Consider the following 49299-nt stretch of genomic DNA (forward strand, 5'->3'; position numbering starts at 1 on the left):
CTTCTTAACCACCGCACAGGTGGCTTAGAAAGATATCATCATGCCGTCATCACTTCAAAATGTCTTAACCACCGCACAGGTGGCTTAGAAAAGTAGTCGCCTCTTTCATCGTCTCATTAAGACCTTAACCACCGCACAGGTGGCTTAGAAATTGTGGGTAAACCGCCTCGATGTTTGCATATACTTAACCACCGCACAGGTGGCTTAGAAGAGTCATAGCTTTCATATAAATTCACATACATTGCTGCAAAGTATTTAGCGACCTCTTCACCATAGTCAGATTGAGCATTTTCTAGCATTGTTACAATATCTGTTTGACCAGTATTATTATCTACACGTATCACGTATGGGCGCACTTCTTTAAACGGAGTTAAAAGTATCAGCGCTACAGCACATACTATCGCTAAAGCACACGCACCAAACGCTACTTTCCAAGCAAGATTTTTGCTTTTTTCTAGTTCATCAACTCTACTTTCCTCAAACTCCTTTGCGGCTTTTACAAAATCATTAGATGCTTGACGAGCTGTTACTTTTTTTGGTTTTTTAGGTTTTTCAATTTCTGTATTTTTTTTCTTTGTCTTAAACAACATCACTAGACTCCTGTTTTTCTTGATCTACTTCTGCTTCTGCTTCTGCTTCAGGAATAAAAACATCAACTCCATCTGTAAAACGCTCAACATTCGCTGGTACAAATCCTTTTTGGTTAATCAAATGCCACTTGCCTTTAGGCATCGTAGGTTGATTCGATGCTGCACAACCAGACAAGCTTATTAAGATGATTGCTGATACTAATAATGATTTCATGTTTACCGCATCACTCTCACTTATTGTTATTATTTAGTGATTGAAATAAATATCTGTATAATGCAAAATTGGATATATATAAAATAATATTCCTGGAGTTAAAATAATGGCTAAGGAAGATAAAGTTATAAAAGTTAAGGTTACAAACATTGATCCTATAGCAGATGGTTTCGCTAGTTATATTAAGTTCGGAATTTATTTCTGTATCTTTATGACCGTTATACCTGCTTTTTTTTACTATCTTCCAAAGATCCTTACTTGGCTTATAGTCGCTTTGATCTTTTTATCACCATTCATTTTGTTATATCTGATTTATAAGGCATTTAAAAAGTTCAACTCTTAATTACCGTCTTTTTCTGGCTTTATCTCGCCGCCTTAACCACCGCACAGGTAGCTTAGAAAAACGAGCGAATCAATTAGTTTTGCTTGCGTTTCTTAACCACCGCACAGGTGGCTTAGAAATTTATCTGCTCTTGGGTCTTGGGTAGGTTCAGCTTAACCACCGCACAGGTGGCTTAGAAATATGCCACCTGATGATATGCCAATGTTTAAAGCTTAACCACCGCACAGGTGGCTTATGAGAGCCGTTAAAAAATTGCACTGCAATTTTAGGCTCGCAAGGGAAATCCTTTAAATAGGATTTCCAAAAGGTCTAACCCCTAGCTAAATTTGATAAAATGAAACCACCGCACAGGTGGCTTAGAAATGCTTTAGCGTGCGTAGGGTGGGTTAGTTTTATAAGCTCTCGTAGAGAGCGCAATGAAAACGTAACCCACCAATTGATTTAAATTGATTTGATTTGCCGTAAAGATTAGATCTGGTGGGTTACGCTACCGCTAACCCACCCTACACAGACCCAACTTTTAACTCTAAGCATTTTGGACGCTGAAAAAAGCAGGTTGGGTTAGTTTTATAAGCTCTCGTAGAGAGTGCAATGAAAACGTAACCCACCGATTGATTTAAATTGTTTAGATTTGTCGTAAAGATTGGGTTTGGTGTTTCGCTGTCGCTAACCGACCTTACTGCTATTCTAAATTTTGGGCGGATGTTATTTCGAAGGTGCGGTTTAGCCCCGACAGTAGCGGTATCCTGCTGATGTCAATGGCGATGCGGACTGTGGCTGGAGGGGGTGTCGAGGTAACAGTAACGCCTCTGGCCACGATAGTCCGCACGCCATTGACGAGGCAGATACAAGCGGATGGCGGGATTGGCTTCATAACTAGCGGTTACAGATAATGCGCAACTTGAAGCAATTTCATGTTAAAATGAGCAATATTTTGTTTTATCCATCCTCTGCATCATCTCTATTACGTTTCTATTACGTTCTCGTGTTTGTTTAATTTATTATCTAGGTTATCCCCATGTCTGCTGAAACCATCGCCCGCACTGCCTTTAAACAAGGCGTGACCCCTTTATACGACTACGATAAGCACTGGGCATCTTGCTACGAGCCTGCGCCTTTTTTGCCGATGAGCCGTGCCGAGATGGACGATCTGGGCTGGGATGCTTGTGATGTGATTATTGTCTCAGGCGATGCTTATGTCGACCATCCAAGCTTTGGGATGGCGATTATTGGTCGTTTGCTTGAGGCGCAGGGCTTTCGTGTGGGTATCATTGCTCAGCCTGATTGGACCAGTAAAGATGCGTTTATGCAACTTGGCAAGCCGGTGTATGCTTATGGGGTGACCGCTGGTAATATGGACAGCATGATTAACCGCTATACCGCAGATCGCCGTATCCGCAGTGATGATGCCTATTCACCAAATAATGTGCCTGATAAACGCCCTGACCGAGCGGCAATTGTGTACAGTCAGCGTTGCCGTGAGGCGTATCCTGATGTGCCTATTATTCTGGGTGGTATTGAGGGCAGTTTGCGCCGTATTGCGCATTATGATTATTGGTCGGATAAGGTGCGCCGTAGTATTTTGCTCGACAGTCGTGCGGATGTGTTGCTGTATGGCAATGCCGAACGGGCGATTGTGGATGTGGTGCATGGGTTGTCAAAGGGCTACACCTTTGAGCAGATGAGTGGCTTGCGTGGGACGGCTTATCTATTGACACCGTCTCGCCGTCACTGGAAGGCGGATATGATTGAGGTGGCCAGTAATGATGTCGATACGGTCGGGCGTGTTGATCCGATTATCAACCCATATGTAATGACCGAAGACTTAGACAGTTGCTCGATTGAACAAGAAAAAGGCAATTCTGAGTCGGCATATAACCAAAGTCAGTCTGCGATGGAAAAGCAGTATAAAGGCTTTGTTGCTGAAAAAGTGGACAATAAAGTGTTAAACGCTGACCAAGTGAATGATGATGTGCAACTGGTCAAAATGGTCGGTCTGGCACCCTCTAACAAAGATCAAACCACCAAACCAAAAACTGCACGTAAGCATAAATTAAAGCTTCCACCACGTGATAAAGCGGTGATTCGTTTGCCTGATTATGAGCAAGTGAAATCTGACCCTGTGCTGTATGCCCATGCCAACCGTATATTACACTTGGAAACCAATCCGGGTAATGCCCGTGCGCTGGTTCAGCGTCATGGCACCGGTGGCGGTAATTCACGCACCGATATTGATGTGTGGCTAAACCCACCACCGATTCCCCTCTCTACCGAAGAGATGGATTATGTGTTTGATTTGCCCTATCAGCGTGTGCCCCATCCAAGCTATGGTGATGCACGTATTCCAGCGTTTGATATGATTAAGTTTTCGGTCAATATCATGCGGGGCTGTTTTGGCGGCTGTACCTTTTGCTCTATCACGGAGCATGAAGGGCGTATTATCCAAAACCGCTCGGAGGAGTCTATCTTACGTGAAGTGGAAGCCATTCGTGATACCGCGCCAAACTTTACGGGGGTTATCTCAGACTTAGGTGGTCCGACAGCCAATATGTACCGCCTAAATTGTAAGGATGAGACCATTGAGAAGCATTGTCGTAAGCCCTCTTGTGTCTATCCAGACATCTGTGAAAACTTACTTACCGACCACAGCAACTTGACCAAGCTATACCGTAAAGCCCGTGATATTAAAGGTATCAAGAAGATCTTAATTGCCTCAGGTCTACGTTATGACTTAGCGGTGAAAGATCCAGAATACGTCAAAGAGTTGGTAACCCATCACGTTGGTGGCTATCTGAAAATTGCACCTGAACATTCTGAAGAAGGCGTATTGTCAAAAATGATGAAGCCGGGCATGGGCTCGTATGATAAGTTTAAACAAATGTTTGAGCAATACAGTCAAGAAGCGGGTAAAGAGCAGTACCTTATTCCGTACTTTATCGCTGCCCATCCGGGTACGACCGATGAAGATATGATGAATCTGGCACTGTGGCTCAAGCGTAATGACTTTAGAACTGACCAAGTTCAGGCCTTCTACCCTAGTCCAATGGCGACAGCAACCACCATGTATCACACCCACAAAGACCCACTGCATAAGGTGACTCGTGAAGGCGGTGATGTCGATATCGTCAAATCAGGCAAGCAGCGTAAATTGCACAAAGCCTTTTTGCGCTATCATGACCCCAAAAACTGGGGCATGCTACGTGCTGCGCTTAAACGCTTGGGCCGTGAAGACTTGATTGGTACCGCACGTCACTGTTTGATTCCACCATTTAACTCACGTCTAGAAGGCGGCGATGCCAAAAACAGCTATCAATCGGCACGCAAGAAAAACAGCCGTGTTGGCTCTGATTCTGCCAAACGTAGAAACAATACGGCCTCGGCTGGCAAGTCAGCGGCCAACAAGCGTTCACACGGTAAACAAGTGAAAAAAGGCAACTTTCAAACTCAGCATACGGGACTACCGCCACGCACGACCAAATAGCGCACCTCGTATGGGCAACAAACGACCAAACGCTTAAAAAATAATACCTTTGCAAAAGGCGTGTTCTTTATTTGATACTATTTTTTATCAGATTAAGAGCACGCCTTTATTATTCTCATCCGCGCTTTGTGTTATATTTAGACGTTTACTAAAAAGATATACTTTAATAAGAGCTTAATTTTATGAATCATTTTTTTCGCAATCGTATTGCCGCCCAGTCCAAGTCATTGTTTGCCCAGTTCTTGTTTGCTCAGCCCAAACAGCTGTCTAAAACTGGCTTATTGGCATTAACCATTGCCATCGCTGGCTGCAACAGCCATAGCACAGAAGCCAACACTCAAGCGAATACAACCCCTGCTGCCAACAAGGCATCCAGCACTATCACAGATGCACAATCTGACCCAGCCGTTGTGGCCGCTTTAGAAGCCAACTTTAAAACCTCAGGCTATGAGCAAAAAATACTCTCGGCCATTCCGACTCAAATGGACGGTATCTACTGGGTAACTGCCGATGGCATGCCTGACTTTTTTAGTGACAAACAAGGCCGTTACGTGATTCAAGGGCATATCGTTGAGATTGGTCAAGCACATCCAGTCGATATCCGCGAAGACTTGGTGGCTGGTATCGCCAAAGAGGCGCTGGCCGCTGTTGATAAAGAGGAGCTGATTATCTACCCTGCCAAAGGTGACACCAAAGCAGTAGTCTACGCCTTTACTGATGCTGACTGCCCTTATTGCACCAAGTTACATTCAGAAATGGCCGATATCAACGCTCAAGGCATTGAGGTGCGCTATTTAGCTTGGCCACGCAACGACGCCAGTGTTCCTAAAATGACTGCCATCTGGTGTAGCGAAGATCGTATCGCTGCAATGGATAAAGCCAAGTCTGATCAACCCGTCTCTGCCCCTGCCTGTGACAGCCCTGTCTTAGCGCATATTGAGCTGGGTAGACGCTTAGGCGTGTCTGGCACACCAGCTATCTTTACGGAGTCTGGTTATCAAATCGGTGGCTACCTACCAGCCAAAGAATTGGCACAAGCAGCGATTGCAAACTAAACTGATATCACAGCCGCAGACCAACATCTGTCAAGGCAGGCTTAACCTGCCACTTACTTTATTCGCCTTGTATTGACTATTCACATCAATACATTGTAAATTAACTTTCTACACCTATATTACATAACGCTTAATAACATAACTGAGGATACCGTGAGTAAATCAATTAAACTGGCTATATTAGGACTGGGCACTGTTGGAACAGGTGTCTTAGACCTACTCAACGATAATCTGGCAGAACTAAAAAGGCGTAGTGGCCACAATATTGTTATCACTCAAGTCGGCACTCGCCGTCAGCGTGATGACATAGACTCTGCTATCGTTCAAAGTAGTGACCTAATGGCCATTGCTGAAAGCGACGATGTGGATATCGTGATTGAAGTCATTGGTGGTATGACGGTTGCCAAAGACGTTATTATCCACGCCATCAAACATGGCAAGCACGTGGTCACCGCTAACAAAGCCTTACTCGCTGAGCATGGTAATGAAATCTTCGCCCTAGCGGATGAGCACAAAGTCCATGTGGCATACGAAGCGGCTGTTGCCGGTGGTATTCCTATCATTAAAGTGATGCGTGAAGCGCTAGCCGCTAACAAAATAGATTGGTTAACCGGCATCATTAACGGCACAGGCAACTTTATTATGTCTGAGATGCGTGACAAAGGTCGTACTTTTGATGATGTCCTAGCCGAAGCACAAGCCCTTGGGTATGCTGAGGCTGATCCTACCTTCGATGTCGAGGGCATTGACGCTGCCCATAAGCTGGCGTTACTGGCGTCTATTGCCTTTGGTATTCCCTTACAGTTTGATAAAGTTTACTGCGAAGGTATTACCAAAATTACCTTACAAGATGTGACTTATGCTGAGGAGTTAGGCTACCGTATTAAGCACTTAGGCTTTGCAGTGCGCCGCTATGAGGATAATACAAGTGATGCGATACAAAAAGCTGTCAGTGGTATTGAGCTGCGTGTACACCCAACCTTAATTCCAGAAAATAAACTACTGGCGAATGTAAATGGCGTTAAAAATGCGGTATTAATTAACTCTCATCCACTAGGTCAAACCCTCTATTATGGCGATGGTGCTGGTGCTGGTGCAACAGCCTCTGCAGTTATGGCAGATGTGATGGATCTTATTCGGGTATTGACGGTCAAAGATGGACACCATGTACCTCACTTAGGATTTATACCAGATCAACTGTCTAACACTCCTATTTTACCCGCAGAAGAAATGGTCACTGGCTACTATTTGCGCCTACAAGCGACAGATACCCTAGGCGTGCTGGCCGATGTGACACGTATCCTAAGTGATGCTGGTATTAATATTGATGCGATATTGCAGAAGCCAGCACATCAAAAAGGTCAAGTACCTATTATCATTTTAACCTTACCCGTTATTGAAAGTCAGATGAATGTCGCCATTAATAAAATAGAAGCATTACAGGCAATCACTGCCGATGTGGTACGCATTCGACTTCATGAACTAGATTAAAAGCATAAGCTAGATTAAAAGAGTGATATCCAATTCTAGCTCTAGGATCTATCATAAAATTAAAAGCAATACGATAAATAAAGTAAGAAATAAGAAACTAAGTAAGAAATAAAGCCAAATAACTTGGGGCTGTATAGCCTCAACCAACAATTACCCAATCAACGTTAAAGGATAATATTATGTCTTCAGATTCAATTGTTATTGTCAGTGGTGCTCGTACGCCTATGGGTGGCTTTCAAGGCGACCTAACTGGAATTAGCGCCCCCAATCTTGGTGCAACTGCCATTAAAGCAGCCGTAGAACGTGCTGGTGTCAAGCCAGAAGAAATTGATGAAGTCATCATGGGTTGTATCTTAACGGCTGGCGTCAAGCAAGGTCCTGCTCGTCAAGCCATGCGCAATGCAGGCATTCCAGACAGTACAGGTGCTGTGACCATTAACAAGCTGTGTGGTTCTGGTCTAAAGGCAGTGATGCAGGCACACGATGCGATTAAAGCAGGCAGTGCTGAGATTATTGTTGCAGGTGGGATGGAGTCAATGACCAATGCGCCTTACATCTTGCCACAAGCACGTCAAGGCTATCGTATGGGGCACAAAGAAGTCAAAGACCATATGTTCTTAGATGGCTTAGAAGATGCGGATACTGGCAAACTAATGGGTCAGTTTGCACAAGAGATGGCCGATAAACGTGGCTATACTCGTGAGCAGATGGATGACTTTGCGATTGAATCATTAAATCGTGCGCTAACTGCCATTAACGACGGTCATTTTAAAAACGAAATCACCCCAGTAACGGTCAAGACGCGTAAGGGTGACGTAGTTGTCGATACCGATGAGCAGCCACCAAAAGCCAATGCTGAGCGTATCCCAACACTACGCCCAGCTTTTGCAAAAGACGGTACCATCACAGCAGCAAACGCCAGCTCAATCTCAGATGGCGCGGCAGCCGTTGTGGTCACTTCTGAGCAAACGGCGAAAGATAAAAGCTTTAATATTGAAGCCCGCATTATTGCTACAGCAACCCATTCACGTCACCCTTCTGAGTTCACTATTGCGCCGATAGGTTCAATCGAGTCTGTACTAGAGAAAGCTGGCTGGTCAGTAGATGATGTCGATCTTTGGGAAATTAACGAAGCCTTTGCCATGGTGACTATGGCTACTATGGATGAGCTTAACATCCCACATGAAAAAGTGAACGTTGAAGGTGGTGCCTGTGCACTAGGTCACCCAGTAGGCTGTTCAGGTGCTCGTATCTTAGTTACCTTAATCAACTCACTAAAACGTACCGGTGGCAAAAAAGGCGTTGCCTCTTTATGTATCGGTGGTGGTGAAGCAGTCGCAGTGGCTATTGAGTTGCCTTAATCGTCTCTGAGTTAAACAAAGCATCTTTGTTTACTAAATGAGTTACCCCAAACAATTAACCAAAGCAAATCACTAGAATTAAAGTTATCATTATCTGGTTACTGTCAAAATTTGGTTACTGTCAAATTAATACCAAAAAACCGATTGATGTACAAAAAATCCCGCTGTCATAGCGGGATTTTTATTGCTTTACTTTAACAGTTTAGACAGCCGTCATCACCCTAAGCAGCAAGCGTAAATCGTTAGATGTTACTGATCTGACTTAGGTTGTGCTTCTACGGGTACTTCCGGCGCAGCAGGCTCTGGCGCAGGCTTCTTAACTGTTGCCTCTGGTTGAGCTTTGTCAGAAACCTCTTTTGGCTCTAATCCCATCTCTAGTGCAGCACCCTCTGTCTCTGCCCTCGCCTCTTCTGCCAATTGCGACTCAGCATCAACCTCATCTAAGTCATCCGCCACAATAATTGGCGTATTATCCTCCGCAGGCTCAGCTGACATCATAACTTCAGGCTCTTCAACTGACTCAGACTCTTTTGGTGTCTCTTTTTGACAGGCAGTTAAACCCATCAAAGTTGCAAATATAGTACTCCATAGCAGAAGCTTGGAAGATTTGTCAGGAATCATAACAGGTATCCTTATATAGTGATACAGTTGCAATATAGTGATACAGTAGCAATTATTATCGTAAAGTATGTGTATATTGTATTTGTTTATCGGCCATAACTCAGGTTATGAAATCAGGTTATGAAATTTTGCCATGACACTGTTTATAACGTAATCCAGAACCACAAGGGCAAGGCGCATTACGACTAATATTTAAATTAGCATAAGGGTTGTCAACATTGTTATCGTTCTGTTGATGCGCTGCACCAGCCATACCCGCAGGTATACCCATATTTGGCTGATTTAATCCAGCTATCTCAGGATCATGGTGACGTTGACCAGTTAAACTATCTAGCTCGTCATGTTCAAACATCATACGCTGACGTTCGGCTTGAGCCAAACGCTCAGCTTCCATCGCCTCTAACTCTTCCTTGGTTGGGATATGGACACGAGACAAATCTTGTACCGTATCTGACTTAATAGCACCAAGCATCATTTGGAATAAATCAAACGACTCACGCTTATACTCTTGTTCTGGGTTTTTTTGTGCATAACCACGTAAGTGAATACCTTTGCGTAGCTGATCCATCTGGGTCAAATGTTCTTTCCAATGGCGATCTAAGCTTTGTAGCATAAAGTGACGCTCAAGCTGAGCGGCGTTCTCTGGTGTCATCAGCTCACGGCGGTGACGATAACGCTCAATGGCGGTGTTGATGATTTTTTCACGCAGCCCCTCTTCGTCTAGCCGGCGATCCTCATCGAGCCAATCATTAATTGGCATATAGTATTTAAATTCGTTTTCTAACTCATCTTCTAAGCCATCAATATTCCATTGATCATCAATAGAGCCTGGCGGTACAAACTGGCTAATCAGTGCATCATACACATCACGATGCATGTCTTCGATAGTCTCTTTAAGATCTGCTTCTGCCAACAAATCATCACGCTGAGCATAGATTACTTTACGTTGTTCATTAGCGACATCATCATATTTAAGCAGGCTCTTACGTGCATCAAAATCACGACTTTCAACTTTACCTTGCGCATTTTCAATGGAGCGTGACACCATTTTGTGCTCAATGGCTTCATCTTCTTTTAGCCCCATTGCACGCATCATATTTACCACACGATCTCCAGCGAAGATACGCATCAAATCATCTTCTAATGACAGGAAGAAACGTGACTGACCAGGGTCGCCTTGACGACCAGCACGACCACGCAGCTGGTTATCAATGCGACGTGACTCATGACGTTCAGAACCAATAATATGCAGGCCACCCGCCTCTAGTACTTGGTCATGGCGTTTTTGCCATGCCTGTCTGAGACGCTCCATTTCTTCTGGACTAACATTTTCTGGATCTGCTATTTGTGCTTGCCAGTTACCGCCTAGGATAATATCGGTACCACGGCCTGCCATGTTAGTGGCAATAGTGACCGCCTTTGGACTACCTGCCTGAGCGATAATCTCAGCTTCACGCTCGTGTTGTTTGGCGTTTAACACATTGTGTTTGATACCAGCTTGGTCCAGTAGATAAGACAACTCTTCACTGGCCTCAATGGTAGCGGTACCAACAAGTACAGGAGCACCTTTGGCTTGAATCTCTTGAATTTCGCGGATAATACCTTTGTATTTACCCAGCTTGGTTAAGAAAATTTGGTCATCTAAATCAATACGGGCAATCGGCTTATGGGTTGGAATTACCACCACATCGATGTCATAAGTCGATTTAAATTCTGCCGCTTCAGTATCCGCCGTACCTGTCATACCCGACAGCTTGTCATACAAGCGGAAGTAGTTCTGGAAGGTGGTGGTTGCCAGTGTTTGGTTTTCTGCCTGAATTTCGACACCTTCTTTTGCCTCTACGGCTTGATGAAGTCCGTCTGACCAGCGGCGACCCGGCATGGTACGACCAGTGTTTTCATCGACGATAATAACTTCACCGTTATCGACAATATAGTGAACGTTTTTCACAAAAATGTGATGCGCACGAATCGCTGCCTGCACGTGTGCCAATAGCGGCAAACGGGTTGGGCTATATAAGCTTTCATTTTCACCCAGCTCACCAACTTCAATCAAAAAAGACTCAATTTTTTCGTAGCCTTTTTCACTAATTTCGATAGAGCGGTTTTTTTCATCAATCCAGAAGTCACCGTCTTTATTTTCTTTGTTGGCTTCTTCGTCAGTTGAACGGGTTAAGCGTGGAATAATGTTGTTAATAAGCGCATAAGTCGCTGATGAGTCATCGGCCTGACCAGAGATAATCAGTGGTGTACGCGCTTCATCAATTAAGATGGAGTCAATTTCATCGATAATACAAAAGTTAAGCGGGCGCTGCTTTTTTTCTTCTAAGCTAAACACCATATTATCACGCAGATAATCGAATCCGTACTCGTTATTGGTACCGTAAGTAATGTCCGCCTGATAGGCTTCCACTTTTTCATACGGTGGCTGCTGCGAGTAGATTACGCCAACCGTTAGACCTAAGAAGTCGAATAATGGGCGGTTTAACTCCGCATCACGGGCGGCTAAGTAATCGTTGACCGTTACAACGTGCACCCCTTTGCCACTAATGGCATTAAGGTAAATTGCTAAGGTGGCCATTAAGGTTTTACCCTCACCGGTACGCATCTCAGCAATTTTGCCCTCATGCAAGGTGATACCACCGATAATCTGAACGTCATAGTGACGCATACCCAGCACACGCTTAGAAGCTTCACGACAGACGGCAAATGCTTCTGGTAACAACGAATCTAAACTTGCGCCTTCATCAAATCGGCTTTTAAACTCTGCCGTCTTTTCCCGAAGCTGTTCATCTGATAAGGCAGAAACTGCCTCTTCTTGAGCATTAACTTTGGCAACAATTTGTCGCATTCGTTTTAGCTCACGATCGTTTTTGGTTCCAATGACGCTTCCGATTATTTTTGACAACATAACTTTATAGACCTACCTTTCGACTTAGTCGCGCATATTCAGGTCGTGCATATTCAGATGCAGACCAAAAAAATTTTTATTTATTATATATGGTAACAGTATTGATAGATACAAGGGCAAAATATTCTATGCAATAATTTTTTCTATTTTCAGCTATTTTTTTTAATTCCTGCGTAATTTTCTTATCTTATCTGCATTTTCCTACTTTATATGCATTAAAACAATCATCATATGCATTAAAACAATCACCACATCAAAAAAATTAGCAGAGCAGATGAAGGCACTCAATTCATGTTAGAATTAGAAAGTTTTATAGTTATAAGACCCTGCTACAAATTACCACAGCACTTGAAATGACTTCAATACACTGAATCATTCAAATAACTTAAAAACCACTTAAACCACTTAATAAACAAACTTGAAGAAATTGAATACACTAAATACGTTGCAACCATCAAAATCACAACCCGACTCCAATCTACTGACCATCGCTGGTAAGGTGTATGACCTGAATAACCATACTCCCATGATGGTACAGTATCTGACGCTAAAGTCACAATACCCGCATGCCTTATTGTTATACCGTATGGGTGATTTTTATGAGTTATTTTTTGATGATGCTTATCGGGCTGCTAACATATTAGAAATCACCCTAACCCGCCGCGGTAATGACAAAGCAGGCAACAATATTGCCATGGCGGGCGTGCCCTTTCATGCCGCCGAAAGCTATATGGCCAGATTGATTGCTGCTGGTGAAACCGTCGTTATCTGTGAGCAAGTCGAAGAAGACAGTACCTCTAGCGAACAAACGCCATCAGACAGCAAGGCTGACAAGGCTGACAAGGCATCACAGACTAAACCTGCCAATACTGCCAAAAAAGGCATCATGCGCCGAGAAGTAGTGAAAACCTTAACCGCTGGTACTTTAACTGATGATGCCCTGATCGCTCCAGATCATACACCAAGCGTGGTGGCTATCGACTTTCAAGTCAGTAGAAATATGCAAGATGCCACCGCTACCCAAGCTAGTAAATGGCAAGTTGGGGTTAGCCAAATGGACATCAACGCTGGCACCATTCGCACTCAAACACTGACTCTCGAAGATCTACTAGGTCAACTGCCTATTAAAACTGATGACACTAAAAACTATCAACAGTGGCTACAACAACGCATCAGTACCGTGTTGACTCGCTTTGCACCAAGTGAAGTCATTATCTCTGAAAATACGGCAGACACTTGGCGCCACTGGTTACAAGATACCCTCTATTGTCCAGTAATCAGCGTGGCGGCCAGTGACTTTCACCCTACGCATGCCACCTCTACTATTTGCCGTCAGTTTAATGTACACACGTTAGAAGGCTTAGGTATTGCCGATAGTCTCGTAGCACAAACCAGTACGGCTGCTTTGATTCATTATGCTCAACAAACGCAACAACGACACACCCCCCAACTGACTGAGCTCATTATCGAGCGTGATACAGACTATCTGATTATTGATGATATCAGTAGCCGTAACCTTGAGCTGTTCGCCCCCGTTAGCCCAACTGGTACTAGCTTGCTAAGCGTGGTCAACCAGTGTCAGACTGCTATGGGCAAGCGCCTATTAAGCAATCAATTAAAGCGACCTCTGCGCCTATCCACAGCTTTAGATACCCTTAGCCTACGCTTAGATGCAATAGACTGGTTTTTCAAACAGCCATCCATAGCCAACTTGACACCACTACAACAGCTATTGCAAAGTATCGCCGATATTGAGCGTATCAGTAGCCGTATAGGTTTGCACAGTGCCAAGCCTCGTGACTTAAGACGCTTGGCTGACAGTATCCACAGCAGTCTGCAACTGGCCGAGGCCTTTGCACCATTAGGACTCATGACAACAGACAGCATAGCAATAAATAACTCTAATACAGATACAGATACAGATACAGATACAGATAGTCTGAACCTAAAACAAACAAATACAAACCAGCCAAGTGATAAGCAACCAACACTGCTGCTGCAATTACTCAGCCATCTACCCCAGCAACAGCCCAAACTGCTGGCAATCGCCGAGCTATTAGATAAAGCCATTGTCGCCGAGCCACCAGCGCATATCCGTGATGGCGGCATGATAGCCACCGGTTATGATGCTGACTTTGATCGCTTGGTGCATTTGCACGACAACATTCAAGATACGCTCGATGCTATGGCGGTCGAAGCACGTGATGCCTACAATTTACCGAGCTTAAAAGTCGGCTTTAACAAAGTCAGCGGCTTTTATTTTGAGCTGCCTAAAGGACAAGCGAGCACCGCACCAAAGGCGTTTATTCGCCGCCAAACCTTAAAAAATAGCGAACGCTTTATCACCGAGCCTCTTAAAAACCTTGAGGTGGAATATCTAGAGGCACAAACCAATGCCCTTGCTCGCGAAAAAGCGCTCTACCAAGCGCTACTGGTGCAACTGAGCGAACAATTGCACCATTTACAGCAATTAAGCGCTACGATTGCTCAAATAGATGTGTTATTAAACTGGGCTATATTGGCCAAAGACAATAACTGGGTGCGCCCTCAGCTTGATGCCACTACCAGCTATCTAGATATCAAGGATGGACGTCACTTAGTAGTTGAAGCCATGAGCCAACCCTCTACCAACACCCAAAATTTGACGGGATCAAGAGGCACTACCTCTTATTTTGTGGCCAATGACTGTCAGCTAGGTACTGCTAAACATCCTGAGCGTATGTTATTAATCACTGGCCCTAACATGGGTGGCAAATCAACCTACATGCGCCAAACAGCTTTAATTGTATTACTGGCCTGTTGTGGCAGCTTTGTGCCAGCATCCCAAGCGCTCATTGGTGATATTGACCGTATTTTTACCCGTATCGGTTCCGCTGATGATTTGGCAGGTGGCAAGTCGACCTTTATGGTAGAAATGATTGAAACCGCACAAATCTTAAACTTAGCCACTCAGCGCTCCTTGGTACTAATGGATGAAGTGGGTCGTGGCACCTCAACCACTGACGGGCTAGCGATTGCTCATGCTTGTGCACAACAGCTGTGCGAACTGGGCAGCTTGACCTTATTTGCCACCCATTATTTTGAATTAACCAAACTTAGCGAACCACTTGACTCACAAACAACACTGGACATTAGAAACGTACATGTCGCCGCCAGCCAAGTAGATGGTCAACTGTTGCTATTACATAAAATAAAAGAAGGTGCTGCCAGCTCAAGCTTTGGCCTCCATGTTGCCAAAATGGCTGGTATCCCCGACCAAGTTTTACTGAATGCCGCCCATTATTTGCAACGCCAAAAGCAGCTAACACAACTTGCTGCTGGGCAACCAGACGATTTTCAACATAACATAATGGCTAATAATGCTAAATTTGATAAAGCTTATGCAAATGCTGACGATAACCAGCCTAATAGCATCAAAATTGACGTGCAACAACCACCACAAGACTATGATGTGGCTATTTTAGATAGTAACACTGATAGCAAGCAAGTTGCTGGATCTGATACAGCTAAGCCTTTAAATATCAAGGATAACGATGTTCAAGCTGCACAAGTAATCCTTGATAAACTCAAACACCTACAACCAGATGAATTAACACCAAGACAAGCACTAGATTTAATTTATGACTTAAAACGTAGCGCCAAACTTGACTGATACGAATTTGTGAAAATTTGATTAACAAGGTAAAATACGTGCCTAAAATCTAATCCCTTACTCCAAACTTACTTATCTTGCTTTTGCTGTTCGTTTAGCCCAAAGCTGATTCACTGTGGTCATTATCTAGTTAGTAACTTATTAGTAACTTAATTAGTAACTTAGTATTAATGTCGTGGTTTTAATACCTTGGTCTTAGTGGCTTGGTGTTAATCGCTTATTAGTCTTAATCGCATAGCCTCTATTAAAGAAGTTATACATTAAAGAACTCAAGCATTAAACGACTTGCTATATAGGTCACCATAATAACCAATCAGCCTGCCAAAACGATTACCCAGCAATGAGATAACTGAAATTATAAAGGTAGCTCGCTATGACATTTGTTGTCACTGATAATTGCATCCGCTGCAAATACACCGATTGTGTTGAAGTCTGCCCTGTGGACTGCTTTTATGAAGGGCCTAACTTCTTGGTCATTCATCCTGATGAATGTATTGACTGTGCTTTGTGTGAGCCAGAATGTCCAGCCAATGCTATTTTTTCCGAAGATGAGGTGCCAAAAGGTCAAGAGGAATTTATCGAGATTAACGCTGAACTGGCTGAAGAGTGGCCAAACATTACTGAAATGAAAGATAAACTGCCTGATGCTGAAAAGTGGGACGGTGTCGAAGGTAAGATCCAGTACTTAGAGCGCTAACTAAGTTGTTGGAGATACAAGCAGCGCTAATGTGCCAAACAAAAAAGCGACTAGATGACGACAGCTTGGTAAAAAACTATTGATGTGTCATGCAGTCGCTTTTGTTTTGCTGAATTTAAATTTTCTACTGAGTTTAAAGCTTTCTACTGAGTTTAAAGTCTTCTACTAGATTTAAAATCTTCTCTTAGTTCAATAAACTAGGGATTTGCTACTAATTCCACACCTCTGCTTCTAATATGGTGCAGCTACCAGTTTGTACACACTGTATTTTGTAGTTCCCAGGCTTGGCTGATTGAGTTTTAAAACTTGGTGCTACAACGATAACCCCTGCTTTAGGTAGATAAGCACTGGCTTCTAGAGCCTGACCTTGTTGCATACCATCTGGCACGATACCAACAGGGGCATCGGAACACGCCGACCAAGTAACAGTCTCCATTTTCTCTCCTTGTGATGCCGCAATCAGCTGTGCGCCAGCATAACCACGCGCTTCTGCTAGACACGCACTATCAGCTGCTTGGCGGACATAGTTTTGATACATGGGCATGGCAACCAGCGCCAAAATGCCGACAATAGCCACGACTATCATTAGTTCGATTAGGGTAAATCCTTGTTGTGCTTTCATGATACATCCTTGTTTTGTGTATGTTTATCTCATTTACAAGTTAAATAGACAGTGATGATATTGAGGACTATCCCTCTATTGATAGCCAACATCTTAGCGATAGTCGCAGTCAAATATTTGAGGTACAAGGCAACCGAGCGTAAGTACTACAAATGTAGGCTTAGCGAGGTTAACGCCGTACCTCTTTTATATGACTATATTCACTACCATCCCGGCTGTGAAGAACAGTCTATCTGAGTGCTAATATCTAGCACACCAACCTCAGGTCCAAACCGACAACGCTGACCCAAACTGTCCAAATAATAAGTATCTGAAACTTGTACTAAGGTTTGCTTCGGATTGGGTGCTATCAGTAAGCGCCAACCATTACCATTAGCTTGAAGCTGATTTAAAGCTAACTGTCCCGTTGCATCTCTTAGGGTTAACAAATAGTAATAATCCTCATCATTACTATCAATGGGGATATGCTGTTTACCTCTATTTTCTAGGCGGTTTGCAGCCATATTAGAGGCTGGCATCATCATAAACCCAGCATAACTTAATCTCTTTGATTGCCATCTAGCCAGTTGATTTGCAACCAATAAGCCTTGCTGCTGTGCCTGTGTTTGCCACTTATGACGCAAATGACTTTGATAGCTGGGCAGCACAATAACTGCAATCAGCGCCATAATCATCACTACAATCATTAACTCAATTAAACTAAAGCCATTAATCAGTAATGTTTGTCGCTTTGCTAACGGACGGCTATTAACTATCAAGAAAAATTTCATAAGAGCACGCTTTTTCACCATCGATAACCCTAAATGCTATCGATAGCCCTAAATGCTATGGATCATACAAGATACAATCAATTATCCTAAGTACAATCGGTTTGATTTAATTCTGCTACAAGACGAACGAGCCTAGATAAATTGTCTCCATACCATCTCATCAAAACTGATACTGCTAAAGCAAAAGACAGCATAGTGTGCTTAATGTGAATCGATAACAGGTAAATGATTGCCATATTCGAGCCACTGCAGTGGCGTTAGCTTGACACGCTCCGTATTCATACCTGCAGTGAGCTCTCGTTGTGAACCATACAAATAATCTTGTGCTTGCAAATTATACGGAGTATGTGTGCGCTGTAAGCAAGCTATCAGACTTGTTCGATCCCTCTCCTTGCTCACTGCCATAGGTAACGCCAAACAAGTATCAACCTCAATTAAGCTAGCCTGACTTAATAGAGGTATCACAGACACCACATAGGCCCGAATACGTATCGGCTGACTATCTGCCACTTTTTCAGCACCCCCATCTTCTATGGTTGGCCTATCTAATCGCACAAAGGATATCTGTGTCGCCACCACTTGACGCTCACTGGTAAAATAATTACCTTTGCTAGCAGCACCAATCTGGCAATAGCCATCACGATTTTTTACCCTACCTGTCTGATGAATTACTTTATGTTGATGCGACCCTGCATACAAAGTCGCACGCTCAGTTGGCTGATAACAAATGACATACTCTGCTGTCGCAAACTGCTCACCAGGACGTACCAAATAACCAATTGGACCATCTTTACGGCTCCACTGTGCCAACAAGACAGGATCTTGTAAAACCTTATCAATATGCGCCAAAGGCACATCTGAGGCTTGAAATAACAATTGCTTTACCTGAGCGGCTGTGGTGAGTTGCAAGCTGGTTTGTGAGTCTGTTAGTGCAATAACACTGGCAGCTGCTAATAACAGCAACATAAACAGTACTATCACCAACGCCATACCTTGCTGCCCCTGTGATGGCAAGTACTGAGCAGTAAAATGCGCCTGTCGATTACCATCTGTCATTGAAGAATATGATTGTTTCTAAGATAGACCACGCTTTGTAAGCTACGCCGTATATAACTGGGCGTTTTTTGTTTAATCGTGCGCTCGCTACCATTAATTATGAAACTGCTTTGGGATCTGTCTTCCGCCAATAACGCTGTATTACCGCGACCAATCACCCCAATTTGAATCGCGACAATAGGTGCTTGGTGTATATAGCTTAAGCGACTATTATTAAAGCCACTTCTACTAGAGGCTGAAGTAGCAAGGTAACTATCTATTGGCATATAAGCCAAGCCTTGTGCCAACATAACCCCCAATTTGATCTCCATATAATCAATTCGGTTCATTATAATCACTCCATTATCACCCAGCCCATAAAGCGACAGCATATTTGCTGTCACTGCATCTGCATTAAGACTATTGGGCAAATGATAACGCCCAGCATCACAAGCTAGTACAATTGCTAGTGCCTTGCTTTCGTTCTCAGCACGCTGACGATCTAAGCGAGTAAAAAAACGCTCAACCACCATCTCACCTTGACTAACCCTATCACCTTCACAATCAAAACCATCAAATGGTGCTTGGTACTGTATAGTCAGCTGATCACTGCGACTAGGGCTTATCACATTGCTCGGACCTGCCTGACGACGTGTTAGCAGCCTAGCATCAACCCCGTTAACTCCTCTAAGATTACCTGACTGTAATGGCTTGCCAGCCTCATCTTGTTGCTGGCGATCAATAGAGCCCGTAAAGACGACTCCCGTCCAAGCACTTTGCTGCTGCATCGAACTGGTCGCACCTAAGTTAGCCTGTGCAACTTCCTTATTGATGATGTTTAAGCTAAATAAAGCAGCATCTTGTACTTCAGCTACCGACAGCTGTATTTGACGGCTGCGGTTACTGTGAACAAATAGCTGAAAGGCAGAAGCACTAACCATTATCCCAATACTTAAAGACAGCATTAACTCAACTAGAGTTAGGCCTCGCTGTCTGATAGCCAAGTTGCCACTTATTTGCTCTCTTTTTTGCATCAATAAGCTTCTCTGTAAACACAATCTGCTTGCAACAAATAACTACCATCGACATGAAAACACCCCTGCCTACCCTCATTAATTGCAGCAGTTAAATCATTAGTTGTTGTGGCATATCCAGCTTCTGTGTTGTGCCATGCCGCAACCAAGCAACTGGTCTTGCCCTGATACTGAGTGCCAGGACACACTACCATCGCCAATCGTATTCCCTGCTCAGAGGCCTGCTGGCGCAAACTAGCCACATCATTGCTAGCGACTTGTGAGGGTTGACAACCATTAGTTATCATACAGTTTAGTGGCTTAGGCGCTGTTGGGGCTGCCAATAACTGCTGGTAAACAGCAATATCCTCCACATTTTGATTGACACGAATTCTCTGCGCAGTCTCAGTTAAGATTAATAACGCTTGCATTCGCATTAGCGCATCATCCACAGAGCTAAGTGAGTGTGCCTGTAATGCAGTATAGCCTAAAGCTGTGGTTGACAATAAAAGCAAAGCTACCAATACTTCAATCAACCCAGCACCTTGCTGAGAGGTCGTAACTTCTCTGTGCCTATTACTAACGCCTTGTCGCCTACGTAGCTTATATAACTTATTCGGGTATATCTTATGCTGGTGCAACTTATGCTGATACCACTGATACGACAGATATGACTGATGCAACGGGCATAGTTGTTTTATTAGGTTTGAAATATCTGATATCTTCGGTATAGAGAAGCGTTGTGACATCAAAGCATCCTTGCTTAGTTAACCCCTAAGGCGTGTCCTGATTCCAACTGTCATCATAGCGACACTTGTCACGATGACATTTACGTCCTTCAAAATTTAGGCTTAATATGCCATCTTGATGCATAATTCCATCTGGGTCAGGTGTGGCTATTAATTGCCACTGCGCTGAACCTAATTGTTTACCAGCCGTTAACGACCCATCAGTTACAGGGCTCAACGAAACTTTATATAGCACTGGTGCGCCTTGCGGGTAGTCAAAGACTGCCATCTTGTCGCTTTTTGTCTGACCTGTACTAACCGTCCACTGTGCAGTAGGAAATATTGACACCAATGCAACATCTGCATAATTGGCTTGGATTAGCTTTTGGGCATGAATATTCATGGCTAAATTTTGTAACACTACCATCATCTGTACCCGTCTGGCATTGATGTTATTTTTTTGGTAGCTTGCATACGCTATGCTGGACAAAACCCCAATAAGTATCACAACAATCAGTAACTCTAAGATGCCATAACCATGCATTGACCTAGTATCGTGCGGTAAGCGCCATGACATCCTTGTTTTCCTTAGTCTATATTAAGTTAAGCACTCTAATCCACACGCAGCACTATCCATGGCGTTAGGCTCTGTTAAGCGTTGTTAAAGTTTTATAAAAATACTTTACTATTTCATTAAACTAAATAATACAACTAAAAACAACAATTATTTTAATAAAAATTAACCAGAGGCTGTATAAAAAGCGAGAATAAGAGAAAAGAGAAAAGAGAAAGAAAGTAAAAAAAGAGTAGATAGGATCAAAAATGAAAGATACGTAACAATCAATCACCATGTGACAAACTATATGCTGTCAACTGCGTCTGCGGATACGCTTCTAGTATGGTTAACGCCAGTGCTGATAAAGTTGCACCCGTGGTTACCACATCATCAAATAGTAACACCCGTCTTGTAGGTGGCTTGGTAAGCAACTCAAAAGCTTGTGATATATTGGCTTGACGCTGATACCGATCTAAACCTTGCTGACTGACTGCCTCATCAACCCGAACAACCCCTTGCCAAAGCGGTATTTGCCAATGCTGAGATAAGTAATGAGCCAAGACGGCTACTGGCTCAAAGCCCCTTGCTGCCAAGCGTTGCTTAGTTGTTGGCGTTGCCAAGATAACACTATTGCCTGCATGACAACCATGAGGACGTGGTAGTTGACGTAGCGCATGCATCAATATCGGTAATGCATTCAATTTTTCTTTATATTTAAAATCAATAATAGCGGTACGTAGATAGTTAACATGTGGCGCTGCTGTTTGGATCGATAATATGGTAACATCAGGCTTAGAATGATGCATAATGTTTGTTAGTGGCAGCTCAAACACAGGCGGCAACCAATCCAAATCATTATGACAGTCTTGACAAACTAGAGACGATAAAAAAGGACGCTCTGCTTGAGCGCCCTTTTGTTGTTGCAAGTTGCATAATTTTGAGTGACTACTGCTATTTGTCCGAGAGATAAGGGGAGATTTAGCACTACCTCTGATACCTGTCATCGTTGCCACTGGATGCAAATAACAAACACAGCATACCTTTTGTAGATACTGTACTCGCCATATCCCTAGCTGATAATAAGCAGGGATACAAAATCTGGTCAACCAGTTAGTAAACAAAACTGCCTACAAACCTTTCCAATCGGTCAGAGATAGACCGACACCAACCGCTGTGGTATTTTCGTTATAGTCGATGATAGACTCACCATAACCGTGGAAAATCTGGAAGAATGCATGCAAGTCACGTGTAATCGGATGGATGTAATCAAGCTGAATCGCACCTCTATTGGTTGCTGTGTTATAGCGACCAGTGGCAGATAAGCTCTCACCCTTGCCAAAATCGTACAAGGCTTGAATCTCACCATGACCGTAGTAATCGGTAATATCTGGATTGTCACCACCATTATCATCTAAGTGATACCAAACTTTCGGAATAACACTCAGCTTGCCCCACTCAGCACCACCCATTAAGTAAATACGGTTCCATGAGCGTGATAATGGATCTGATTGACCATTAGAATGGTGAATCGCACCAGCACCAAGCATGCGTAACCGACCATTAAAGGGTAGATCTGCCTTGACTGGCTGAGTGATAAACACCTCTGGCATATAATCAGTTGCCCTAAAGGGTCTTGAGTCTTCACTATTATAAACCTGCCAATGCATTTGCTGCGTATAACCAAACCACACATCTGCATTAGTATCAAACACATCTTCTGCGATTTTTGTCTTTAACGATACTTGAGCTTTTAACTCCAGCGGATCATATTGATCTTCGTAGTCTTTGGCGTCTGGAATCGGCTGAGTTGGTGTGCTCGGTCTACGGTTTGGATTAAAGTGAGCAAAGGCTGGCATCAAATAAATGGGGTTATAAGGTCTAACTGTCCAAGTCCCTTTTTCACTATTTTTATCTAAGTCATAAGCCAAACTTAAAGCGGTATAAGGTGCAAAATCATCAACCGTTATCCCAGCTCTAGTCAATATTTCATTGCCTTCAGCACTTACTGCACCCGTATCATAGCCCTCAGCTTCCGCTTGTGCTCTCTCTTCCTCGCTGGCAAAGACTACGGTTGGACGACGGTCACTTAACGTGGCGCGGAAGGTTTCGGCAAGATCTAAAGGTGTCTTTTCACGGCCTAATGTGAGCTCTTCGCCAGAAAGTGCTTTGTCATAACAAGCCAAACGAGCAGCGTCTAATTTTAATTCAGCACATTTGTAAAAACTATCCGCAGCCAAATACTGGCCACTGGTCGCTGCTGTATTCGCAGCCGTCATGCCATTGGCAGCTTGTGCACTGCCCATAGCCAATAAGGGCACAATACAAGCTGCAAAAAGAGATGCGGTTAAAATATTAGGCTTAGATGCAAACGCCTGAAAGCCTTGTGATAGAGGCTGAAATGTTGTCATGCCTATTCCTGATCTATATGGTAAAGATTTTATTATACTATTAAAAAATAGCGAACCAAACATAATTATAAAAAAGAGTTTATTTAGTGGAAACAATTAAGCAGAAAATGTTAAGAGTGAGATGGCGTTATCGATTTGATTTATAAAAATAAGCGGTTTTTTTAAGTAACAATCTAAGTAGTAATCTAACTAACTAACAATCTAACTAAGTAACAAAAAATTACTCAAAGCGCTTACCTTTATGCTCAATCCATCCATGTTGATGTCTTGCTGCGGGATCATGATGTGTCCAATGTACCACACCACCTTGTGAATTGTATTCATACTGACCATAAAATACAACATCATCGCCTTTTTTTAGCGCATCTATTCGTGACGCCAAATCAATATTATGAGCAATCAGCACAGTATGATCCGGCTGTATGCCTTCTAACTGAACAATAAAGCGTTGATGCCTACTGCCTTCATTATCATCTGGCAGTATTGCAACCACTTTGCCACAGCCTTTGACTTGTACCGCAGAACGTTGCTCATTAAAAGCTTCAGTAATTAAGCTATTGCGGCAAGATAAAGGAACCATCACAGTTCCAGTATCTTCACTATGCGCAGAAGGAGTGTTTAATTTATTTGGGTCAACTTCAATGGGGCTAATGACAGAGTTACTTAGCTCAGAGCCCCCGACCAGTTCAGGCGGCTGCTTTTCACAAGCAGTAAACAACAACAGGCTGGCCGACATAACCAAGGCCGCCTTGGCCACTGCTGCTGTTTTGATGGCTGTTGCGGCTTTTATTGTCACAAGCCATTCAGCAGCGCCCACCTGTAACTGTGATGGACGCTGATATCTGAGTTGATAACGAAATTGATACGGATATTGTTGACTGAATTGACTGTCTGTACTTGGCTGTTTCAAGTCACTCTGAATGATATCTTGTGTTGTGTTACACTTTTTCACAATAAGCACCTACCCCAAAACTTAGCAGATACTATAATGTAAGGTTATGTAGTTTTCAAGCAATATTAAACGACGCAGCGCCCATGGTACTAACCCTAAACAGGTTAAAGTTAAATGCAACTTAAACTATTTGTATATTTACTTATATTAGTATCTGTACTTATGACTAGCAACTAATCACTTGGTCTGCTTTTTTGTTTTCTATCTTTTTTTTGGTCTTGGTCTTTGACTGCTGTTTTTCACCGCTTTCTTTCACTGCTAGAGCCTATTACAACGCCAAACGTGCCAATGTTGCTTCAAATTCATCACGCTTAATAATACCCACTTGCTGCTCAACCAATTTACCATCTACAAAATACAACAAAGCTGGCGGACCAAACAAACGCAGCTCGGATAAGATACGCGCTGAATCTTCATTGGTTTCAGTGATATCCAGACGCACCATCTGCCACTGATGCAGTGCTTGCGGACGATTGGTAAACAAGGTTTTATCCATTATACGGCATTCAACACACCACTCAGCGGTTAAATCAATCAAAACTTTGTCATTATTTTCAATCACTGGAATCAGTGATTCTAAGGTGACTAAGTGTAAGTCTGCTGCCCCTTCATTACTAAAACTGCTGGCCATGTTGCTATTTGATGTGGCTAAGCCATTCGTTCGTTCAGTATTTGTAGGGATAGTTTGTTGTGGTATCAAAGGAGCAGAGCGCTGAGTAAATATACGCAGTGGCTGCCAAGAGTCTTGGCTACCAGCAGCAGCTCCAATTAAGGTCAAACCAGACCAAATCGCCAGTACAACTGCCATTGGTTTGGTAAACAGCTGACCACGCCCTTGCCAGCGCCATGCCCAAATCGCAAGAACCATAAACCATACTGACCATAGCATTAGCATAACTGAGCTAAACAGCACACGCTCAATCAACAATAAGGCCACAGCAAATAGTAATAGCGCAAAACCTTGCTTTACCCAAACCATCCATTCACCAGCTTTAGGCATTAAGTTACTTTGACCAATACCCAACAAGATTAAGGGGGCAGATAAGCCAAAGCCAAGCATAAATAAAGCAGCGAACCCTAATAGCGGATTGCCTATGGTTGATACAGCCAATAACGCCCCAAATAAAGGAGCAGACACACAAGGTGATACCACGAGGGCGGATAATAAACCAGCGACAAAGCTTCCTGAGCTGCTTCCCAAATACTTATCACCCGCTTGGCTTAATGCTTGTGATTTTTGACGCAGATTGTTCGGCACAGGTACTCGAATTACATCAAGCATATACAGCGCAAGTAGCACAAACACTACTGCAAAGCTCAATAGAATTACTGGATTTTGCAGCCAACCAATAATACCCAATTGTTGACCAAAGACCGCAATCACTGCACCCAATAGACCATAAGCCACAGCAACCCCAACCGCATAGCTGCCGCTTAACATGAGTCCTTTTTTGGCCGTTGGTGTATGCTGTCTGGCCACAATATTACTGACAATCGGTAACATCGGCAATACACAAGGGGTAAAAGCTAGCCCCAGACCAGCTAAGAATAAAAGCAGTAGTGCCAACCAAGGATGCTCAGCTAGCCCAAAGGGATCTTCATTAACTACCCCTGTGTTACTAAATAGTGAGCCTTGATTGGCTTGCATTTCTGACACAGGACTTTGAGACTGCACAGCTAGGTTACCCACCAAGCCAGCATCCCCATCTAGTCCTGCATCTGTGCTTGCATCGATAACGCCTTGCATATCAGCATCTGTGGCATTTGTAGTATCACCAGCTTCAGAGGCTGTTGTATCACTAACATCTGTACGCGTATGCTCTGTTACTGTTGTTTTTGTTGATAACTGACTATTAATTTGGGGTGCTGTGGTCTTAGATTGAGTGTTTGCGCTAGCATTGGCTACTGCTTGTTGGCTCTGTGCTTGCTTTTCTGAGTCCCTAGCTGTACTCGCTGATGTGGCACTTGCTTTTGCTGTGCTTTGTTCTGTCGCTGACACTGCTGCTGGTAGACTTACTGCCAAAATCTCAGTTTGTGGCGGATAGCATAAGCCAGCATCGGCACAACCCTGCCAAGTCAAAGAGACATCTTGATTTATTGGCTGATCTGAGGAATTAGTTAAAAGCGCTGTTGCAGTCACTTTGGGTTGTCGAAAGACATCAACCTTACCAAAGGTGGGATCATCAATAGACTCAGAAGCATGAGAAAACTGAAAATCTGAAGCGCTGACCCCATCTGGTAGCTTTAAGGTCAGCTTATCTTTATACAGATAGTGCTTAGGAGTAATGTTGAGCGAGACTTCAATGCGATTGCCGTTTTGTACTGGCTTGACTGAAAAAGCATCCTCTACTTTTAAAAATTTTTGCTGTGCAGAAGAAGTGCTGTTACTACCACCAAATAAGTCTGCCAAACTTGCTGCCTGTGCTTGATTAGACTGAGTAAAACTACCTGCAACAGTGATAGCGACAGCAAAAAAAGCAGTCAACAATACCTGAGAAATAGGCTTAGAATCATTACAGCGCATAAACCGAGTCTTGCATGACGTTTGTAGCTGTGCTGTTGCCTGTGTTTGCTGTGCAGAAGGGATGGCATGATCTTTAAACGAGTTTGGTACAGTTATAACATTCTTCATTACATTAGCATCACAAAATAGGTCAGGCTTAATTAGGTCGTATTCGCCCAAATTAAATCAAATTAAAATAAAAACAGCATAGCTTGGTATTGCCACAAAAGTTAAGATCAAACACAACTATAAAGCATCAAACTTACTACACCATATATAATTGTATAATAAGTACCTCACTCTCAACAAGAATAGCTAGCAATATCAAATAATTGATTTATTCACAGTATCTATAACCCATCTGTTACAAAATACTGACAACTACAGCCTGTATTTCAAGTTGAGATTGGCGTAATAAGTATTAATTAGTTATTTGACTACAACTAGAGCGCATCATCCTCATCAGAGCGACCCAACAGATCTACAATATCTGGCATATCAGGCATTTCAGGCATAATACCACTACTAAACAGCGCATCTAAATGAGATATTTGCTGCTTTTTATCAAACTCATTAACCTCCGCAATCAACAGCTTTTCAATATGCTTATCCAAGCGATAGCAACTCAAACGTGCACATAATACTGCCAACTGATAGATACGGCGCTTACAATGCACATCCAAACCTTGTAACAAACGTACCATTTTTGCCGTTTCTAATGACGCATAATCATAGTTACTAACTGTCGCTTGTGGTAACGGTGTCACTCCATAAGCAATCGATAAGTGTGCCAAAAAATAACAGCAAAATAAATAACCGACCACATGACCTATAAAATAAGCCCTATCATAGGTATAGCTCATTACCCCAAAATGACCTAGCACATAGCTGGTCAAACTACCTTGATCTGCAACTTGCTCTTTATCCCTCAGTCGTCCGACTGTTGGCAGCTTTAAATGATTTCGATTGACAGAAGTCAGCTGCCAGCCCACAGGCTGTTGTGCTGGCATATAGTGCAAAATATCAGCTATCAAATCATCAACAACATGCAACTGTTGCCATATCATCTCATTTTTTTCTAAATCTAACAGACCGCGCTTATCCAGTGCACGCACCATCTCAAACTGCTGATATTCAACAAATTGTGATTTAAGCTCTTGTACCAGATATGTCGGGCGCAACGCTGCCTCTACTGTATAAAACAGTGCTGTACGTTGCTGTTGTCTATGATATAAATCTACCCGCTGTATTGCTACTTTTTCAAGCTCTTTGCTATGTACCGAATTGTTCAGTGGTAACGGTTCAGCATGGTACAACGCTAGTAATTCGGCCTTGCTGGTCGGTACAGGTTCAGGCGCTACCACAGCATCATCTACCATTTCTGGCTTATCTACTGTCTGAGCCGCCACTTGTTCATTAGGTGCGGGCGCTTGGGTTGCAGAGATCTTTTTTGCAGTGACACTTATTACAGGTTTTGCCATAGTGTTAACTCAAGCTTTCTTTTCCAAAATTAGATGCAATTATCATAGCTTTATTGCTATTCGCAGGCATTAGTTTCTCAACACAAAAGCTTTTTGACAACTGTATAAACAAAAAAAACAATCACAGACAGGCGTCAGGATTAGTTAAATAATTAATTCGTGTCTAAGTTCTAGTTTATTTATAAAAAAAGAGATATAAAATATAATGCAGGCTAAGGAAGGCAAAAAAAGATATTAAAGAAAAATTGGGGCGACTGATGGGACTTGAACCCACGACAACCGAGATCACAACCCGGGGCTCTACCAACTGAGCTACAGCCGCCATATTCGACTTGAACGTCTTTTGGCTTTACTGATTGACAGGCGAAAGTGGTGCGCCTGGCAGGATTCGAACCTGCGACCACCTGCTTAGAAGGCAGATGCTCTATCCAACTGAGCTACAGGCGCTCATATTTAAAGCATAAAAAAAAGCCTGTAAGGCTCTAATAAAAAATGGTCGGAGTGATAGGATTCGAACCTACGACCCTCTGGTCCCAAACCAGATGCGCTACCAAACTGCGCCACACTCCGATATTCCTTTTTATTTTATACGATATTGATGCTAATTATAACATTAATTGACTTTTGTAACTTAGATGTCATTTAAAGTTTTTAAATACCTCATCGCTATCGAGGTGCATATAATAGGACTTATTTTTAATTCTGTCAACACCTTTTTTCAAATAATTTGTAAAAAGTGTAAATTCTATTAAAATTGCACTAAATCAGTAACTTTGCAGTGGCTAAATCAAATGCAATTGCACTCATTTGCGCTGAGTACAAATCATATGCTTGGCTTAATCTGCATCTGCTCTGATTCTGGCGGCTATTGTCGTCTATATTTTGTCTGACGTCAAGTCTTTGTGTGAAATATTCTGATTTAGGATAAATTAACCAGCCATGCTTGCAATCTAGATGTTGTTGATAGACAGCCAACTGTTGCCAATCGCGACTGCTAATTTGTTGAGGTCGATATATTAGTTTATATTTTATATCAATGACATGGGTAACTTTCCCTTGTATATCATAAATACAGGCATCTGGAGTTAAGCGCTGAATAACTTGTGGAAGTTGACCTTCGCTTTGAGTGGTCAACCAGGCAAATCTAGGCTGGGTCAATAACTGACTACCAGGCAACTGACATCTCACCCAGTTTGCCAACTTCAGTAATACCCAACACTCAAATGCATGATTCATATTAATCATCAACGCAGGGCTGGGCGCTTGTGCCTCACTACCTTGGTTAGCACTTGTGTCCAAACTGAGACCTGAGTCTAAGCTGCCTTGAGTCAACAACCACCAACACCAGTGTATCCCTTCATTAACCCCTGCCATCTGCTTTGGCGTTAACTGCACTACCCAAGACGCCTGTGCTTTTTTATCTTGACTAAGCTGTCTATACACTCTTTGCCACTGGATGATAGGTAAGGACTTTATACCTTGTAAAGAGGTTGGCGTGACACCCGCCTTACCTTGGGTCAATTGTTGTAGCTGTACCCAACCTGTGGCCAAAAACCTAGCCAGCACTGTATCTGTAACAAACCGCGACTGCTGGGTATATAAGTAATGTGGTCGATGCCAATTATGCTTTAATTGGGCGCTTAGATAAAGTTTGCCTTGCGCTTGTGGGTGATTATTTACTTGCGTTTTATAGCGGCTAGGCAATGCAGCAGCTGCTTGGGTTAGTTTTTGCTGAGCAACTGCTAACACACCTTCATACCAAGGCCTAGCTAAATGTGTTGTGAGAGTTAAGCGTACAGTATTATCCAAAGCAGAGGACGCATGCCTGTTAGCAGACTCCTGCCAATTCGGTACCTGATGTAAGTTTGTCGTATTAATAGTCTTTGTTCGCAAAGTATTAACAGTCTTTGTTCGCAAACTTGTCGCTGCTAGCGGTTTAAATAATGACTCTATTCCAATATCCGCCAACATGGTTGCTACCCAAGTACGGGTTGATAGTAGATCAGCTTCTTGACTTATCTTAGGCAGAATTTCTAACACTTGACCACTAGGTAATACTATTTTTGCTAAATAGTGCAACACTACAAGATACAGCCGCCCCTGCTTTACCTGAATATCAAAGCAGGCCAGCTCCTGCGCAACGAGATAATCAAAATCTTGCGGATAATGAAAGTCAGTTTGTGTCAGCCATTGATGCTCAAAGCAAGACATTACAGGTTCGGTATCTATTTGCTGTATAGCTGTTTGCTGAATAGCTGATTTTTTTTTAATATCAGCTTGCTTGCTAAACGCATGTTTCATTGGATTATACCGAGTCATGGGCCACTTTTGCTTGCTGGTTCATATCTTATCCTTGATCGTATCTTATGCTTCATGGCTTAGTATGAGTAAAGGCTGTAAAAAGCTGATACAGCTGCTGATATGGTTTAGCTGTAAAAAAACGATTACTTAAGTCATAAGACGATACCTGCGCTGTCTTTTCCATCTCTGCTACTTGCTTCACTGCTGCTACTTGCTTCACTGCTGCTATCTGCTCAGTCGCTGACTTTTGATCAGCAACCGTTCCCTGCTCATCAATTGGGTCCTCTTTCGTATCTGCCATCTCAAAATCCACCATCTCAAAAATAGAAAGATCGAGCCCTGACGACAGTCTGCTTGAGCTAGCAGCAGCAATAAAGTCAGGCGCTAACAGTTGCTGTTCATGGCTCATATTAGGTGTTGTGGTTGCATTTATTGAGCTGGCTTGCAATGGATCATCTTCAAGCGCTGAAAATTGTAATAAACTATACGCCTTATCTGGCTCAATGCCTGCCTCAATATAATGAGCGTATAATACCTGCATTAATAGCTGTGCTTCGTGATTAGCTGTGGGCATCATCTTTATGTACTCTAAGATCTGAGGAATTATTTGTCCATACAGTCGCCTTGCTAACGTAGCAATAGAATCCATGTTCATAAAGTACGAGTGTCCCAGTTGTGCCTGCTCACCAAACAAAGCAGTTAAGCGCTTATTGATGGCTTGCATTATTTGCGCCACATCTACCTTCTCCCCTGCCGCATCCGTCACACTACCGACTAAGCGGGGAGATGGGTCGCAGGTGATAAACTCAAAACGTCGTCTAAACGCCATATCAAGCGCTGCTAGCGAGTGATCCTGAGTATTCATGGTAGCATAGATATCAACATTGCTAGGCACCATAAATTGCCGACCTGAATAAGCCAAACGCACACTCATCGGTGTGGCTCCACCAGCACGCTTACTAGGCTCAATGAGGCTCATCAACTCGCCAAACACTTGCGCAGTATTGGCTCGATTAATCTCATCTATTAGCATTGCATAACGATGTTCAGGATCACGGCTTGCTCTGGCACACAAGGTCAAAAAAGCTCCAGGCTGAATATCATACTGCATCTGACCACTTTGTGGATGAATACGTGGACGTATGCCCTCGACAAACTCATCATACCCATAAGATTGATGGAAGCTAACCAAGCAGCTACGGCTCAGTGTATGCTGAGCGATATATTCTGACTCTGCTCGCTTGTCATATAAAGATAACAACTCGTCTAGCTGCTGACGCAACATGGGCTTTACCTCATCGAGCAAAAACCAATGACTAGACTCAGTTTTATCAAAATAATAATTGGACGCACGCTGAGTGCTATTCACAGTACTAGAGTCAGGATGGGTGTGTTTGCTTAGCTGCACCCACAAGGTTTTATCGACATGAACATTACGCTTATTAGCCTCCGCTTTGTCTTTGATTAACGGATGACGCATCATCTCAGGGACACTCATCATTCTATCTTCTAGCAGTAATACAGCACAAACTGCATCGCACCAACCATAATGACTCATTTGCTGTACCCGCCAGTTATCCCATGAAGTCTGTATAGGTTGATCATAAAGTCGTTGCAGCTGTAACAGTCGGTGCGTCTTACCAGTGCCTGCGACACCAGTAAAGATAATATTGGTAGTTTGTTTGGGTAATAAGGATTGTTTGTTATGCATATTTTGAGTATGCTGAATATCCGCATTTATAACATCGTTATTCACAGTATTATTGAACTCACTTCACTTATTGAATTTGTTAAAAGGGCAGTCAAATAAACCATGCATGACTGTAACTCTCTTTGAACCATGTTTATTATGTAATACGCCTATTATCTAAAAGGATGCTTTATGAGCCGTTTAACCCACTTAAAACAAAACGTCCAGACCCTAGCTGAGCAGTTTAACTTATCTTTAAAACGCTCTGGTCAAGGCTTTACTTCTGACCAAGCTCAAAGTACAAACAGTGAAGATAAGACAGCCAACTTAAATATTCGCAATCCTTTTACCAAAATTCTAGCTGTTGTACAGTTATTACCTAAGACAACACACGCCACTGTATTAACCAAAATCTTTAGCAAACTGGTACCTTATGTCGGTACGACAGGCATTCATTATGAAGAAGTAACGCCTAATAAATTGGTTGTCAGCTTAAACAATAAAAAAAATGTCCAAAATCATATCGGCTCGGTTCATGCAGTTGCCGTAACTTTATTGGCAGAAACGGCAACTGGCTTTATCTTAGCACTTAACTTACCTTCAGATCGCCTATTACTAGTTAAATCGTATGAGGTGAACTTCTATCGCCCAGTAAAAAAGGGTCAAATTGCGGCCATCGCCACCTTAAACAATCAACAACGCCAATATATCCTAGATACCCCAAAAGGTGAAATGGTCATCCCTTGTGTGATTGAAGACCGACAATCAGACAACGAGCGTGCGCCGATCACAGTTGAGATGACTTGGGCTTGGATTCCAAAAGCAGAATTAAAACAGCGCCGCGATGGTCAGGTCTAAGGTAAAAGTGAAAGACAAAGAGGCTAGGGACTAATAGGGTCTTATACCACTGTTAATACTCAACCATACCACCACGCATTTCATCAACCAAACTCATAAATTGACGCCGCCATTCACGTATGCTTTGTTCATCAGGTAACCACTGATTAGATAAAGTCACCACATTGACAATCAAATCCTGCTGACTACTCTCTAGCGCCTTGCTATCAGGCGCTGGCGCATATTGGCAACGCTGATATGCCTTTTGGATATGTGCTAATACCCCCATATCTAATGACTTCCTAATCCGCTGGATCTCAGGTGAAATCAAGGTTTTTTTAGCAAGCTCAGCTTCAATATAGTCAATGGTTGGCTGAGTCGTATCTAGGTTATAAAAATGCGCCAACTCTTGTAGTAGTGCCCACAAAGCACCTTGCAAATGAAAAATAGCGGTCTCACAGTAGGCTTGATAAAGTTGCTTATCGGTGGTTTCTCCTGCTTGTTTGCAGGCCAATCGACAAAAATAAAATTTTTGATTGGTACGGTCGGCTTGATAACGTGCTACTCTGCCCTTTTCTGCCATTTTTTATCCTTTAAAATTTTTGAGTGTTAGGCTTGTATAGCGCTGATAAATATCAGTGATATCACCTCTATACAGCCTCTTGTATTTTATATTTAACAACACCTATGAGTTATTAGTAGGAAAGTTATAACTCTTATAAATTTCTAAAATTCCATTTTCTTTATCAATAAAAATCCGTTGTATTCCAAATCCTTTACTGCCCATATTTGGATTTTTATGATAAATATCAATACTTTTTGCTTTTTTAAAAGCCTCATGATATGCCATTATCTTTCTGTTTTGTAATAATGGTTTTAACTCACCACCATTAACTTTATAGCTTATGGCTGCTGATTCTGGAATATAAGACTGCTGAGCCCCTAATTTAGCATTTTCTGGTAGTTTAATATAACCATCGGTAACCGTAAGGCTCTCTAAGTCAAAACTATATTTATTTACTTGAAACTCATTTTTGACATTGGGATCTTCATACCAGCGATAATTGTATAAATCGATCCCGCGATTTAGTTGCTTATACAAATGATCAATAATACTTTGATAGCTGTCCGCTTTCATTGTTAAGGTTTTGCCATCATAGTTGGCATTAAAGCTGGGGCAATTGATTGAAAAATCTGGCGCAGAATTTTTAATCAAATCCCCCATGCTAATGGTCTTGGCCTGCTTGCCATTGCTGCCAACTGCTTGCCAATTGGCATTTATCGCCATAGTATTTGGCAGGGACATCAACATGATATTTAAGCTTTTGCAATCAGGGGTGATGCGCTCGCTTTTGGCTTGATTTTTCGCCTGGTTGTTGGCTTGGGCTTTGCTCTGGGCGTTGGTCTTAGCGCTTGCCTTTGCATTGGCACTTGCATTTAGCTTGGTATTGGCATTGGCCGGTAGACTAGTAGCCAGAGCCAGCAAGCCACTTAACAGCAACACTGACATCACAGCAGCTTTAGCTTGGATTTCCCTTGTTGTGTTGACCCTATGTTTACCCCAAACCCCAATGACCGCCTTCTTCACGATTGTCTCCTTCACATCTAGCTGCGCTAGTTTTCTGTTGACTATAATCCAATTATTACTTAGTCTCTACCTAGTTTATACAAGTTATTTAATTCTAGCCAACAAATAATACAGCTAAGTTAAACTTCTGCCGTTTTTGGTTACAAACACAAAAAAGCCAGATACTCTCGGTATCTGGCTTTTTGCTATTTTTAATATTTAAAAGTTAAAACAGTTAAAATCTTAAAAGCTCCATTCTAATTTAGAACACAAGCTTTCGTTTAAAATAAACCCTTTATTGAGCAGGCTTATCTTGACTTAACTCTTGTGCAAAAGCTTCATCAAAACTTCTAAAGTCCTGAGTGGTGCTATTTACTTCTAAATCAAAAGCAGCATCTAGCGCACTTTCTGCATCATACGCAGGCTTGCCTTCTTTGGCTTTCTTACGTGCCGCATGATAAGCAAGACCTGTACCTGCTGGGATCAGACGACCGACAACAACGTTCTCTTTCAAGCCACGTAGCTCATCCACTTTACCCTCAACAGCAGCAGCTGTTAACACACGGGTTGTTTCTTGGAACGATGCTGCTGAGATAAAGCTTTCGGTTGCCAAGCTGGCTTTGGTAATACCCAATAACTGACGCTCAAACTTAACTGGGAATTTATCTTCAGCCAATAGCTTTTCATTTAAAGCTTTAATATCTGCATACTCTGCTTGGTCACCTTTAAAGTAATTTGAATCACCTGGATCAGTAACTTCTACTTTGCGTAGCATCTGACGAATAATTACTTCGATGTGCTTATCGTTGATCTTAACACCCTGCAAGCGGTAAACATCTTGCACTTCATCCACGATATAGTTTGCTAATGCAGTTTCACCTTGTAAGCGTAAGATATCATGCGGATTTAATGGACCATCAGCAATGACCTCACCACGTGCTACCGTTTCATTTTCAAATACGTTAATTTGACGCCACTTTGGAATCAACTCTTCATGTACCTCACCCTCTTCATTGGTGATGATAAAGCGGTTCTTACCTTTAGTAGATGCACCAAAGCTCACCACACCCGACATTTCTGCCATGATGGCGTGATCTTTTGGACGACGTGCCTCAAACAAATCAGCAACACGTGGTAAACCACCAGTAATATCTTTCGTACCTGAAGAAGCTTGTGGAACACGGCCTAATACCGAACCAGCTGTCACATCTTCGCCATCAGACACGCGGATAATGGTTTCAGCAGGTAAGAAGTAAACCACTTCTTTACCAGCAGTAGTATCTAGAATAATCGCTGGACGTAAGTCTTTGGCGTTACTTGGTCTGTCTTTTGCTGCTAGGATTTCAAACGAACTCATACCTGTTGCTTCATCAATCTTAACGGTGGCGGTTGAGCCATCGATAATATCGCTAAAGCGAGCTGTACCAGCGAATTCAGTAATAATTGGATGCGTATGTGGATCCCATTTTGCAATGGCTTGTCCACTTTGTACGTCATCACCGTCTTTTACTAGGACACTTGAGCCGTAAGGTACTTTATAACGCTCACGCTCACGACCGACATCATCAGCAATACCAATTTCAGCAGAACGCGATACAATGACCAAATGACCATCTACGTGCTCTACCGTTTTCATATTATGGAAACGGATGAAGCCTGAATTACGAGCTGTGATACTGTTATCTACAGAAGTCGAGCTTGCAGCACCACCAACGTGGAAAGTACGCATCGTTAACTGAGTACCTGGCTCACCAATTGATTGAGCAGCCATAACACCCACAGACTCACCGATGTTCACTTTGTGACCTCGGGCTAGGTCACGTCCATAACACTGGGCACAAACGCCATGTGGCACATCACAAGTGATCACTGAACGTACCCAAACCTCATCAATACCATTGTCATCAATGATTTGTACACCGTGTTCATCAATCAAGGTTCCAGCCGATAGCAACACCTTGTCATCACGGCTAATCACGTCACGAGCAACCACACGACCTAATACACGATCACCTAATTTTTCAATGATTTCACCACCTTGGATATGTGGTGTCATGCGTACGCCTTTTTCAGTACCACAGTCATCTTCTGTGATTACTAGGTCTTGTGCGACATCGACTAGACGACGGGTTAGATAGCCTGAGTTAGCTGTCTTCAGTGCCGTATCTGCCAGACCTTTACGTGCTCCATGAGTCGAGATAAAGTACTGAAGTACTGATAGTCCCTCACGGAAGTTAGCTTTAATCGGTGTTTCGATAATTGAGCCATCTGGCTTTGCCATCAGGCCACGCATACCGGCTAACTGACGTATCTGAGTTGCACTACCACGCGCACCTGAGTCTGCCATGATAAAGATAGAGTTGAAGGATTTTTGTTCCTCTTGTTCACCTTTAGCATTGATAACAATTTCAGTATTTAAATTGTCCATCATCGCTTTTGCAACTTTGTCGTTGGTACGTGACCAAATATCGACAACTTTGTTATAGCGCTCACCAGCGGTTACGAAGCCTTGTTCAAACTGTTGTTCAATTTCACGAACTTCAGCATCGGCTGCTTCTAATAATTCTTTTTTGGCTGGTGGAATGACCATATCCTCAATACCAATCGATACACCAGATAGGGTTGCTTGTGCAAAACCTAGGTACATCAATTGGTCAGCGAAGATAACACTATCCTTCACCCCACGAGTACGATAACAAGAGTTCATCAATTTTGAGATGTTTTTCTTCGTCATCTCAACGTTACACTCTTCAAAGCGCATACCTTTAGGCATGATGTTCCAGATAAGCAAACGACCAGCTACTGTATCTTGTAGTGATGTGATTTCAGTTTCATTGCCTTCGTCATCAATAATAGTTTCTGTCACACGCACTTTAATTTTTGCATTGACATGTAAGTCGTTTGAACCAATCGCACGTAACGCTTCGTTTACAGTTGCGAAAATCATGCCTTCACCTTTGGCATTGATAGACGAACGGCTAATATAATAAAGACCTAATACCACGTCTTGTGATGGCACAATAATCGGATCACCATTAGCTGGCGATAAGATATTGTTTGTGGACATCATAAGTACACGCGCTTCTAACTGTGCTTCTAAAGTTAAAGGCACGTGAACCGCCATTTGGTCACCGTCAAAGTCGGCATTAAATGCAGTACATACTAAAGGATGTAGCTGAATTGCTTTACCTTCAATGAGTACTGGCTCAAATGCCTGTAAGCCCAATCTATGTAAGGTTGGTGCACGGTTAAGCAGTACAGGATGCTCACGGATAACCATGGCCAGCATATCCCACACTTGTGGCTCTTCACGCTCTACCATCTTCTTCGCTTGCTTAATGGTAGTTGCCAAACCGTGTGATAACAGTTTTGAGTAAGTAAATGGCTTGAATAGCTCAAGTGCCATTTTCTTAGGCAGACCACACTGATGTAGACGTAGGGTTGGACCAACAACAATTACCGAACGGCCAGAGTAGTCAACACGCTTACCTAGTAAGTTTTGACGGAAGCGACCCTGTTTACCTTTGATCATATCAGCTAGCGATTTTAATGGACGCTTGTTGCTGCCAGTAATAGCACGACCACGACGACCGTTATCTAGTAACGCATCCACTGACTCTTGCAGCATACGCTTTTCGTTACGTACAATAATGTCAGGTGCGTTAAGCTCTAATAGACGCTTCAAACGGTTGTTACGGTTGATCACACGACGGTATAAATCGTTTAGATCTGAGGTTGCAAAGCGACCACCCTCTAGTGGAACTAGTGGACGTAAATCTGGTGGTAGCACTGGTAAAATGGTCATGACCATCCACTCAGGCTTGTTATTAGAATCACGGAATGCTTCTAATAATTTTAGACGCTTTGACATCTTTTTAAGCTTAGTCTCTGAGCCCGTATTTGGAATCTCTTCACGCAACTCATCAATTTCAAGATCAATGTCAATATCTTTTAATAAGTCCTGAATGGCTTCAGCACCCATTTTAGCGATAAATTCATCGCCAAATTCTTCTAGGGCTTTGTAATAATCTTCATCATCAAGCAGTTGGTACTTCTCTAGAGATGTCATGCCAGGATCAGTGACTACATAGCTTTCAAAATACAATACACGCTCGATATCACGTAATGTCATATCAAGTAGCAAACCAATACGGCTCGGTAATGATTTTAAAAACCAAATGTGCGCAACAGGACTGGCCAAGTCGATATGACCCATACGGTCACGACGAACTTTGGCAGTAGTGACCTCTACGCCACATTTTTCGCAGATAACGCCTTGGAATTTGCGGCGCTTGTACTTACCACACAAACATTCAAAGTCTTTTACTGGACCAAAGATTTTGGCGCAGAAAAGGCCGTCACGCTCAGGTTTGAAAGTACGGTAGTTAATTGTTTCTGGTTTTTTTACTTCACCATGTGACCATGATTTAATAGTCTCTGGAGCAGCCAATGAAATTTGAATGCTATCAAACTCACGTTTGCCGTTGTCGGCAGGGCTTTTCATAATATCGAGTAAATCTTTCAAGTTGCTTCTCCGTTATATGTGTTCACGGTAGTCGGGGTATTACTATTATTAATATTCAATAATTTTTTATATTCAATAATATAGCTTGTGTAATAACCCTAACTGACCGTTGAAGGCAATGAATTAGGCTGAGTTAAAGGTAAGATCAGTTACTTTCTTTTAGCTCAATATTAATACCCAGAGACTTAATCTCTTTAGTCAGTACGTTAAATGACTCAGGCATACCTGGATCCATGTACTGCTCGCCATCAACGATGTTCTTATACATACGCGTACGACCTTCAACATCATCTGACTTCACTGTTAGCATTTCTTGCAAGGTGTAAGTCGCACCATAAGCTTCTAGTGCCCACACTTCCATTTCACCGAAGCGCTGACCACCAAATTGAGCTTTACCACCTAGCGGCTGCTGCGTGACTAATGAGTATGAACCAGTTGAACGGGCGTGCATCTTGTCATCAACCAAGTGGTTCAATTTCAGCATATACATATAGCCAACTGTGACAGGACGGTCAAACTGCACGCCTGTACGACCATCATATAAAATTTGCTGACCTGAGCTTGGGTAGCCTGCTAGCTCTAACAATTCATCAATTTGCACTTCACGCGCGCCATCAAATACCGCAGTACCCATAGGCACACCATCACGCAAGTTTTGCGCCAACGCCATGATGTCTTCGTCGGTCAAGCTATCTAAATCAACTTGCTCACCGCCCACTTTGTTATAAATCTTGTCTAAGAAATCACGCAGCTCAGCGACCTCAGCTTGGGCTTTTAACATACCGTTAATCTTGTCACCAAGACCTTTAGCAGCCATACCTAAGTGAGTCTCAAGAACCTGACCGATGTTCATACGTGACGGTACACCCAGTGGGTTCAACACGATATCGACAGGGTTACCATGCTCATCATACGGCATGTCTTCTACTGGCATGATACGTGACACTACCCCTTTGTTACCATGACGACCGGCCATCTTATCACCTGGCTGGATACGACGTTTAACAGCCAGATAAACCTTAACGATTTTTTGGACGCCATGTTGTAAGTCATCACCGGCAGTTAGCTTACGTTTTTTCTCAGCAAACTTGGTATCGATGTCTTTTTGCTTATCGACCAAGAATTCTTGAATCTGAGTCATACGCTCAGCGATTTCTTCTTCGACTGGCTGGATATCTAGCAACATCTCTAACGACATTTCTAGCAATTCAGCTTCGGTTAATACTGTACCTGACTTCAGACCAGCACCACCACTGATAGCATGACCATCAAGGATGTGACTAATACGGCTACGTGCCGCTTCTTCGAAGATACGCAACTCTTCTTTTAAGTCTTTGCGGTAGTTGTCTAGCTGTGACTTCTCGATTGCTTTTGCACGAGCGTCTTTTTCTATACCATCACGGGTAAAGACTTGAACATCAATAACCGTACCTTTGGTAGAGGTTGGCACACGTAAAGAAGTATCTTTAACGTCTGCCGCTTTTTCACCGAAGATGGCTCTGAGCAGTTTTTCTTCTGGCGTTAATTGGGTTTCACCTTTAGGCGTCACTTTACCAACTAGGATGTCACCAGCGTCTACTTCAGCACCGATATAAACAATACCTGACTCATCCAGCGCAGATAGTGCGGCTTCACCAACGTTTGGAATATCGGCCGTAATTTCTTCAGTACCTAGCTTGGTATCACGTGCCACACAGGTTAACTCTTGAATGTGAATCGTGGTGAAACGGTCTTCTTTAACCACACGCTCAGATAACAAAATCGAGTCTTCGAAGTTGTAACCGTTCCATGGCATGAATGCCACACGCATGTTCTGACCCAATGCCAGCTCACCTAAATCGGTAGATGGACCATCCGCTAGAATATCACCACCAGCGATTTCGTCACCTTGGTTCACAATGATACGCTGGTTAATACAAGTGTTCTGGTTTGAACGGGTATATTTGATTAAGTTATAGATATCAATACCCGCTTCGCCTGGCTGCATCTCATCTTCATTAACACGGACGACGATACGTGACGCATCAACATCTTCAATCACACCACCACGTTTTGCAATAACACACACACCTGAGTCGCGTGCCACGTGACGCTCCATACCTGTGCCTACCAATGGTTTATCAGCACGTAAAGTGGGAACTGCCTGACGTTGCATGTTCGAACCCATCAAGGCACGGTTAGCATCGTCATGTTCAAGGAATGGGATTAAGCTGGCCGCAACAGACACAACCTGACTTGGTGACACATCCATATGCGTCACCTTATCACTTGGCATACGCACCGATTCACCACCACTACGTACCATAACCATTTCTTCAGCTAATACGCCATTTTCGTCCAATTCTGAGTCAGCCTGAGCGATAACCGTTCCGACTTCTTCAATGGCTGATAAGTATTCGATATCATCGGTTACTTTACCGTCAACCACTTTACGATATGGCGTTTCTAAGAAGCCAAATTCGTTAGTTTTTGCAAAAGTTGCTAGTGAGTTAATCAGACCAATGTTTGGACCCTCTGGGGTCTCAATCGGACACACACGACCATAGTGAGTGTTGTGTACGTCACGTACCTCAAATCCTGCACGCTCACGGGTCAAACCACCTGGGCCTAATGCTGAGATACGACGCTTATGCGTAATCTCTGATAGCGGGTTGTTTTGGTCCATAAACTGTGACAACTGGCTTGAACCAAAGAATTCTTTAACCGCTGCCGCTACTGGCTTCGAGTTAATCAAATCTTGTGGTGACAAGTTGTCAGATTCAGCTGAGCTTAAACGCTCTTTTACCGCACGCTCAACACGTACTAGACCAACGCGGAATTGGTTTTCAGCCATTTCGCCCACTGAACGAATACGACGGTTACCTAAGTGGTCAATATCATCCACTTCACCCAAACCGTTACGAATATTGATCAGCTCTTTTAACACATCGATGATGTCTTCTTTGGTTAAAACGCTTTGCTCACGTTTAACATCTGGATCATCGGTATTTTCAAATGAACGGCCCAAACGACGGTTAAACTTCATACGACCGACGTTCGATAGGTCATAACGATCTGCATTGAAGAACATGCTATCGAACAATTTTTCAGCCGTATCAATCGTTGGTGGCTCACCTGGACGCATTACTTTATAAATTTCAATCAAGGCTTCTTCACGGCTACCCGTTGTGTCCGCACGTAGCGTATCGGCGATATAAGTACCATGATCAATGTCATTGGTAAATAAAATGGTAAACTCTTTGATTGATTCGCTGGCTTCAAATGCACTTAATTTAACCAATAATTCATGGTCAATTAGGGTATTGGCTTTGGCAATCACTTCGCCATTCACCACGATATCTTCCGCTAAAATGCGTTCATATAAGTATTCATCCGGTACAGCCAGTTTTTTCATACCTGACTGTTCGATTTGGCGAATACGGCGCGCATTAATACGCTTACCTTGTTCAACCAGAACCTCACCATCTGGTGATACGATATCGAACTGAGCCATCTCGCCACGTAGACGATCTGGAACCAAGTCAATTTCGAATTGCTCTTCGCCTTTATAGACAGTCACCTTTTCAAAGAAGGTATCTAAGATTTCTTGCGTTTCCATACCAAGCGCACGTAGGATAATGGTCCCTAATAGCTTACGGCGACGGTCAATACGGGCAAATACTAAGTCTTTGGCGTCAAACTCAAAGTCTAACCATGAGCCACGGTATGGGATAATACGAGCGTTATAAAGCACTTTGCCACTTGAATGTGACTTACCTTTATCATGATCAAAGAACACACCAGGTGAGCGATGTAATTGAGACACGATCACACGCTCGGTACCATTAATGATAAAGGTACCATTATCCGTCATCAAAGGGATTTCACCCATATAGACATTCTGTTCACGAATGTCTTTAATAGCCGCTTTGCTATTTTTGTCTTTGCTGTCTCTGTCTTTAATAACCAGACGTATTTTGACACGCAAAGGTGCAGCATAAGTTGAGCCACGAGAAATACACTCACGCTCATCGAACTCTGGCGCACCTAGGTAATATTCAATAAATTGTAGCTCAGCGTTGTTAGAGTTACTTTCGATTGGGAAAATAGATGAAAATGCAGCTTGCAGGCCAGTATTCTCACGCGCTTTAGGCTTTTTATTTTCCTGCAAAAATTGCTCATAGGAATCCACTTGAATTGCCAGCAGATATGGAATATCCATGACATGTGGCAACTCGGCAAAACTTTTGCGAATACGTTTTTTTTCAGTATAGGAATATGCCATCGAGAGTCCTTACAGTAGACAGTAAAATAAAAATGATCTTTTTTAAATCTTAACTGCTTAGTGATTAGCCAAACAGCTGAGCATTTAAGCGAAAATCATCAGATTGAAACAGTGAGCGTGACCTTTGATAAATGCCTGTTATACATATCTATCAGAACGTGTGTCACTCTATAATTGAGTGTCAACGTTGCCAAACCCATTACAAACGTTTATAGCTAATGGTAATTAAATTAGTTAATATAAAAGTTAAATTAATAAAAGTGGTTTATTTTGATAAAAAATTTGCCAAATGACAGATGCAAAAAAACCCCAAGCACGAACGTACCTAGGTCAAATAAATAGGATAGAAGCTAACGATGTTTCAAACATGCAAATTGTCTGCCCCTTGGTCTGTATTAATCGCTAAACGTTCGTTAAGCCGATAGTGATAAGTTATTAACGTGACGCTTGCCAACCATTTAGGCTAATACAAAAGGTCAAGTGCGAGATTATACAATACTATTTTAAAAAAAGCAAACACACATAATATATAAAAGTAACTAGCCACAAAAAAAGCCAACAACGTGATTGACATTGTTGGCTTTTTTGGCTTGTGATTAAGTAAAGAAAGTATGACCTCTACTCAATCAAGCTTAACATAGATAACAATCTATTATTTAAGCTCTACAGTAGCACCAGCTTCTTCAAGCTTAGCTTTTAGCTCTTCAGCTTCAGCTTTAGCAGCGCCTTCTTTGATTGGCGCTGGAGCGCCCTCAACTAGTTCTTTAGCTTCTTTTAAGCCAAGACCAGTTGCTTCACGAACGGCTTTAATAACAGCAACTTTCTTCTCACCGAAGCTAGCTAAAACTACGTCAAATTCGTCTTTTTCTTCAGCAGCAGCAGCGCCACCAGCAGCGGCAGCAGGAGCAGCAGCAACAGCAGCAGCAGCTGTTACGCCGAATTTTTCTTCCATTTCGCTGATTAGTTCAACGATATCCATTACTGACATTTCAGCGATTGCGTTTAACACATCTTCTCTAGATAGTGCCATGGGATTTCTCCATATTCTGATAAATTTAAAGTTAATTATTAAGGTCAATACAGTAAAATAAAATGGCTATATTGTTATGCAACTAAGCAATAATAATGCTGTACTAACCAAAAAACAGCTTGTTGGCTTAATTATACTTATGAAATTAAGTATAAGTATTAAGCAGCGTCTTTTGCGTCTTTTACTGCTGCAACAGTGCGAACAAACTTGCCTGGTACTTCTTTCATAGTACGTGCAAGCTTGGTTACTGGTGCCTTCATTGTTGCCATCAAGATAGATAGTGCTTCGTCGCGTGTTGGTAGCTTAGATACGCGCTCTAGCTCCTCAGGACCAAACAGTTCTTCACCAACTGCAACAAGCTTTGGCTCTAAATCTTTATGTTCTTTGCTGAACTCATAAATAACACGAGCAGCTGAACCTAAATCTTCAGTAGAAAAAGCCAGTAGCAATGGGCCAACCATCTTATCTGACATCGACTCAAAGTTGGTACCTTCAAAAGCACGCTTAGCAAGCGTATTTTTTACAACTTTAAGTACAACACCTTTCTCACGAGCTTGGTTACGTAACTCAGTTAACTGAGCAACACCAAGGCCATGATAATCAGCAGCAACTGCTGAATAAGCATTTGCAGCAACTTCAGACACTTCAGCCACAACTTTTTGTTTCTGTTCTAGCGTTAATGCCATGAGTTGACTCCTTGATCTCATCAGCAAAACCATAATCACGGTATGCTGAATTGACGTTTGTTATTACTAAAACAATCACTTAATTGCAATAAATTGCTCATAACTGACTATTTTAATAACGCTGAATACGGCACCTTTATCAGAATGAATGTGTAATCAGATTGGAAAACCAATCTCACCACTAGGATCAAACTTTTTGGGTCACCGTCTGCGTAGGCCAATACTGGGCTGATAAAGGTAAAAACCGTCATTATCAGCACTAGCATCAATTAACAGTATGCAAGAGCTTAACGCTCAAAATACCTACCTACGGTCTTAGACAGCATAGCTTTGGCTAAGCTGACCTAATTCTTTCAAATACAAATAATAGTTTAAAATTTTTTAAAAATCGATTATTTAGCAGTACGGTATGGTACTGGATCCAAAGTGATACCAGGGCCCATGGTGCTAGATAAAGTGATTTTTTTAATATAAATACCTTTTGATGTTGCTGGCTTAGCACGTCTAATATCACTGATCAGTGCATTCACGTTTTGAGCAATTTGCTCTGCAGTGAAGCCAACTTGACCGATAGTAGTATGAATAATACCTGCTTTATCAACACGGTAAGTTGCCTGACCCGCTTTGGTATTTGCAACCGCCTCTGCAACGTTTGGTGTCACTGTACCGACTTTAGGGTTAGGCATTAAACCACGTGGACCTAAGATAGTACCTAACTGACCAACGACACGCATTGCGTCTGGAGCAGCAATCACCACATCAAAGTCTAGATTACCAGCTTTAACCTGCTCTGCTAAATCTTCCATACCAACGATATCAGCACCAGCTTCTTTAGCAGCATCGGCAGCTGCGCCTTGAGCAAATACGGCAACACGTTTGGTTTTACCAGTACCAGCAGGTAGGTTAGTCGCACCACGAACCACTTGATCTGATTTACGTGGGTCTACACCTAAGTTTACAGCAATGTCGATTGACTCTTTAAATTTAAGAGGTGGCAGATCATTTAAAATCTGAACCGCTTCTTCTAGCGTATATAGTTTTTCGCTTTCTACACGCTCAGCGATTAATTTTTGACGCTTAGTAAGTTTACTCATTTACACACCCTCCACATCGATGCCCATTGAACGTGCAGTACCAGCGATAGTACGTACAGCAGCATCCAAGTCAGCGGCAGTTAAATCAGCTTGTTTAGTCTGAACGATCTCTTCAAGCTGGGCACGAGTAACTTTACCTACTTTAGTCGTGTTTGGTACACCAGAACCTTTAGCGATACCTGCTGCTTTACGCAACAAGAAGGCCGCAGGAGGTGACTTCATGATAAATGTAAATGATTTATCGGCATACACTGTGATTTCAGTAGGGATCGGCAAACCTGGTTCCATGTTTGCTGTTGCCGCATTGAATTCTTTACAGAACGCCATGATGTTCACACCTTTTTGACCTAGAGCAGGACCAATCGGTGGTGAAGGGTTTGCTTTGCCAGCAGGCACTTGTAGTTTGATGTAACCATCAATCTTCTTAGCCATGAGTTTTTCTCCTTTGCGGGTGATAACGCTTATGCTTTAGTAAATTTTACTCTTGCTTCCACATAAGTTATGGCGTTAAGAATAAAATGTAGCAATCTGCTCCCCGGTGGTGGTTAACTATTTAGCATGGTAGTTAAATGAGCTCATCAATAGACAGATTAGCTTAACTTCTCAACCTTACTAAACTCTAATTCGACCTGAGTTGGTCGGTTAAATACATTTACAGTTAGCTGTAATTTAGATTTTTCATAATCGACTTTTTCAACCAAACCTTTAAAGTCTGTAAACGGTCCATCAATAACCAGTACTTCTTCACCTGGTTCAAACAGGGTCTTAGGTCTTGGGGCGACTTCAGTTTGTTTTAATCGATTTAAAATACGGTCGGCTTCAACTTTAGTAATCGGTGCTGGATTTTCTGGTGTACCACCAATAAAACCCGTGATACGTGGGCAGTCATTAACGATGTGCCAAGTATCATCATTCATTTCCATTTCGATTAATACATAACCTGGAAAGAATTTACGCTCACTTTTACGCTTTTTGCCGTCTTTCATTTCAACGACTTCTTCAGTTGGTACTAATACCTCACCGAACTTATCAGCGAACTCACTACGATTGATACGATCCGTCAAATAGCGTTGGACTTGCTTTTCATATCCTGAAAATGCTTGCACGATATACCAGCGCATATAGTTCTCCATGACGTCAATCAAACGATTACTGATTAAAAAAAACAGGCTGTCATGTTTATATAGCTACTATATAAACCCAGCCTTTAATAAGTTTATTGTTAGCCGATAAAGATACCGACTAGCCAATTAAAGAGGTTATCTAACAACCAAACGATGATTGCGACTATGCCAATTACTAGTAATGATTGCCATGTATATTGGATGGTTTCACTTTTACTTGGCCAAGTGACACGACGCAGTTCAATATTGGCATCTTTAAGAAGTACCTTAAAGCTACGCCCTTGATTGGTTAATGCCAAACAAATAATAGCCAATAATACCAAACAGGCAATAATACCAACTCGAGTCCAAATATCATTGGCTGGTTGCCAAATACCTGGTAGCTTGTAGTTGACTAATGTTGCACCAATTAAAGCAACAAATGCAATAGCCCACAGCGCCATATCTTTTGGTGAGCGGGTTTTTGCCACTTCTATTGCGCTTTTGCGATTAGAAGCACTTTTATTATTAGAAACAAGTTTACCTGGCGTTTTATGAGCGCTCTGCTGTGTGTCAGATAACTTGTTATCTAGGTTATCCTGTTGATTGCTCATAATTGAATTGCCTTACGAATTAGACGATAAAGTTAATAACCGCCTATCTGTATGGTAAAAGAAGAGTGCTTCGCAATTAAGCTTAGACAGTTAATAAATAATTAGACAGTTAACAAATAAATGGCAGGCGATGAGGGACTCGAACCCCCAACCCTCGGTTTTGGAAACCGATGCTCTACCAATTGAGCCAATCGCCTTTAGTTAAGGTTGACTATTATACAATCTTTTTTGTGGAATGCAAGCCTTGTTACACACAAAGTAAGATATGTAATCTCTATTCAACTGTTTGTTACTAAGTAGCTAGTTATTAAATAATTAGTTATGTAAGTGGCTAGTCAATTAGCTGTTCATAACGGACGTATTGTAACTAATCTATGCTCTACTTTCAAATATTTGACTTTATATCAATCCGCTTTGAGATGTAATATTAATTCAGGGTTTGTTGTACAGTCACCTTCGTAGTTTTGTAGTAATAACTTATACCAAATCTGAAAATTAAGATATCAAGGAAAACGAGTGCAACTAATGCTCATAGTACAGGCGCTACTCAAGTACAGGCACTACTCATTAAGACTTAGCAAGACACCGCGTTTAGTATCTCTCTGACTATAATGAATGAAAATTCTCTTTAAGCCTAAACTACTTCTTTGATATTTTTATAAAAAAAGACCGCCCCTATTCAGGACGGTCTTATTAGCACTGCTACTTATATTAAGTGCACATGCTTATGCTAATGCATCTTGTTGTTGTGCTTGATACAAATTACTCTTTGACGTTAGCAACAACACCAGCACCTACGGTACGGCCACCTTCACGAATTGCGAAGCGTAAGCCTTTGTCCATTGCGATTGGGTGGATTAGCTCTACGCTCATCTCTACGTTATCGCCTGGCATTACCATCTCTGTACCTTCTTGTAAGGTGATGGCACCTGTTACGTCAGTAGTACGGAAGTAGAACTGTGGACGGTAACCATTTAAGAATGGCGTGTGACGACCACCTTCTTCTTTTGATAGTACATATACTTCTGCGTCAAAGTTGGTGTGCGGTGTGATTGAACCTGGTGCCGCTAGTACTTGACCACGTTGTACGTCTTCACGCTTGGT

General features: G+C 42.5%; 35 protein-coding genes and 4 tRNA genes. 7 read left to right on the top strand and 32 right to left on the bottom strand.

Annotation, left to right across the window (positions count from 1 at the left end; all coding sequences use genetic code 11):
• Positions 1–116: 116 nt before the first annotated feature.
• Both H140_RS15550 and H140_RS0109395 read right to left on the bottom strand, forming a co-directional pair.
• Positions 117–590, bottom strand: coding sequence for a VirB8/TrbF family protein (locus H140_RS15550; protein WP_409371737.1), 474 nt, complete (start codon positions 588–590; stop codon positions 117–119).
• Positions 580–804, bottom strand: coding sequence for a putative periplasmic lipoprotein (locus H140_RS0109395; RefSeq protein WP_019673402.1), 225 nt, complete (start codon positions 802–804; stop codon positions 580–582). The genes H140_RS15550 and H140_RS0109395 overlap by 11 nt, the downstream gene beginning before the upstream one ends.
• Before the next feature lie 1361 nt (positions 805–2165).
• Here H140_RS0109395 and H140_RS0109405 point away from each other — a divergent pair.
• From H140_RS0109405 to H140_RS0109420, 4 genes are all read left to right on the top strand, one after another.
• The gene (locus tag H140_RS0109405; RefSeq protein WP_019673404.1) at positions 2166–4628 is read left to right on the top strand and encodes a YgiQ family radical SAM protein; all 2463 of its coding nucleotides are present in this window, start codon (positions 2166–2168) and stop codon (positions 4626–4628) included.
• Positions 4629–4810: 182 nt separating this feature from the next.
• Entirely contained in the window at positions 4811–5683 is an 873-nt protein-coding gene (locus H140_RS0109410; RefSeq protein ID WP_019673405.1) for a DsbC family protein, read from the top strand.
• A gap of 153 nt (positions 5684–5836) precedes the next feature.
• Positions 5837–7174 carry a homoserine dehydrogenase gene (locus H140_RS0109415; protein ID WP_019673406.1) on the top strand — a complete coding sequence of 446 codons (1338 nt, stop codon included), beginning with the start codon at positions 5837–5839 and terminating at the stop codon, positions 7172–7174.
• 179 nt (positions 7175–7353) lie between these two features.
• Positions 7354–8535: a thiolase family protein gene (locus H140_RS0109420; RefSeq protein ID WP_019673407.1), complete on the top strand. Its 1182-nt coding sequence runs from the start codon at positions 7354–7356 to the stop codon at positions 8533–8535.
• Positions 8536–8784: 249 nt separating this feature from the next.
• On the opposite strand, the gene H140_RS0109425 is transcribed toward H140_RS0109420, so the two are convergent.
• Both H140_RS0109425 and secA read right to left on the bottom strand, forming a co-directional pair.
• A complete protein-coding gene (locus tag H140_RS0109425) occupies positions 8785–9156 on the bottom strand; it encodes a hypothetical protein (RefSeq protein WP_019673408.1) in 372 nt (123 codons plus the stop codon).
• 118 nt (positions 9157–9274) lie between these two features.
• Positions 9275–12067: a preprotein translocase subunit SecA gene (gene secA / locus H140_RS0109430; protein ID WP_019673409.1), complete on the bottom strand. Its 2793-nt coding sequence runs from the start codon at positions 12065–12067 to the stop codon at positions 9275–9277.
• A 526-nt stretch (positions 12068–12593) separates the two neighbouring features.
• Between secA and mutS the strand changes: the two genes are divergently transcribed.
• Together mutS and fdxA are read left to right on the top strand one after the other, a co-directional pair.
• The gene (mutS, locus tag H140_RS0109435; protein ID WP_019673410.1) at positions 12594–15719 is read left to right on the top strand and encodes a DNA mismatch repair protein MutS; all 3126 of its coding nucleotides are present in this window, start codon (positions 12594–12596) and stop codon (positions 15717–15719) included.
• A 373-nt stretch (positions 15720–16092) separates the two neighbouring features.
• Complete coding sequence (gene fdxA / locus H140_RS0109440) at positions 16093–16416, top strand: ferredoxin FdxA (RefSeq protein ID WP_019673411.1); 324 nt, start codon at positions 16093–16095, stop codon at positions 16414–16416.
• Positions 16417–16627: 211 nt separating this feature from the next.
• On the opposite strand, the gene H140_RS16435 is transcribed toward fdxA, so the two are convergent.
• The 16 genes from H140_RS16435 to H140_RS14405 form a co-directional block, all read right to left on the bottom strand.
• Positions 16628–17038 (bottom strand): pilin, encoded by a 411-nt coding sequence (locus H140_RS16435; protein ID WP_019673412.1) that lies wholly within the window; start codon positions 17036–17038, stop codon positions 16628–16630.
• Between the two features lie 203 nt (positions 17039–17241).
• Positions 17242–17808 carry a prepilin-type N-terminal cleavage/methylation domain-containing protein gene (locus H140_RS15210; RefSeq protein WP_167320793.1) on the bottom strand — a complete coding sequence of 189 codons (567 nt, stop codon included), beginning with the start codon at positions 17806–17808 and terminating at the stop codon, positions 17242–17244.
• A 201-nt stretch (positions 17809–18009) separates the two neighbouring features.
• Positions 18010–18864 (bottom strand): hypothetical protein, encoded by an 855-nt coding sequence (locus H140_RS0109455; protein WP_019673414.1) that lies wholly within the window; start codon positions 18862–18864, stop codon positions 18010–18012.
• Positions 18861–19877 (bottom strand): PilW family protein, encoded by a 1017-nt coding sequence (locus H140_RS0109460; protein ID WP_019673415.1) that lies wholly within the window; start codon positions 19875–19877, stop codon positions 18861–18863. The genes H140_RS0109455 and H140_RS0109460 overlap by 4 nt, the downstream gene beginning before the upstream one ends.
• Entirely contained in the window at positions 19877–20605 is a 729-nt protein-coding gene (locus H140_RS15215; protein ID WP_019673416.1) for a type IV pilus modification PilV family protein, read from the bottom strand. Before H140_RS15215 ends, H140_RS0109460 begins: the two co-directional genes overlap by 1 nt.
• Positions 20606–20630: 25 nt before the next feature.
• Positions 20631–21161, bottom strand: coding sequence for a type IV pilin protein (locus tag H140_RS15220; RefSeq protein WP_019673417.1), 531 nt, complete (start codon positions 21159–21161; stop codon positions 20631–20633).
• 263 nt (positions 21162–21424) lie between these two features.
• Complete coding sequence (locus H140_RS0109475) at positions 21425–22261, bottom strand: ComF family protein (protein ID WP_227672894.1); 837 nt, start codon at positions 22259–22261, stop codon at positions 21425–21427.
• A 6-nt stretch (positions 22262–22267) separates the two neighbouring features.
• On the bottom strand, positions 22268–23548 hold the full coding sequence (locus H140_RS0109480; protein ID WP_019673419.1) for a phospholipase A: 1281 nt from the start codon (positions 23546–23548) through the stop codon (positions 22268–22270).
• 220 nt (positions 23549–23768) lie between these two features.
• Entirely contained in the window at positions 23769–24500 is a 732-nt protein-coding gene (locus tag H140_RS0109485) for a DUF3465 domain-containing protein (protein WP_019673420.1), read from the bottom strand.
• A 268-nt stretch (positions 24501–24768) separates the two neighbouring features.
• Positions 24769–27132 (bottom strand): cytochrome c biogenesis protein CcdA, encoded by a 2364-nt coding sequence (locus H140_RS0109495; protein ID WP_019673422.1) that lies wholly within the window; start codon positions 27130–27132, stop codon positions 24769–24771.
• Between the two features lie 314 nt (positions 27133–27446).
• Entirely contained in the window at positions 27447–28484 is a 1038-nt protein-coding gene (locus tag H140_RS14400; RefSeq protein ID WP_019673423.1) for a hypothetical protein, read from the bottom strand.
• A 246-nt stretch (positions 28485–28730) separates the two neighbouring features.
• Positions 28731–28806: transfer RNA gene (locus H140_RS0109505), tRNA-His, on the bottom strand.
• Positions 28807–28854: 48 nt separating this feature from the next.
• A tRNA-Arg gene (locus H140_RS0109510) sits at positions 28855–28931 on the bottom strand.
• 46 nt (positions 28932–28977) lie between these two features.
• Positions 28978–29054, bottom strand: a tRNA-Pro gene (locus H140_RS0109515).
• Positions 29055–29243: 189 nt separating this feature from the next.
• On the bottom strand, positions 29244–30803 hold the full coding sequence (locus tag H140_RS0109520) for a 5-methylcytosine restriction system specificity protein McrC (protein ID WP_019673424.1): 1560 nt from the start codon (positions 30801–30803) through the stop codon (positions 29244–29246).
• 52 nt (positions 30804–30855) lie between these two features.
• A complete protein-coding gene (locus H140_RS14405; protein ID WP_019673425.1) occupies positions 30856–32496 on the bottom strand; it encodes an McrB family protein in 1641 nt (546 codons plus the stop codon).
• 171 nt (positions 32497–32667) lie between these two features.
• On the opposite strand from H140_RS14405, the gene H140_RS0109535 reads away from it, so the two are divergent.
• Positions 32668–33333, top strand: coding sequence for a DUF4442 domain-containing protein (locus tag H140_RS0109535; protein WP_019673427.1), 666 nt, complete (start codon positions 32668–32670; stop codon positions 33331–33333).
• Positions 33334–33385: 52 nt separating this feature from the next.
• Here the strand turns inward: H140_RS0109535 and H140_RS0109540 are convergent, their stop codons facing one another.
• The 12 genes from H140_RS0109540 to H140_RS0109595 all read right to left on the bottom strand — a co-directional run.
• Positions 33386–33895, bottom strand: coding sequence for a DUF6586 family protein (locus H140_RS0109540; RefSeq protein WP_019673428.1), 510 nt, complete (start codon positions 33893–33895; stop codon positions 33386–33388).
• Between the two features lie 102 nt (positions 33896–33997).
• Positions 33998–34900 (bottom strand): hypothetical protein, encoded by a 903-nt coding sequence (locus tag H140_RS0109545; protein ID WP_019673429.1) that lies wholly within the window; start codon positions 34898–34900, stop codon positions 33998–34000.
• A gap of 274 nt (positions 34901–35174) precedes the next feature.
• Positions 35175–39404: a DNA-directed RNA polymerase subunit beta' gene (rpoC, locus tag H140_RS0109550; RefSeq protein WP_026348998.1), complete on the bottom strand. Its 4230-nt coding sequence runs from the start codon at positions 39402–39404 to the stop codon at positions 35175–35177.
• Positions 39405–39549: 145 nt separating this feature from the next.
• Positions 39550–43668 (bottom strand): DNA-directed RNA polymerase subunit beta, encoded by a 4119-nt coding sequence (gene rpoB / locus H140_RS0109555; protein WP_019673431.1) that lies wholly within the window; start codon positions 43666–43668, stop codon positions 39550–39552.
• Positions 43669–44320: 652 nt separating this feature from the next.
• Positions 44321–44698, bottom strand: a complete 378-nt coding sequence (rplL, locus tag H140_RS0109560; protein ID WP_019673432.1) for a 50S ribosomal protein L7/L12 — start codon at positions 44696–44698, stop codon at positions 44321–44323.
• A 158-nt stretch (positions 44699–44856) separates the two neighbouring features.
• Positions 44857–45384, bottom strand: coding sequence for a 50S ribosomal protein L10 (gene rplJ / locus H140_RS0109565; RefSeq protein WP_019673433.1), 528 nt, complete (start codon positions 45382–45384; stop codon positions 44857–44859).
• Between the two features lie 392 nt (positions 45385–45776).
• Positions 45777–46478, bottom strand: coding sequence for a 50S ribosomal protein L1 (gene rplA / locus H140_RS0109570; protein ID WP_019673434.1), 702 nt, complete (start codon positions 46476–46478; stop codon positions 45777–45779).
• The gene (gene rplK / locus H140_RS0109575; protein ID WP_019673435.1) at positions 46479–46910 is read right to left on the bottom strand and encodes a 50S ribosomal protein L11; all 432 of its coding nucleotides are present in this window, start codon (positions 46908–46910) and stop codon (positions 46479–46481) included.
• Positions 46911–47068: 158 nt separating this feature from the next.
• Positions 47069–47599 (bottom strand): transcription termination/antitermination protein NusG, encoded by a 531-nt coding sequence (nusG, locus tag H140_RS0109580; protein WP_019673436.1) that lies wholly within the window; start codon positions 47597–47599, stop codon positions 47069–47071.
• Positions 47600–47700: 101 nt separating this feature from the next.
• Positions 47701–48195 (bottom strand): preprotein translocase subunit SecE, encoded by a 495-nt coding sequence (gene secE / locus H140_RS0109585; RefSeq protein ID WP_019673437.1) that lies wholly within the window; start codon positions 48193–48195, stop codon positions 47701–47703.
• Positions 48196–48316: 121 nt separating this feature from the next.
• Positions 48317–48392: transfer RNA gene (locus tag H140_RS0109590), tRNA-Trp, on the bottom strand.
• Positions 48393–48957: 565 nt separating this feature from the next.
• Positions 48958–49299 (bottom strand): EF-Tu C-terminal domain-related protein (locus H140_RS0109595; RefSeq protein WP_019673438.1); only part of this gene is annotated, 342 nt, incomplete at its 5' end.

Source organism: Psychrobacter lutiphocae DSM 21542 (assembly GCF_000382145.1).
Taxonomy (GTDB): domain Bacteria; phylum Pseudomonadota; class Gammaproteobacteria; order Pseudomonadales; family Moraxellaceae; genus Psychrobacter; species Psychrobacter lutiphocae.

Bases quoted from the DNA above. Each gene is read 5' to 3' on its own strand.
- H140_RS15550 (WP_409371737.1), bottom strand. From the start codon at position 590: ATGTTGTTTAAGACAAAGAAAAAAAATACAGAAATTGAAAAACCTAAA.
- H140_RS0109395 (WP_019673402.1), bottom strand. From the start codon at position 804: ATGAAATCATTATTAGTATCAGCAATCATCTTAATAAGCTTGTCTGGT.
- H140_RS0109405 (WP_019673404.1), top strand. From the start codon at position 2,166: ATGTCTGCTGAAACCATCGCCCGCACTGCCTTTAAACAAGGCGTGACC.
- H140_RS0109410 (WP_019673405.1), top strand. From the start codon at position 4,811: ATGAATCATTTTTTTCGCAATCGTATTGCCGCCCAGTCCAAGTCATTG.
- H140_RS0109420 (WP_019673407.1), top strand. From the start codon at position 7,354: ATGTCTTCAGATTCAATTGTTATTGTCAGTGGTGCTCGTACGCCTATG.
- H140_RS0109425 (WP_019673408.1), bottom strand. From the start codon at position 9,156: ATGATTCCTGACAAATCTTCCAAGCTTCTGCTATGGAGTACTATATTT.
- secA (WP_019673409.1), bottom strand. From the start codon at position 12,067: ATGTTGTCAAAAATAATCGGAAGCGTCATTGGAACCAAAAACGATCGT.
- mutS (WP_019673410.1), top strand. From the start codon at position 12,594: ATGATGGTACAGTATCTGACGCTAAAGTCACAATACCCGCATGCCTTA.
- fdxA (WP_019673411.1), top strand. From the start codon at position 16,093: ATGACATTTGTTGTCACTGATAATTGCATCCGCTGCAAATACACCGAT.
- H140_RS16435 (WP_019673412.1), bottom strand. From the start codon at position 17,038: ATGAAAGCACAACAAGGATTTACCCTAATCGAACTAATGATAGTCGTG.
- H140_RS15210 (WP_167320793.1), bottom strand. From the start codon at position 17,808: ATGAAATTTTTCTTGATAGTTAATAGCCGTCCGTTAGCAAAGCGACAA.
- H140_RS0109455 (WP_019673414.1), bottom strand. From the start codon at position 18,864: ATGACAGATGGTAATCGACAGGCGCATTTTACTGCTCAGTACTTGCCA.
- H140_RS0109460 (WP_019673415.1), bottom strand. From the start codon at position 19,877: ATGCAAAAAAGAGAGCAAATAAGTGGCAACTTGGCTATCAGACAGCGA.
- H140_RS15215 (WP_019673416.1), bottom strand. From the start codon at position 20,605: ATGTCACAACGCTTCTCTATACCGAAGATATCAGATATTTCAAACCTA.
- H140_RS15220 (WP_019673417.1), bottom strand. From the start codon at position 21,161: ATGTCATGGCGCTTACCGCACGATACTAGGTCAATGCATGGTTATGGC.
- H140_RS0109480 (WP_019673419.1), bottom strand. From the start codon at position 23,548: ATGACAACATTTCAGCCTCTATCACAAGGCTTTCAGGCGTTTGCATCT.
- H140_RS0109495 (WP_019673422.1), bottom strand. From the start codon at position 27,132: ATGAAGAATGTTATAACTGTACCAAACTCGTTTAAAGATCATGCCATC.
- H140_RS14400 (WP_019673423.1), bottom strand. From the start codon at position 28,484: ATGGCAAAACCTGTAATAAGTGTCACTGCAAAAAAGATCTCTGCAACC.
- H140_RS0109520 (WP_019673424.1), bottom strand. From the start codon at position 30,803: ATGACTCGGTATAATCCAATGAAACATGCGTTTAGCAAGCAAGCTGAT.
- H140_RS14405 (WP_019673425.1), bottom strand. From the start codon at position 32,496: ATGCATAACAAACAATCCTTATTACCCAAACAAACTACCAATATTATC.
- H140_RS0109535 (WP_019673427.1), top strand. From the start codon at position 32,668: ATGAGCCGTTTAACCCACTTAAAACAAAACGTCCAGACCCTAGCTGAG.
- H140_RS0109540 (WP_019673428.1), bottom strand. From the start codon at position 33,895: ATGGCAGAAAAGGGCAGAGTAGCACGTTATCAAGCCGACCGTACCAAT.
- rpoB (WP_019673431.1), bottom strand. From the start codon at position 43,668: ATGGCATATTCCTATACTGAAAAAAAACGTATTCGCAAAAGTTTTGCC.
- rplL (WP_019673432.1), bottom strand. From the start codon at position 44,698: ATGGCACTATCTAGAGAAGATGTGTTAAACGCAATCGCTGAAATGTCA.
- rplJ (WP_019673433.1), bottom strand. From the start codon at position 45,384: ATGGCATTAACGCTAGAACAGAAACAAAAAGTTGTGGCTGAAGTGTCT.
- rplA (WP_019673434.1), bottom strand. From the start codon at position 46,478: ATGAGTAAACTTACTAAGCGTCAAAAATTAATCGCTGAGCGTGTAGAA.
- rplK (WP_019673435.1), bottom strand. From the start codon at position 46,910: ATGGCTAAGAAGATTGATGGTTACATCAAACTACAAGTGCCTGCTGGC.
- nusG (WP_019673436.1), bottom strand. From the start codon at position 47,599: ATGCGCTGGTATATCGTGCAAGCATTTTCAGGATATGAAAAGCAAGTC.
- secE (WP_019673437.1), bottom strand. From the start codon at position 48,195: ATGAGCAATCAACAGGATAACCTAGATAACAAGTTATCTGACACACAG.